At 71.9% G+C, this 56,317-nt stretch carries 53 protein-coding genes (2 of these 53 cut by a window edge); 26 read left to right on the top strand and 27 right to left on the bottom strand.

Annotation, left to right across the window (positions count from 1 at the left end; all coding sequences use genetic code 11):
* From ACZ601_RS14645 to ACZ601_RS14625, 5 genes are all read left to right on the top strand, one after another.
* Window positions 1-1,472, top strand: partial view of an OPT/YSL family transporter gene (locus ACZ601_RS14645; protein ID WP_469537292.1) — the 3' portion only. It extends 196 nt beyond the left edge of the window; the window shows 1,472 of its 1,668 coding nt (coding positions 197-1,668); its start codon lies off the left edge, out of view; it ends in the stop codon at window positions 1,470-1,472.
* A 77-nt stretch (window positions 1,473-1,549) separates the two neighbouring features.
* Entirely contained in the window at window positions 1,550-2,614 is a 1,065-nt protein-coding gene (locus ACZ601_RS14640) for a 2,5-dihydroxypyridine 5,6-dioxygenase NicX family protein (protein ID WP_073738000.1), read from the top strand.
* Window positions 2,615-2,769: 155 nt separating this feature from the next.
* Window positions 2,770-4,074, top strand: coding sequence for an alpha/beta fold hydrolase (locus ACZ601_RS14635; protein WP_469537289.1), 1,305 nt, complete (start codon window positions 2,770-2,772; stop codon window positions 4,072-4,074).
* A 170-nt stretch (window positions 4,075-4,244) separates the two neighbouring features.
* A complete protein-coding gene (locus tag ACZ601_RS14630; RefSeq protein WP_469537286.1) occupies window positions 4,245-4,847 on the top strand; it encodes an adenosylcobinamide amidohydrolase in 603 nt (200 codons plus the stop codon).
* Between the two features lie 54 nt (window positions 4,848-4,901).
* Complete coding sequence (locus ACZ601_RS14625; RefSeq protein ID WP_469537283.1) at window positions 4,902-5,810, top strand: NAD(P)-dependent oxidoreductase; 909 nt, start codon at window positions 4,902-4,904, stop codon at window positions 5,808-5,810.
* 52 nt (window positions 5,811-5,862) lie between these two features.
* Here ACZ601_RS14625 and ACZ601_RS14620 read toward each other — a convergent pair whose 3' ends face one another.
* From ACZ601_RS14620 to ACZ601_RS14580, 9 genes are all read right to left on the bottom strand, one after another.
* Window positions 5,863-7,134 (bottom strand): sulfite oxidase, encoded by a 1,272-nt coding sequence (locus tag ACZ601_RS14620; RefSeq protein ID WP_469537280.1) that lies wholly within the window; start codon window positions 7,132-7,134, stop codon window positions 5,863-5,865.
* A 46-nt stretch (window positions 7,135-7,180) separates the two neighbouring features.
* Window positions 7,181-8,353 carry a homoserine O-acetyltransferase MetX gene (gene metX, locus ACZ601_RS14615; protein WP_469537620.1) on the bottom strand — a complete coding sequence of 391 codons (1,173 nt, stop codon included), beginning with the start codon at window positions 8,351-8,353 and terminating at the stop codon, window positions 7,181-7,183.
* Entirely contained in the window at window positions 8,350-9,711 is a 1,362-nt protein-coding gene (locus ACZ601_RS14610; RefSeq protein WP_440576187.1) for a bifunctional o-acetylhomoserine/o-acetylserine sulfhydrylase, read from the bottom strand. The genes metX and ACZ601_RS14610 overlap by 4 nt, the downstream gene beginning before the upstream one ends.
* Before the next feature lie 137 nt (window positions 9,712-9,848).
* Entirely contained in the window at window positions 9,849-9,941 is a 93-nt protein-coding gene (locus ACZ601_RS14605) for a putative leader peptide (RefSeq protein ID WP_311307387.1), read from the bottom strand.
* 261 nt (window positions 9,942-10,202) lie between these two features.
* A complete protein-coding gene (locus tag ACZ601_RS14600; protein WP_469537276.1) occupies window positions 10,203-10,700 on the bottom strand; it encodes a thioesterase family protein in 498 nt (165 codons plus the stop codon).
* Complete coding sequence (locus ACZ601_RS14595) at window positions 10,697-11,743, bottom strand: 3-hydroxyacyl-CoA dehydrogenase NAD-binding domain-containing protein (protein ID WP_469537274.1); 1,047 nt, start codon at window positions 11,741-11,743, stop codon at window positions 10,697-10,699. Before ACZ601_RS14595 ends, ACZ601_RS14600 begins: the two co-directional genes overlap by 4 nt.
* Window positions 11,744-11,794: 51 nt before the next feature.
* Window positions 11,795-12,688: a beta-keto acid cleavage family enzyme gene (locus tag ACZ601_RS14590; protein ID WP_469537271.1), complete on the bottom strand. Its 894-nt coding sequence runs from the start codon at window positions 12,686-12,688 to the stop codon at window positions 11,795-11,797.
* Between the two features lie 167 nt (window positions 12,689-12,855).
* Window positions 12,856-13,749 carry a TetR/AcrR family transcriptional regulator gene (locus ACZ601_RS14585; protein ID WP_469537268.1) on the bottom strand — a complete coding sequence of 298 codons (894 nt, stop codon included), beginning with the start codon at window positions 13,747-13,749 and terminating at the stop codon, window positions 12,856-12,858.
* Window positions 13,750-13,849: 100 nt separating this feature from the next.
* The gene (locus ACZ601_RS14580) at window positions 13,850-14,731 is read right to left on the bottom strand and encodes an RNA polymerase sigma factor SigF (RefSeq protein WP_469537618.1); all 882 of its coding nucleotides are present in this window, start codon (window positions 14,729-14,731) and stop codon (window positions 13,850-13,852) included.
* 697 nt (window positions 14,732-15,428) lie between these two features.
* Here ACZ601_RS14580 and ACZ601_RS14575 point away from each other — a divergent pair.
* From ACZ601_RS14575 to ACZ601_RS14545, 7 genes are all read left to right on the top strand, one after another.
* Window positions 15,429-16,349 (top strand): NADP-dependent oxidoreductase, encoded by a 921-nt coding sequence (locus tag ACZ601_RS14575; RefSeq protein ID WP_469537266.1) that lies wholly within the window; start codon window positions 15,429-15,431, stop codon window positions 16,347-16,349.
* Window positions 16,346-17,104: a GNAT family N-acetyltransferase gene (locus ACZ601_RS14570; RefSeq protein ID WP_469537265.1), complete on the top strand. Its 759-nt coding sequence runs from the start codon at window positions 16,346-16,348 to the stop codon at window positions 17,102-17,104. Before ACZ601_RS14575 ends, ACZ601_RS14570 begins: the two co-directional genes overlap by 4 nt.
* A 267-nt stretch (window positions 17,105-17,371) precedes the next feature.
* Window positions 17,372-18,586, top strand: coding sequence for a PP2C family protein-serine/threonine phosphatase (locus ACZ601_RS14565; protein WP_469537262.1), 1,215 nt, complete (start codon window positions 17,372-17,374; stop codon window positions 18,584-18,586).
* A gap of 133 nt (window positions 18,587-18,719) precedes the next feature.
* On the top strand, window positions 18,720-19,391 hold the full coding sequence (locus tag ACZ601_RS14560) for a TetR family transcriptional regulator (protein WP_073737986.1): 672 nt from the start codon (window positions 18,720-18,722) through the stop codon (window positions 19,389-19,391).
* The gene (locus tag ACZ601_RS14555) at window positions 19,388-20,161 is read left to right on the top strand and encodes an SDR family NAD(P)-dependent oxidoreductase (RefSeq protein ID WP_440576179.1); all 774 of its coding nucleotides are present in this window, start codon (window positions 19,388-19,390) and stop codon (window positions 20,159-20,161) included. The genes ACZ601_RS14560 and ACZ601_RS14555 overlap by 4 nt, the downstream gene beginning before the upstream one ends.
* A gap of 57 nt (window positions 20,162-20,218) precedes the next feature.
* Entirely contained in the window at window positions 20,219-21,259 is a 1,041-nt protein-coding gene (locus ACZ601_RS14550) for an NAD(P)-dependent alcohol dehydrogenase (protein ID WP_440576178.1), read from the top strand.
* 132 nt (window positions 21,260-21,391) lie between these two features.
* A complete protein-coding gene (locus tag ACZ601_RS14545) occupies window positions 21,392-21,712 on the top strand; it encodes a DUF6191 domain-containing protein (RefSeq protein ID WP_469537258.1) in 321 nt (106 codons plus the stop codon).
* A 55-nt stretch (window positions 21,713-21,767) separates the two neighbouring features.
* Here ACZ601_RS14545 and ACZ601_RS14540 read toward each other — a convergent pair whose 3' ends face one another.
* Together ACZ601_RS14540 and ACZ601_RS14535 are read right to left on the bottom strand one after the other, a co-directional pair.
* Window positions 21,768-22,382, bottom strand: a complete 615-nt coding sequence (locus ACZ601_RS14540) for a phosphatase PAP2 family protein (RefSeq protein ID WP_440576177.1) — start codon at window positions 22,380-22,382, stop codon at window positions 21,768-21,770.
* The gene (locus ACZ601_RS14535) at window positions 22,382-23,026 is read right to left on the bottom strand and encodes a DedA family protein (protein WP_469537615.1); all 645 of its coding nucleotides are present in this window, start codon (window positions 23,024-23,026) and stop codon (window positions 22,382-22,384) included. Before ACZ601_RS14535 ends, ACZ601_RS14540 begins: the two co-directional genes overlap by 1 nt.
* A gap of 290 nt (window positions 23,027-23,316) precedes the next feature.
* Between ACZ601_RS14535 and ACZ601_RS14530 the strand changes: the two genes are divergently transcribed.
* From ACZ601_RS14530 to abc-f, 3 genes are all read left to right on the top strand, one after another.
* Entirely contained in the window at window positions 23,317-23,649 is a 333-nt protein-coding gene (locus ACZ601_RS14530; RefSeq protein ID WP_440576189.1) for a BlaI/MecI/CopY family transcriptional regulator, read from the top strand.
* Window positions 23,646-24,587, top strand: coding sequence for a M56 family metallopeptidase (locus ACZ601_RS14525; protein WP_469537255.1), 942 nt, complete (start codon window positions 23,646-23,648; stop codon window positions 24,585-24,587). Before ACZ601_RS14530 ends, ACZ601_RS14525 begins: the two co-directional genes overlap by 4 nt.
* 266 nt (window positions 24,588-24,853) lie before the next feature.
* A complete protein-coding gene (gene abc-f / locus ACZ601_RS14520) occupies window positions 24,854-26,497 on the top strand; it encodes a ribosomal protection-like ABC-F family protein (protein ID WP_469537252.1) in 1,644 nt (547 codons plus the stop codon).
* 12 nt (window positions 26,498-26,509) lie between these two features.
* Here abc-f and ACZ601_RS14515 read toward each other — a convergent pair whose 3' ends face one another.
* Window positions 26,510-27,088: a TetR/AcrR family transcriptional regulator gene (locus ACZ601_RS14515; RefSeq protein WP_469537249.1), complete on the bottom strand. Its 579-nt coding sequence runs from the start codon at window positions 27,086-27,088 to the stop codon at window positions 26,510-26,512.
* A 165-nt stretch (window positions 27,089-27,253) separates the two neighbouring features.
* Here ACZ601_RS14515 and ACZ601_RS14510 point away from each other — a divergent pair, with 165 nt between their 5' ends.
* Together ACZ601_RS14510 and ACZ601_RS14505 are read left to right on the top strand one after the other, a co-directional pair.
* Entirely contained in the window at window positions 27,254-28,741 is a 1,488-nt protein-coding gene (locus ACZ601_RS14510) for an MFS transporter (RefSeq protein ID WP_469537247.1), read from the top strand.
* Between the two features lie 106 nt (window positions 28,742-28,847).
* Window positions 28,848-29,741 (top strand): SDR family oxidoreductase, encoded by an 894-nt coding sequence (locus tag ACZ601_RS14505; protein WP_469537244.1) that lies wholly within the window; start codon window positions 28,848-28,850, stop codon window positions 29,739-29,741.
* 112 nt (window positions 29,742-29,853) lie between these two features.
* Here the strand turns inward: ACZ601_RS14505 and ACZ601_RS14500 are convergent, their stop codons facing one another.
* The 5 genes from ACZ601_RS14500 to ACZ601_RS14480 form a co-directional block, all read right to left on the bottom strand.
* Window positions 29,854-30,360 (bottom strand): NUDIX hydrolase, encoded by a 507-nt coding sequence (locus tag ACZ601_RS14500; RefSeq protein ID WP_469537242.1) that lies wholly within the window; start codon window positions 30,358-30,360, stop codon window positions 29,854-29,856.
* Between the two features lie 56 nt (window positions 30,361-30,416).
* Window positions 30,417-30,827 (bottom strand): PTS sugar transporter subunit IIA domain-containing protein, encoded by a 411-nt coding sequence (locus ACZ601_RS14495; protein WP_469537239.1) that lies wholly within the window; start codon window positions 30,825-30,827, stop codon window positions 30,417-30,419.
* Window positions 30,824-31,438 carry a dihydroxyacetone kinase subunit DhaL gene (dhaL, locus tag ACZ601_RS14490; RefSeq protein WP_469537236.1) on the bottom strand — a complete coding sequence of 205 codons (615 nt, stop codon included), beginning with the start codon at window positions 31,436-31,438 and terminating at the stop codon, window positions 30,824-30,826. The genes ACZ601_RS14495 and dhaL overlap by 4 nt, the downstream gene beginning before the upstream one ends.
* 60 nt (window positions 31,439-31,498) lie before the next feature.
* Complete coding sequence (gene dhaK / locus ACZ601_RS14485) at window positions 31,499-32,485, bottom strand: dihydroxyacetone kinase subunit DhaK (RefSeq protein WP_469537234.1); 987 nt, start codon at window positions 32,483-32,485, stop codon at window positions 31,499-31,501.
* Between the two features lie 245 nt (window positions 32,486-32,730).
* A complete protein-coding gene (locus ACZ601_RS14480) occupies window positions 32,731-33,126 on the bottom strand; it encodes a TOBE domain-containing protein (protein WP_123467041.1) in 396 nt (131 codons plus the stop codon).
* A gap of 237 nt (window positions 33,127-33,363) precedes the next feature.
* On the opposite strand from ACZ601_RS14480, the gene ACZ601_RS14475 reads away from it, so the two are divergent.
* Both ACZ601_RS14475 and ACZ601_RS14470 read left to right on the top strand, forming a co-directional pair.
* On the top strand, window positions 33,364-34,857 hold the full coding sequence (locus tag ACZ601_RS14475; RefSeq protein WP_469537231.1) for an MFS transporter: 1,494 nt from the start codon (window positions 33,364-33,366) through the stop codon (window positions 34,855-34,857).
* 81 nt (window positions 34,858-34,938) lie between these two features.
* Window positions 34,939-35,970 (top strand): glutathione S-transferase family protein, encoded by a 1,032-nt coding sequence (locus ACZ601_RS14470; RefSeq protein ID WP_469537228.1) that lies wholly within the window; start codon window positions 34,939-34,941, stop codon window positions 35,968-35,970.
* Window positions 35,971-35,982: 12 nt separating this feature from the next.
* On the opposite strand, the gene ACZ601_RS14465 is transcribed toward ACZ601_RS14470, so the two are convergent.
* A complete protein-coding gene (locus ACZ601_RS14465; RefSeq protein ID WP_469537226.1) occupies window positions 35,983-36,483 on the bottom strand; it encodes a tetratricopeptide repeat protein in 501 nt (166 codons plus the stop codon).
* A 205-nt stretch (window positions 36,484-36,688) separates the two neighbouring features.
* Here ACZ601_RS14465 and ACZ601_RS14460 point away from each other — a divergent pair, with 205 nt between their 5' ends.
* From ACZ601_RS14460 to ACZ601_RS14445, 4 genes are all read left to right on the top strand, one after another.
* Window positions 36,689-38,911, top strand: a complete 2,223-nt coding sequence (locus ACZ601_RS14460) for an NADP-dependent isocitrate dehydrogenase (protein ID WP_469537223.1) — start codon at window positions 36,689-36,691, stop codon at window positions 38,909-38,911.
* Between the two features lie 327 nt (window positions 38,912-39,238).
* Window positions 39,239-40,969 carry an aa3-type cytochrome oxidase subunit I gene (gene ctaD / locus ACZ601_RS14455; protein ID WP_469537220.1) on the top strand — a complete coding sequence of 577 codons (1,731 nt, stop codon included), beginning with the start codon at window positions 39,239-39,241 and terminating at the stop codon, window positions 40,967-40,969.
* Window positions 40,970-41,004: 35 nt separating this feature from the next.
* Window positions 41,005-41,349, top strand: coding sequence for a hypothetical protein (locus ACZ601_RS14450; RefSeq protein WP_469537613.1), 345 nt, complete (start codon window positions 41,005-41,007; stop codon window positions 41,347-41,349).
* A gap of 132 nt (window positions 41,350-41,481) precedes the next feature.
* Entirely contained in the window at window positions 41,482-42,843 is a 1,362-nt protein-coding gene (locus ACZ601_RS14445; protein WP_469537216.1) for an NAD(P)/FAD-dependent oxidoreductase, read from the top strand.
* Between the two features lie 55 nt (window positions 42,844-42,898).
* On the opposite strand, the gene ACZ601_RS14440 is transcribed toward ACZ601_RS14445, so the two are convergent.
* From ACZ601_RS14440 to mutA, 7 genes are all read right to left on the bottom strand, one after another.
* Complete coding sequence (locus ACZ601_RS14440; RefSeq protein WP_440573879.1) at window positions 42,899-43,897, bottom strand: aldo/keto reductase family protein; 999 nt, start codon at window positions 43,895-43,897, stop codon at window positions 42,899-42,901.
* Between the two features lie 58 nt (window positions 43,898-43,955).
* Window positions 43,956-45,122, bottom strand: a complete 1,167-nt coding sequence (gene rho / locus ACZ601_RS14435; protein ID WP_469537213.1) for a transcription termination factor Rho — start codon at window positions 45,120-45,122, stop codon at window positions 43,956-43,958.
* A gap of 285 nt (window positions 45,123-45,407) precedes the next feature.
* On the bottom strand, window positions 45,408-47,255 hold the full coding sequence (locus ACZ601_RS14430; RefSeq protein ID WP_469537211.1) for a vWA domain-containing protein: 1,848 nt from the start codon (window positions 47,253-47,255) through the stop codon (window positions 45,408-45,410).
* Window positions 47,252-48,313: an ATP-binding protein gene (locus ACZ601_RS14425; protein ID WP_440573876.1), complete on the bottom strand. Its 1,062-nt coding sequence runs from the start codon at window positions 48,311-48,313 to the stop codon at window positions 47,252-47,254. The genes ACZ601_RS14430 and ACZ601_RS14425 overlap by 4 nt, the downstream gene beginning before the upstream one ends.
* Before the next feature lie 129 nt (window positions 48,314-48,442).
* Window positions 48,443-49,429, bottom strand: coding sequence for a methylmalonyl Co-A mutase-associated GTPase MeaB (gene meaB, locus ACZ601_RS14420; protein WP_469537207.1), 987 nt, complete (start codon window positions 49,427-49,429; stop codon window positions 48,443-48,445).
* A 12-nt stretch (window positions 49,430-49,441) separates the two neighbouring features.
* Window positions 49,442-51,643, bottom strand: coding sequence for a methylmalonyl-CoA mutase (gene scpA / locus ACZ601_RS14415; protein WP_469537204.1), 2,202 nt, complete (start codon window positions 51,641-51,643; stop codon window positions 49,442-49,444).
* On the bottom strand, window positions 51,643-53,502 hold the full coding sequence (mutA, locus tag ACZ601_RS14410; RefSeq protein WP_469537201.1) for a methylmalonyl-CoA mutase small subunit: 1,860 nt from the start codon (window positions 53,500-53,502) through the stop codon (window positions 51,643-51,645). The genes scpA and mutA overlap by 1 nt, the downstream gene beginning before the upstream one ends.
* A gap of 220 nt (window positions 53,503-53,722) precedes the next feature.
* Between mutA and ACZ601_RS14405 the strand changes: the two genes are divergently transcribed.
* The 3 genes from ACZ601_RS14405 (at window position 53,723) to ACZ601_RS14395 (ending at window position 55,407) form a co-directional block, all read left to right on the top strand.
* Window positions 53,723-54,151, top strand: a complete 429-nt coding sequence (locus ACZ601_RS14405; protein WP_311307420.1) for a DUF6325 family protein — start codon at window positions 53,723-53,725, stop codon at window positions 54,149-54,151.
* Between the two features lie 53 nt (window positions 54,152-54,204).
* Window positions 54,205-54,498: an SHOCT domain-containing protein gene (locus ACZ601_RS14400; RefSeq protein ID WP_469537610.1), complete on the top strand. Its 294-nt coding sequence runs from the start codon at window positions 54,205-54,207 to the stop codon at window positions 54,496-54,498.
* A gap of 111 nt (window positions 54,499-54,609) precedes the next feature.
* Window positions 54,610-55,407, top strand: coding sequence for a tyrosine-protein phosphatase (locus ACZ601_RS14395; RefSeq protein WP_469537198.1), 798 nt, complete (start codon window positions 54,610-54,612; stop codon window positions 55,405-55,407).
* 23 nt (window positions 55,408-55,430) lie between these two features.
* Here the strand turns inward: ACZ601_RS14395 and ACZ601_RS14390 are convergent, their stop codons facing one another.
* Together ACZ601_RS14390 and ACZ601_RS14385 are read right to left on the bottom strand one after the other, a co-directional pair.
* Window positions 55,431-55,970, bottom strand: a complete 540-nt coding sequence (locus ACZ601_RS14390; protein WP_469537196.1) for a hypothetical protein — start codon at window positions 55,968-55,970, stop codon at window positions 55,431-55,433.
* Window positions 55,967-56,317, bottom strand: partial view of a hypothetical protein gene (locus ACZ601_RS14385; protein ID WP_469537194.1) — the 3' portion only. The gene runs 225 nt beyond the window's last position; only the last 351 of its 576 coding nucleotides appear in the window; its start codon lies off the right edge, out of view; it ends in the stop codon at window positions 55,967-55,969. Before ACZ601_RS14385 ends, ACZ601_RS14390 begins: the two co-directional genes overlap by 4 nt.

Raw genomic sequence — 56,317 nt, 5'->3', positions numbered from 1 at the left:
TCGCCATGCTCATCGGCCGCATCCCGCTGGGCTTCCTGCGCCGGATGCGGTCCGTGCACCGGCAGAACCTCGCCCAGAGCGCGATCTCCGCCGCCACCTTCGCCTCCGCGAACGCCCTGCTGACCTCCGTCGCCATCCCGTACGTCTTCGGGCGCCAGGACCTGGTCTGGCCGATGCTCGCGGGCGCGTCCGTCGGGCTTGTCGTGGACGCCTGGGTGCTCTACCGCGCCTTCGGCTCCCGGCTGCTGCCCGCCGACGCCGCCTGGCCGCCCGGCACCGCCGCCGCAGAGACCATCAAGGCCGGCGACCGGGGAGGGCGCCGGGCCCTGATCCTCGCGGGCGGCACCGCCGTCGGCCTCGCGGGAACCCTCTTCAGCCTGCCGCTCTCGGCCGCCGGGGTCGCCTTCCTGGGCAACGTCTGGGCGCTGATGATGTTCGGCATCGGACTGATGCTGCGCCAGTACGGGATGGACCTCTTCCACACCGACCTGGGCGCCGGGTACATCCCGCACGGCGTCATGGTCGGCGCCGGCGTCGTGGCCCTCGGCCAGGCCGTGCACCTGCTGGTCGGCCGTCGCGAGCGCAAACGAACGGCGGCCGCCGAGAAGGACCGCAGCGTGGCGCACGTCGAGCCGGCGGACCCGAGCACCGCCTACACCGTCGACGAGCGCGCACTGCGGCTCTCCCTGATCCGCGGCTTCGCGCTCTTCACCGGGGGCGCCGCGGTCCTCGCGGTGCTCGGCGGGCTGATCGGCGACATGAGTCCGCTCGGCATCGTCGGCTGGGTGCTGTTCGCCGCCTTCGCCGCCCTGGTACACGAACTGATCGTCGGTCTCGCGGCCATGCAGTCCGGCTGGTTTCCGTCCTTCGCCGTCACGCTGATCTTCCTCATCCTCGGCCTCGCCATAGGAATCCCGTCGGTACCGCTCGCCCTCCTGGTGGGGTACGTCTCCGCCACCGGCCCGGCGTTCGCGGACATGGGCTACGACCTCAAGGCCGGCTGGCTGCTGCGGCGCGAGCACCGCCCCTGGGACCCGTTCGAGCGCGAGGGCCGCCGCCAGCAGTTCCTGGCCGCCCTCATCGGTTTCGCGGTCGCCCTCGCCGTCGTCGCCCTCGCCTGGCGCTCGTACTTCGGGCAGGGACTCATCCCGCCCGTCGCCAAGGTGTACGCCGACACCATCAAGAGCGGCCTCAGCGACCCGGACGCGGTACGCACCATGCTCATCTGGGCCGTCCCCGGCGCCGCCATCCAACTCCTCGGCGGCACCCGCCGGCAGATGGGCGTCATGCTCGCCACCGGCCTGCTCATCCTCACCCCGCAAGCCTGCTGGCTGGTCCTCGGCGCCCTCGTCGTCCGGGTCGGCTACCGGAGGCTGCGCGGCCCCGCGGCCGACGAGGAACTCAACCTGGTGGGCGCCGGACTGATCGCCGGCAGCTCGCTCGGGGACTCGGCCCAGATCCTCAAGACCTGAGCCCCGCCACCCCGCCCCCGGACCACATCCCGTACCACCGCACCACTCAGCACCACCCGCACGGCAAGGAGACCCCCATGGACATGTACAGCAGGCTCGAACCGCGTCCCGAGTACCTCAGCTTCGAACTCGCCCTGGCCGCCCGCAAGCTCGTCGAGGAGGTCATGCTCGTCAAGCGCGGCGAGCACGTCGTCCTCACCGGCGACACCAGCAGCGACCGCCGGGTCATCGAAGCCACCGCGCAGGCCGTCGCCGCCGCCGGGGCGCACCCCGTCGTCGTCTGGTACGAGACGCTGCCCGGCGCCTCCATGGAGCCGCCCCGCCCGGTCGCGGGAGCCATCGCCGACGCCGATGTGTGGATCGAGTTCGCCGTCTCCTACCTGATGCACTCCGACGCGTTCCGCGCCGCCATGGCGAACGGCTGCCGCTACACCAACCTCACCGCCATGGACGTCCAGATGCTGGTCGCCACCGTCGGACGCCCCGACTTCCAGGGCGTCATACGCCTCGGCAAGGCCCTCGTCGCCCTGCTGGAGGCGGCCGACGAGGTCCGGATCACCTCCGCCAACGGCACCGACCTGGTGGGCCGCAACGGCGACCGGCCGATCAACCTGCGCGGCAAGCCCGCGGAGAAGCCCGGCGAGACGGTCATGCTCTCCGGCCAGATCTCCTGGAACCCCCTTGAGGAGACCCAGGACGGCGTGCTCGTCTTCGACGGGGCCCTGTGGCCGCCGGACGAGATCGGCCTGCTGCGCTCCCCGGTCCGGTGCACCGTGGAGAAGGGCGTCGTCACCAAGATCGAGGGCGACGCCGACGCGGACACCTTCCGCCGCTGGATGGAGTCCTTCGACGACCCGAACATGTTCCGCGTCGCCCACTGGTCGCTCGGCTTCAACCCCGGCGTCCTGGCCCCGACCGGCCGCATCGTCGAGGACGAGCGCGTCTTCGGCTGCGTCGAACTCGGCATCGGCACCAAGGGCGCCTGGATCGGCGGCGAGCCGTGGGTCGCCGCCGCCCACACCGACGGCAGCGTTCTCGGCCCGTCCATCTACCTGGACGGCGTCGCCATCGAGGAGAACGGGCGCTACGTGCACCCGGACCTCGTGGCGATCTGCCGCGACCTGGGCGTCGCCGGCTACTGACCCTCCCGGACGGGCCCGCACCCCCCGGTGCGGGCCCGTCCGCCACCCGTGAAACCGTTCCGCGACGCGACGCGACGACACGCGAGACACAGACACGACGCGAGACACGCGACGACAGAGACACGACGCGAGATACGCGACGTGAGAGGAGTGCCATGTCCACCCCAGCCCCCGTCACCTACCGCCACGGCGGCCTGGTCTGCACCGACCACCTCCTCGATGTGCCGCTCGACCACAGCGACCCCGAGGGCCCCGCCATCGCGCTCTTCGCCCGCGAAGTCGTCTCGGAAGGACGCGAACACGAGGACCTTCCCCGACTCCTCTGGCTCCAGGGCGGACCCGGCGGCCGCGCCGAACGCCCCAACGCCGCGGGGGCCTGGCTGCGCCGCGCGCTCACCGAGTACCGCGTCGTCCTCCTCGACCAGCGCGGCACCGGCCGCTCGACCCCCGCCGACCGGCGCACCCTGGCCCGATTCGGTTCGGATCACCCGGCGGCCGCCGGGTACCTCGCGCACTTCCGCGCCGACTCGATCGTCCGCGACGCCGAACTCCTGCGCCGCCGGCTCCAGGGCGAGCAGTCGTGGAGCGTGCTCGGCCAGAGCTTCGGCGGCTTCACCACGCTCACCTATCTCAGCCTCGCCCCCGAAGGGCTCACCCGGGCCTACATCACCGGCGGACTGCCGACGCTCACCGGCCACGCCGACGACGTGTACCGCGCCGCCTACGCCCGCACCCTCACCCAGAACGAGCGCTACTTCGACCGCTACCCCGGCGACCAGGCACTGGCCGACGCCGTCGCGGCACACCTGGAGAGCCACGACGTGCGGATGCCGACCGGCGAACGCCTCACCGTGCGCCGCTTCCAGACCCTCGGCATCACGTTCGGGACCGCGTCGAAGTCCGAATCGCTCCACTACCTCCTGGAGACCGCCTTCACCGAGGGTGCCGACGGGCCGGAGCTGACCGACACGTTCCTGCGCGGCGTGGACGCGGCCGTGTCCTTCGCCGAGCGCCCCCTGTACGCCGCGCTCCACGAGCCGATCTATGCCCAGGGCGGCCGCCGCCCCACCGACTGGTCCGCGCACCGCGTCCGCCAGGAGTTCCCGGCCTTCGACGCCACCGCCGGCGGACCGCTCCGGTTCACCGGCGAGATGGTCTACCCCTGGCAGTTCGAGGAGGACCCCGCGCTCGTACCGCTGCGCGGCGCCGCGGAGGCGCTCGCCGCCCGCACGGACTGGCCGGCCCTGTACGACCTGGACCGGCTCGCCGCCAATGAGGTCCCGGTCGTCGCCGCCGTCTACCACGACGACATGTTCGTCGACCGCGAGCACGCGCTGGCCACCGCCGACGCCGTACGCGGACTGCGCACCTGGGTCACCGACGCCTACGCGCACGACGGAGTCAGGGCCGACGCCGCCGTACTCGACCGGCTCATCGCGATGGGCCGGGGCGAGGCCTGACGGCGGACGCGGGGCGGGGCACCCCCTGGGCGCCCCGCCCCGGCGCATATGATCTACGGGTCCGCAGGGCGACCGCCGTCCTGCCGCGCCTTTGGGGGTGTCTCATCCGTTCCGCACGCGTCCAGCTCCCCGAACAGCGGGGTGAACTGCTGGCCCGGCAAGAGGACGGCGTGGACCTGCACCATCTGGTGTGGCGGCTGGGCCCCGGCTGGCGGGTCTGCAGCAGCGCCGTGCTCGGCGGCGGCATCGGCCCGCGTGACTGGATCCTCAACGCCCAGGTGCCCGGCGGCTATCCGCGTACGGACCCGGACCGGCACCTGGCCGAGATCGCCGCGGCCGAACACCTCACCGGGCCCGGCGCCGGGCTGATGACGGCGGCCGACGTCACCGCGTACACGGTCGCCGTGGACGGGGAGGTCACGGCGACTGCCACCTGTGGCCTCGGAGTGCGCGGCTGGGCGGCCGCCCCGGCGGCGGACACCGGGGCACCGCCGGGGCCGGGCACGGTCAACATCGTCGTCGTCCTGCCCGTGCCGTTCTGCGACGCCGCGCTCGTCAACGCCGTCGCGACCGCCACGGAGGCCAAGGTCCAGGCCCTCCTGGGGGCCGGGCTCTCGTGCTCGGGCACCCCCACCGACTCCGTCTGTGTCGCGGCGCCCGGACCGGTCGACGGGCCGGGCGAAATGTTCGCCGGGCCCCGCTCGCGCTGGGGATCGCGGCTGGCCAGGGCCGTCTACACCGCGGTACTCGAAGGCGCGCGCCGGCAGTCCTGAGCATCCGAAACGCCGCGCGCGAATCCGGGCGCGGCCGACGAAGGGAATGGCCCCATGAATTCAGCGACAGCCGGAGCAACCCCGCGACCGCCGGTCGTCGCCGTCCTCGGCACCGGGATCATGGGGTCCGCGATGACCCGCAGCATGATCCGGGCCGGGCTGGAGGTCCGCGCCTGGAACCGCACGCCGGCCAGGGCGGAGCCCCTGACGGCGGACGGTGCCACCGTGACCGGAACAGCGGCGGAAGCGGTACACGGCGCCGACGTCATCCTCACCACGCTCAACGACACGACCTCCGTGGCCGCCGCGCTCACCGCCGCCTCCGACGGGGTGCACCGGGGCCAGGTCCTGCTGCAGAGCTCCACGGTCGGACCGGACGGTGCGGTCGAACTCGCCCAGCGCGCCGCGGACCTGGGCCTCGTCTTCCTCGACGCGCCCGTCTCCGGGACCAGGCAGCCTGCGGAACAGGGCGCGCTGACCGTCTTCGTCTCCGGGCCGTCCGCCGCCCGTGCGGTGGCGGATCCGGTGTTCGACGCGATCGGGCAGCGTACTGTCTGGGTCTCCGAGGAACCGGGGGCCGCGTCCAGGCTGAAGCTCGTGGTGAACACCTGGGTGATGAACATGGTGGGCTGCGTGGCCGAGAGCCTCAACCTCGCGGAGGGGCTGGGCGTCGACCCGCAGCTGTTCCTCGACGCCGTGCGGGGCGGCCCGCTCGACTCCGGCTATCTCCAGAGCAAGTCCGCCGCGGTGCTGTCCGGCGATCTCACTCCGAGCGTCTCCCTGAGCACGGCCCTGAAGGACACCCGCCTCATCCTCGACGCCGCCGGGCAGACCGGCGTACGGCTGGACCTGACCGCCGCCTCCGAGGTCCGCTTCGCCCGCGCCGAAGCGGCCGGGCACGGCGGCGAGGACATGATCGCCACCTACTACGCGGGCCGGACGGCGGACCGGGACGGCGACTGAGTCCGAGGTGGCTCGCGGGGGTCGGGCGACTCGCCCGGCCCCCGCCGCCGCGTCAGACGACTCGCACCTCGTGCCGGACCACGGCGTCGAAGAGATAGCCCTGCGTGTTGGGGACGGCCTTCTCCGGCTGGGTGCGGCCCGACCGGTCCGTCGCCCGCGCCAGCAGGACGGCCGGTCCGCGGTCCCTCGGTACCCAGTCGGCCGACCAGCGGACCCAGCTTCCGCTCCGCGGCTCGTCGCGCAGCCGTGCGCGGCGCCACCGCGCACCGCCGTCGGTACTGACCTCGACCGTGCGCACCGGCGCCCCGCCCGACCAGGACCTGCCCGTCAGCACATGGCGCCGGCGGGAGCGGAACGACGCACCCGGTGTCACCTCGAAGGCGCTCTTCAGCGTCTGCCTGGTCAGCGGCGCACTGCCCTCGGGCGGATAGCCGGGCCCGAACAGCCGGTACAGGCCGGTGTTCCACGGGGAGAACAGCGGCGACGCGCTCACCTCGATGTCACCGACCCACTTGATGTTCGCGACCCCGACCCAGGACGGCACGATCAGCCGCACCGGACTGCCGTGGTCGGGCGGCAGCGGCTCGCCGTTCATCTCGTGGGCGAGGATCACGTCGTCCAGCGCCTTCGCGACCGGCAGTGGCCGGCGGACCCGGCCGAGGTTGATCCCGTCACTGATCACCTCGTCGTCCAGTCCGCGCGGCAGCACATCCACCGCGTTCCGGGTGATGCCCGCCCGGCGCAGCACATCGGCCAGCCGCACCCCGCGCCAGCGGGCCGTACCGATCGCGCCGAGCGTCCAGGCCGTGCCGCTGACCTGCTCGCCCTGCTGCGTCGTGTAGTAGCTGCGGGCATTGCCCGCGCACTCCACGAACGAGGTGACGGTGGCTGTCGGCAGCGCCCGCAGTTCGTCGTAGGTGAACTCCACCGCCGGGCCCCGCAGCCCGTCGCCCCACACCTTCAGCCTCCAGGCGGCCGGGTCGATCCGCGGGGTGGTGGTGTGGTTGCGCACGAAGAAGCGGTCTGCGGGAGTGAGCAGCCCGGTCGGGCGCAGCGCCGCGAAGTTGGTCTCGGCGTTGGTGCCGCGCACCGTGAAGAACTCGGGCGGCAGCGGTTTGACGATCCCGGGCGCGGGGTCGGCGGCCCCGGGGGCCGCCTGCGCGGGGGACGGGAGACCGGCGGGCAGCGTGGCGGCTGCCGAGGCGGCCGCGACCAGCCGCAGCAGATCACGGCGTTCGATGCCGGCGGAGCGCGCGGCGCCACGCGACCACTGACGCAGCCGCATCCCGTCGTAGGCGTCCTCGGACGGCGGAACGGATCTCATGAGCGACAACTCCCGGGTCGAGTGGACGGAAACAGTGGTGCGGGCGTCAGCGGCCCGGATCCGGCAGGCCCGGCAGCAACTCCCGTACCAGAGCGCCTACCTGGACCGTCTCGATCAGAAATCCGTCGTGGCCGTGCGGCGACTCCACGATCCGGGCCCGGTCGGCGCCGGGCAGCAGCGCGGCCAGCTCCGCCTGCTGGGCGGGTGGATAGAGCCGGTCGGAGTCGATGCCCGCGATCAGCGCGGGCATCCGGGCTCGGCGCAGCGCCTGCGCGGTGCCACCCCGTCCGCGCCCGATGTCGTGCCCGTTCATCGCCTCGGTCAGGGTGACGTAGCTGCCGGCGTCGAAGCGGTGCACCAGTTTGGCCGCGTGATGGTCGAGATACGACTCCACCCGGTACCGCCCGCCGTGCCGGGGATGCTCGCCCGGCTGCGCCTCGCCACCGAACCGGGAGCCGAGCTCGGGCTCGCTGCGGTAGGTGATGTGGGCGATCCTGCGGGCCAGGCCGAGGCCCCGGTGCGGGCCCTCGCCCGGGGGCGCGTCGTGGTAGTGGCCGCCGCGCCAGCCGGGGTCGGAGCGGATCGCGGAGATCTGCACGGAGCCCCAGGCGATCTGCTCGGCCGAGGCCGCAGCGGGCGCCGCGAGCACCAGCAGCGAGCCGGTGCGCTCCGGCCTGCCGACGGCCCATTCGAGCGCCCGCATGCCGCCCATCGAGCCGCCGATCACCGCTGCCCACCGGCCGATGCCCAGGGCGTCGGCCAGTGCCGCCTCGGCCGCCACCTGGTCCCGGACCGTCAGACGGGGGAAGCCGCCGCCCCAGCGCGCCCCGGCCGGACCGGTGGACGACGGGCCGGTGCTGCCCTGGCAGCCGCCCAGCACATTCGGCGCGACGACGAACCAGCGCTCGGTGTCCAGCGCCTTGCCGGGGCCGACCAGCGCGTCCCACCACCCGTCGGTGGGATGGCCGGGCTCCGCGGGCCCGGCCACATGGCTGTCCCCGGTCAGGGCGTGCAGCACCAGGACCGCGTTGGATCCGTCGGCCGCCCGGCGTCCCCATGTCTCGTAGGCCAGTTGCGCACCGGGCAGCTCGTCACCCGACTCCAGCGGCAGCGCCCGGTCCAGGCGGACCCAGGAGCGGCGGCCCGGCGGATCCCCCTCCCGCCGGCCTCCGGTGGCCGGCGGGAGGGGGAGCGTGCGGAAGGGGGCCGTCCGGTTCAGGACGCCGCCTTCGCGGCCCGGAACCCGGCCTCCAGATCGGCCTTGAGGTCGTCCACGTTCTCCAGCCCGACGGAGAGGCGGACCAGCCCGGCCGTCGCCCCGGTGGCGGCGAGCTGCTCCTCGGTCAGCTGGCTGTGCGTGGTCGACGCCGGGTGGATGATCAGGCTGCGTACGTCACCGATGTTGGCGAGGTGGCTGAACAGTCCGACCGCGTCCACGAACCTCTTGCCCGCCTCCACCCCGTCCCGCAGCTCGAAGGCGAGCACGGCGCCCGCGCCGCGCGGCAGATAACGGCGCCCCGCTTCGTACCACTTGCTCGATTCGAGACCGGCGTAGTGGACGGCAGAGACCTCGTCCCGGCGCTCCAGCCATTCGGCCAGCGCCAGGGCGTTCGCGGTGTGCCGCTCCAGCCGCAGGCTCAGTGTCTCCACGCCCTGCAGCAGCAGGAAGGCGGAGTGCGGGGAGAGCGCGGGGCCGAGGTCGCGCAGCAGCTGTACCCGGAGCTTGACCGCGAAGGCGCTGGGGCCCAGGTCCGGCCAGTAGCGCAGACCGTGGTAGCTCGGGTCGGGGGAGCTGAAGTCGGGGAACCGCTCCGCGTGCGCGCCGAAGTCGAACGTACCGCCGTCCACCACCACACCGCCGATGGTGGTGCCGTGTCCGCCGAGGAACTTGGTCGCCGAGTGGATCACGACGTCAGCGCCGTGCTCGATCGGACGCAGCAGGAAGGGCGTGGGCACGGTGTTGTCGACGACCAGTGGCACCCCGGCCGCGTGCGCGGCGTCGGCGACCGCCCGGATGTCGAGGACATCACCGCGCGGATTGCCCAGCGTCTCCGCGAACAGCGCCTTGGTGTTCGGCCGGATCGCCGCCGACCACGCCTCGATGTCGTCCGGGTCGTCGACGAACGACACCTCGATGCCGAACCGGGGGAGCGTGTGGCGCAGCAGGTTGTAGGTGCCTCCGTACAGCGAGGTGGACGAGACGATGTGGTCTCCCGCACCGGCCAGCGTCAGCAGGGCGAGGGTCTCGGCGGCCTGCCCGGAAGCGAGGGCCACCGCGGCGACTCCGCCTTCCAGCGCGGCGATCCGCTGCTCCAGGACGTCCTGGGTGGGGTTGTGGATCCGGGTGTAGATGTTGCCGGGCTCGGCCAGCGAGAACAGGTCCGCGGCGTGCTGGGTGTCCCGGAAGACGAACGACGTCGTCTGGTAGATCGGCACCGCACGGGCACCGGTCGCCGGGTCGGGGGCGGCCCCGGAGTGGATCTGCTTGGTCTCGAACGACCAGGCCGCGCCCGGGTCCTGACGGTCCTGGTCCTCGGGGGTGTGACCTGCGGTGACGGAGTCTACGGGCTGGCTCATGGTCTTCCTCTGCGGTTCTCGGTGCGGGTGTGGTCCCGGTGCGGCAGGCCCGCCGCGGCCGGCCGCGGGCACGCCGAAGCCAGGGCGGTGCCTGAGGCGGGAGTCAGTGCTGCGGTGCGTCCGGGCAGGTCAGCTGCTCAACGGAGCGCGGCGCGGCGGCTACACGCGGAGGACGCGAGGCGCCCCAGATCGACGTGGCGACGCGAGACGAGTGGCAGGGTCGCGGGCATGCGGCGAGCGTGTCAGCGGGCCCGGAGCGCGTCAACCGCCCGGGGCCTCGGCCGAGTCGTCCGCGGGGACCGTTCGACGTGCACGCGGCAGCGGGCAGGGGGCGGCGATGTGCCGCACCCGTACAGCACCGGACCTGCACGGATGTGCGCGGGCGCGCGGCGGACAGCCGACTGCCCGGACCACCGGGGGAACCGGTGGTCCGGGCAGGGGGCGTGGCACGATTTCATCGGCCCGAAACAACAGCGGCTCGTGGCCGCCGCTCAGCGTGCGGCGGGGACCTCCACGATCGAGCGGCCCGCCCAGCCGGGTGCCGACTCCGTGAGGGCGACGAGGCGCTCACGCACCTGGTCGGGGAAGGGCGCGGTGCGGCCGGCCTGCTGGTCCACATGGAGGGCGAGCAGTTCGCTCGTCGCCACGGGCGCGGCGTCCGGCTCCGGTTCCGTGTCGTCCCGCGCGTCGGGCCCGAGCACGTACAGCTCATGGGTGAACCGGGTCTTCTTCGCGTCGGCGCCGAGCACCCGGGTCCGGACGGCGAGCCGGTCGTCCTCCGCGACGTCGCGCAGATAGCGGATATGGGACTCGACCGTGTACAGCGAACAGCCGGTGCGCTCCCGGTACTCGGAGTTCAGACCGGTCTCGATCATCATCCGGTCGGTCGCGAAACCGAAGACGAGTACGTAGAACGCCTCGCTCATGTGGCCGTTGTAGTCGATCCACTCCGGGCGCACGGTCTCCCGGTGCAGCGGCAGCGCGATCACTTGGCCTCCTCCTCCGTGCTCCGTCCGGCGAGCCGGCCGGTGGCGCGCAGGACCTCGATGACGCCGCGGTCGCGTTCGGCGACCAGGTCCGCGATGCTGCGGCCGCCCGCCGCCTCGTCGCAGCCGCGCACCACGGCGTCGTACAGCTCCCGGTCCAGTTCGGGGGCTTCGAGCCGGGTCCACGGGGCCTTCAGGGAGGGGCCGAAGTGATCCAGCATGTGCGCCATGCCGCCTTCGCCGCCCGCGAGCGCAAAGGTCAGCATCGGCCCCATGCAGGCCCAGCGCAGTCCGGGGCCCTCGGTGATGGAGGCGTCGATCTCCGCGACCGTCGCCTCACCGTTGGCGACCATGTGCAGCGCCTCGCGCCACAGCGCCTCCTGGAGGCGGTTGGCGATGAAGCCGGGGACCTCGCGCGCCATCGTGATGACGGACTTGCCCGCGACCTCGTAGAACCGGGACGCCCAGCCGACCGCGGACGGTGCGGTCAGCTCGCCGCCCACCACCTCGACCAGCGGGATCAGATAGGGCGGGTTGAACGGGTGCCCCACGACCAGCCGTCCGGCGCCCGCGGCCCGGGTCTGCATGTCGGTCATCGGGTAGCCGGATGTCGAGGACGCGATCACGACCCCCGCGGGCGCGGCGGCGTCGAGGCGGGCCAGCAGATCCCGCTTGAGCTCCAGGTTCTCCGGAGCGCTCTCCTGGACGAACTGGGCATCGGAAACCGCCTCTTCGAGCGTCGGCACGACCGTGAGCCGGTCCGGCGACGCTCCTGCCGCGAGGCCGAGCTGCTCCAGCGCGGGCCAGGCGGCGTCCACCAGCCGGCGGAGCTTCGCCTCGGCGTCGGGGGCAGGGTCCCAGGCGGTGACGTCGTAGCCACGGGCCAGGAAGTGCGCGACCCAGCCGCCGCCGATCACTCCGGCGCCCACGCACGCCACGCGGCGTACGTCCTCCGGGGCGCAGGGAGCCGGGGTGGCCGGTCCGGGCTGAACAGTGGGCGCGGGCGCGGTGGTTCGTGCGGGCTGTGCGGGCTGTGCGGCGTTCATCGTGCGGTTCTCCAGAACGAGTGGGGGAGCGGGTGGCGGCCGGGACGCGGCTCAGCCGCGGGGCTTGAGCCCGAGCCGCTGACGGGCCTCGTCCGGGGTGGCGACCCGGGAGCCCAGCGCCTCGGTGATCTGCACGGCGCGCTCCACCAACTGGGCGTTGGTGGCCTTGACGCCCTTGCCGAGGTACAGGTTGTCCTCAAGACCGACCCGGACGTGGCCGCCGAGGAGGATCGACTGCGCGACCCACGGCATCTGCATCCGGCCCAGCGCGAAACTCGCCCACTGCGCGCCCTCGGGAAGCATGTTCACCATCGACTGGAGCACGCCGGGATCGGCGGGCGCGCCCCACGGGACGCCCATGCAGAGCTGGAAGACGGTCGGCGCGTCGAGCAGCCCCTCGGCGAGGAGCTGCTTGGCGAACCACAGCTGCCCGGTGTCGAAGATCTCCAGCTCCGGGCGTACACCCAGCTCCTGGATGCGGCGGGCGCCCGCCCGGAGCATGTCCGGGGTGGAGACGTACAGGTTGCTGCCGTCGCCGAAGTTCAGGGAGCCGCAGTCGAGCGTGCAGATGTCCGGCAGCAGGTCCTCGACATGGGGGAGGCGTTCCAGCCCGCCGACCAGGTCGGTGCCCGGCAGCTGCCGCAGCGGGGCGTCGGGGTCGATCACCAGATCGCCACCCATCCCGGCCGTCAGATTGATGACGACATCGGTTCCGGTCTCCTTGATCCGCTCGACGACCTCCCGGTACAGGCGCGGATCGCGGGAGGGTGCGCCGGTCTCCGGTTCACGGACGTGGATGTGCACGACAGCGGCGCCGGCCTCGGCCGCCTCTACGGCGGAACGGGCGATCTGCTCGGGAGTGACGGGCACGTGGGGGCTCTTGCGGACCGTGTCACCGGCTCCGGTGAGGGCACACGTGATGATGACGTCCTGGTTTACGGGCATGCGGAAGCGGCTCCTGATTCGAGGGGGTCTGCTGGATTCGGGATGGGTCTGCGGAGGTGCGGATGTGCGGATGTGCTGAGGTGGGGATGAGCTGAGGTGAGGGTCTACTGAGGTCGGGATCCGCTGTGCCGAGTGGTGGCGCCGGGCAGGCGGAGGCCGGCCGCCGGTCAGCCGGCGGTCAGGGTCGCGTCCACGTAGCGGAGCAGCGCACCGTGCATGTCCTCGGCGCTGGTGCCCGGTTCCCCCGGTGTCGTGGCGAGGACCTGGGTGGCCAGCCCGTCGATGAGGGCGGTGAGGCCGATGGCGGCGGCCTCCGGATCGACCGGCCGGAAGACCTCCTGGGTGACGCCGCGGCCGATCACCTCAGCGACCGTGGCCCGCCACTGCCGGTAGTACTCCACATGGAGTGCGCCGACCGCGGTGGAGCGCGCCGCCTCGGCCCACAGGTCGAGCCAGACACTCCACTGGCGGCGCTGCTGGGAGGTGTACGGGGTCTGGAGTTCGATCAGCAGGCGGAGTTCGTCGCCGGCGTGGTCCGTGTCCGCGGTCCCGGCCGCGCGTCTGGCGGTGTCCTCGTCCATGCACCAGCGGGCGGCCGCCTCCAGCAGCTCGTCACGCCCGGGGAAGTGGTAGTGGATGGCGGCGGTACTGGTTCCGCAGGCCTCCGCGATGTCGGAGACCCGTACGGAATGGAATCCGTGCTCCGCGATCAGCCGGACGGTCTGCCGGACGATCTGGAGCGGTCTGCCGCTGTCCGCCGCCGCCGGTCGTCCGGCGGCGGCGTTGCGGACGCGCCGGGGGCGGGCGGCCGGCAGCGGCGCCCCCGTCTGTGCCGAGGGCGCCGCGCCCTGCTCGGACTGTGTCCCGAGCAGCCAGCCGACGTCGACCCCGGCGATGTCCGCCACCCGGGCCAGCTCGGCCGCGCTGAAGCGACGGGTGCCGCCGAGCGAGCGCGAGAGCTTCGACGGATCGATGACCATCCGCCGCGCGAACTCGCGCTGACTCACTCCGGCATTCCGGATCACCTGCCGGACCCGCTCGGCCGCCTCATCGTGCTGCATGGTCGGTCACGTTACCCATGTGTTGAGAGGATCTCAACATCAGTCGGGCTAATGTCGCGACAGGGTGTGCATTGAGGTGCTGACTGATGCATCAGTCAGTTCATTCGTCGACGAGCATCCCGGTGCGGAGCTTGCCGAGGATCCGGCTGATCAGACGTGAGACGTGCATCTGCGAGATGCCGAGTTCGCTGCCGATCTGCGACTGCGTCAGCTCCTGGCCGAAACGCATCTCGATGATCCGGTGCTCGCGCGCGTCCAGGTCCCCGAGCAGCGGGGCCAGTGTCTGCAGGTTCTCCACCGTCTCCATGGCGGGATCCGCCTCGCCCAGCGCGTCGGCGAAGGTGCGCCCCGGAGTGCCGTTGCGGCCCGTGTCCGTCGCGTCGGTCGGCATGTCCAGGGACCCTGCCGTGTATCCGTTGGCCGCGACGATGCCCTCGGTCACCTCCTCCTCCGTGATCCCGAGGTGTCCGGCCAGCTCGTGGACCGTGGGCTCCCGGTCGAGCTCCGTGGCCAGGCACTCCTTCGCCTTGGCGATGTCGACGCGCAGCTCCTGGAGCCGGCGCGGCACGTGGACCGCCCAGGTGGTGTCGCGGAAGAACCGCTTGATCTCTCCGACGATGTACGGGACCGCGAAGGAGGTGAACTCGACCTCGCGGGACAGGTCGAACCGGTCGATCGCCTTGATCAGCCCGATCGTGCCGACCTGGACGATGTCCTCCATGTCGCCGCTGCCGCGGTTACGGAACCGGCCCGCGGCGAACCGGACCAGCGAGAGGTTCATCTCGATGAGCGTGTTGCGCGCGTACTGGTGGGCGGCGGTGCCCTCCTCCAGAACCTGGAGCCGGTCGAAGAAGAGCTTCGACAGCGCCCGTGCGTCCTTCGGGGCGATCTTTCCGGCGTCCTCGATCCACGGAAGTTCGTCCGCGGCCCCCGGGGTGTCCGCGGCGTTCCCGCCGCCGGTCACGCCCGTCACCCCTGTCATGTTGGTGGTGTCCACCATGACCGCGGCGGCTGCCGCGGCTGTCGCGGCAGGGTCTCCAGCCGCCGTCGACCGTGCACTCTCCGCTCGCTCCGAACCGGCGGTCTGCGCAGTGTGCGCCGTCATCTCGTCACGCTCCCCTGGTCGTAGGCCATGAGGTGTAGGCGTATGCCCGCAGAGAGCCCACCCATGCGGGCAGCTGAGAGTTGATCAGGTCACAACCAGTCAATGGCCGAGAATCGACGTGATCCCTTGTCATATCCGTGCAGGGGAACGGATTCGGCAGCAGAACCGCCCCACCGGTACGGGGGAGCCCGGTGGGGCGGTCGTCACCAGAGTGCCACAGCCCCGGCGCAATGGGCACCGACCGGCGCATATCCAGCGGTAGTTGAGTTGAAATCGACGGTGACCCGGAGCGCGGTTTCCGGCCGAGGCCCGCGGTCGCGCGGATGACCTGCGCCGGGGGAGCGGAGGGCGGCCGCGACCCGACTGGCGGGAATCGGTCAGTGGGCGGACGACGGTGTCGTGTCACGGCTCCGTGAACCCGGCACCTCCCCGGGAATAGCCGCACCCGTGAGGGACTTCCTGCTGCTGTGGGCACCGGTCCGGGTGGCCGGTGCCGTGGGAAACGGCCGTGGGAAGCAGTCGTGGCGAACGGCCGTGGAAAGCAGTCGTGGGAAAGAGACAGGAGAGGGAGCTCATGCCGAAGGCGTACGTGTTCACCCGCAACGGCGGGCCGGAGGTGGAGGCCCTCGTCGAGCAGGAGGCCCCGGTGCCCGGTCCCGGCGAGCTGCTCATCGCCGTACGGGCGGCGGGCGTCAACCCGGTCGACTGGAAGCTGCGCACGGGTTACACCAGGCCCGGCAGCGAACCGCAGCCGTTCCCCACCGTCCTCGGCAGTGAGGCCGCCGGGGTCGTCGTGGCGGTCGGCCCGGACGTCGAAGGGTTCGAGGCCGGCGACCAGGTATTCGGCAGTCCGGTGACCGGCGGGTACGCCGAGTACACGCTGCTGCCCGCCGCGGTCACCGCGCACAAGCCGGCCGGGCTGTCGTTCACCGACGCGGCGGCACTGCCCGTCGCGGCCGCCACCGCCTACGACGGGCTGCGCCAGCTCGCCCCCGCCGCCGGCTCGACGCTGCTGGTCACCGGGGCCGGCGGCGGCGTCGGAAGCGCCGCGGTCCAGCTCGCACACCACGCGGGCGTCAAGGTCGTCGCGGTGGCGGGCGCGGCCAAGAAGGACTTCGTCGAGTCGCTCGGCGCGGTGCACGTCGAATCCGGCGCCTCGCTCGCGGAGCGGGTAAGAGCGGCGGCCCCCGACGGCGTCGACGCGGTCTTCGACCTGGTCGGCGGTGACACCCTGCGGGGGGCCGCCGCGCTGCTCGCCGACCCCGCCGCCCTCATCAGCGCCGCCGACAAGGCGCTCGCGGTGGAACTGGGCGGTGCGGCGGTGGTCCGGGCCCGCACCTCTGCGGTCTTCGGCGAGGTCGCGGACCTCGTCGTCACCGGAGCCCTGCGGACCCATGTCACCCGGACCTACCCGCTGAGCGCGGCGGGCGAGGCGCTGCGGGCTGTGGAGAGCGGCCACGCTCAGGGGAAGACCGTGATCGAGGTGACCGCATGAGCACGCAGCAGCCCCTGTCCGGCGGCGGGCACCCGCTGGACGACCCGGTCGGCTCCTCGCTGACCGGGCCGCACGCCCGTTTCGCGGAACGTCGCGGCCGCATCCTGCGCTACCCGGCCGCCGTCACCCCCTGGGTCGCGCTTCCCGACCGGGCGGGGCCGGCGGACTGGGCCGACGCCGCGGCGCTCGCCGGTCCGGGCGGGGAGATCACCATCACCGCGTTCCGGGAGCCGCCGCCGGACGACTGGGAGCGGACCTTCCACGCCGAGGGCGTCCAGCTGGTCGACGCGGGCGTCGCGGCAGCCCCGGACCGGGAGGCGGTGCGACTCGGGCCCGCCGACGTGCCCGAGATGCTCGACCTGGTGGCACGTACCCGGCCGGGACCGTTCCTGCCACGCACCATCGAGCTCGGCACCTATCTCGGAATCCGGCGCGAGGGGGCGCTGGTGGCCATGGCCGGGGAACGGCTGCACCCGCCCGGCTGGAGCGAGATCAGCGCGGTCTGCACCGACGAGTCCGTACGGGGTCAGGGGCTCGCCACCCGGCTGCTGCTCGCCGTCTCCCACGAGATCCGGGAGCGCGGCGAAACGCCGTTCCTGCACGCCGCGGCGGACAACGTCCATGCCGTGCGGCTCTACGAGTCCCTCGGATTCCGGCTTCGCAGGCGGACGGCCTTCCTGGCGGCGCTCGTACCCGATGCCGAGGCTCCCCGTCCGGCCAGGGGAGAGGCGGCCGACGCGGCGGCCCGCAGCTGATCCCCGGCTCATTTCCGGCACCCCGGACGGACGCTGAAACCCCGGCATTCCGGACCGGACGGGCAGGGCAGGCCGGAGGTCCCGGCCGGACGCCTTGTCCGGGACGTCCGGCCGGGACTTCCGGCCCGAAGAGCACCGAAGGCCGATGGCCGGTGACCTTCGGCGTGGCTCAAAAGGCCCAAAGCCCCCTGCGCCGATGCCCCAGCTCCAGGTGGACTGGAGATGAGTGCCGGGGCGTGCCCGGCGCCTGCGGGAGGAGAGGGCACAGTGACGATCGGGGTGCGGCGTCCGCCGATGGCGCACAGCGTGGAGCCTGCGGTGGCCGACGCCGGGGAGCGGGCCGCCGTCGCGGCCCGGATCAGTACCCCGGTCCTGATGGGCGGACTGGCCCTGCTCTCCCTCGCCGTGGTGTGCCTGGACGTCCTGACCGGTGAGGACCTGCAGCTCATCCCTCTGCTGGTCGTCGTGCCCGCACTCGTCTCGGTCTTCTGCACGGTCCGGCAGACCGTCGCCGCGGCGCTCTGGATCATGCCCGTCGTCGTCATCTCCCGGCTGGTGTCGGGGGGCTCGTTCTGGGACCTGGCGAGCGGCGTCTGCTTCACCGTGCTGGCCTGTGCGCTGGGCGTCGCCGCCTGTGCGCGCAGGATCCGGCACGTCAGCGCGATCGCCAGGCTGCGGTCCGCGGCCGTCACCCTCCAACGGCAGATTCTGCGCCCGCTTCCCGTGCTCACCGACCAGGTCCTCGTGGACGGCATCTACGCGCCGATCGAGGAGGACCACCTGGTCGGCGGCGACATCTACGAGATCGTCCAGTCCCCGTACGGCACCCGCGTCATCATCGGTGACGTGCAGGGCAAGGGCCTCGCCGCCATAGGGGTGGGCTTCGCCGCGCTCGGCGCGTTCCGCGAGGCCGCCATCCGCGAGCCCGCCCTGACCGGCGTGGTGGACGCGGTCGAGGACGCGGTCGCCCGGCACAACGCCTTCTCCGCCCAGACCGGCGAGACCGAACGCTTCGTCACCGCCCTGGTGCTCGGCCTCGACGGCGCCGGCCGGGTGCAGGCCGTCAACTGCGGTCATCTGCCGCCCCGGATGCTGCACGAAGGGGTGGCGGCCGCCGTTCCGCTGCGCCGTACGTCGGTGCCGCTGGGCATGGCTGAGCTGAGCAGCGAGGCGCGGGTCGCGGAGTGGCTGGACTTCCCGCCCGGCGCGACGCTCCTGATGTTCACCGACGGAGTGACCGAGGCCCGTGACGCCTCGGGAGCCTTCTATCCGCTGGACGCCCGGCTGAGCCACTGGACCCGGCTCGGCACCCGGGAGCTGCTGGACACGCTCCACGCGGACCTGGAGGCCTTCTCCGGAGGTGTGCGGCGCGACGACATCGCGGCGATCACGTTGCGTCCCACTTCGTCGGGGGCTCACCGCCGTCCCGAGACGGCCGGCGTCGGTGCCCGGCGCTCCGCGGAGGCGTTCAGCGGCCGGTAGACCCGGCTCCGATGCCGCGGGCCAGCTGCCCGCCGGCCCGCAATCCCCATGTGTCACAGCCGTACCGAGCCCCTCCGGATGTCCCGGAGGGGCATTTGTCGCACCGGGACATTATTGGGTGTACGGTGCAGGTATGAACCGGGAACGGAAGACCCCGGAGAGGCGGAGCCGCAAGGCCCGCCGGACCCGGGACACACTGGCCCAAGCCGCGTTCGAGCTGGTGCTCGACCGGGGGCTGAGGGAAGTGACGGTCGAGGAGATCGCGGAACACGCGGATGTCGACCGCCGCACCTTCAGCCGGTACTTCACCAGCAAGGAAGCCGCCGTACTGGATTCGGTCCGGGGCGACGGCGACCGGATCAACGACGCCCTGCGGGCCCGTCCCGCCGGCGAACCGCCGCTCACCGCCTACCGCCGGGCCGTCCTGGACTGGCTGGAGGACCCTGGGGCGGAGGCCTGGCACCGCCGCCCGAGGATCTTCGAACTGCTGGTCCTCGCCGAGCGGGAGCCGACCCTCTACGCGGCGTTCCACCACATCCGGGTGGACGCCCAGGAGGACTCGGTCGCCATCGTCGCGCAGCGGCTGGGCACCGACCCGCGGCAGGACCTCCGTCCCGCCGTCACGGTGGCCGCCGGAGCGGGAGCGCTCCTCGCCGCCCAGGCCGCCTGGGTGCGCGGAAGCTGCCCCGAGGAGCTGCCCCGGCTCGTCGAGCAGGCATTCGACGCTCTTTCGGCGGAACTGTTCGCACAGATTCCCGCCGGACCCGCGTCACACAGCACCACGGAAGGAAACGGAACATCATGAGCACCACCCCCGCCACCACCGAGCAGGAATTCGCCGGACGCACGGCCCTCGTCACCGGAGGGGCCTCCGGCATCGGACTGGCCCTCGCCCACCGGCTTGCCGCCGCCGGCGCGTCCGTGGTCGTAGCCGACTACGACGAGGAGAGCGCCCGCAAGGCGGTCACCGCACTGGAGAGCGCCGGGGGCCGGGCCGCGGCCGTCGCGATGGACGTCACAGACCCCGCCTCCGTCGAGGCGGGCGTGCGGTTCGCCGTCGACACGTTCGGAGCCCTGCACCTCGCGGTGAACAACGCGGGCATCGGCGGGCCGAGCAACCCGACCGGCGAGTACGCCGTCGAGGACTGGAACCGGGTCGTCGCCACCAACCTCAGCGGCGTCTTCTACTCGATGCGCTACGAGCTCCCCGCGATCGTCGCCGCCGGCGGTGGCGCCATCGTCAACATGTCGTCGATCCTCGGCACCAACGGCTTCGCCGGATCGCCCGCGTACGTCGCCGCCAAGCACGGAGTCGTCGGCCTCACCAAGACGGCGGCACTTGAGTACGCGGCACAGAACGTCCGCGTCAACGCGGTCGGCCCCGGCTTTATCGACACCCCGCTGCTGCGCAACACGGACGGTCCCGCCCGCGACCACCTCATCTCGCTGCACCCGGCCGGCCGCCTCGGCACCGCGGAGGAGGTGGCGGAGCTCGCTGCCTTCCTGCTCTCCGACCGCGCCTCGTTCATCCACGGCAGCTACCACCTCGTGGACGGCGGATACTCCGCCTCCTGAATGGCGGGCGGGGGCTTCGGGGGTGAGAAATAGAACAGCAGAGGTCAAGGAGGACCCATGAAAGCCGTTCAGTACCGCACCGTCGGCGCCGCGCCGGAGGTCGTCACCGTGCCGGACCCGGAACCCGGCCCCGGCCAGGTTCTGCTGAAGGTCACCGCCGCAGGTGTCTGCCACTCGGACATCGCGGTGATGAGCTGGCCCGCCGAGCAGCTGACGTTCCCGCTGCCGCTCACCCTCGGACACGAAGGTGTCGGGACCATCGCCGCACTCGGCGACGGGGTCGGCGGACTCACCGTCGGCGACTCGGTCGCGGTCTACGGCCCATGGGGCTGCGGGACGTGCGTCAAGTGTGCCGAGGGCAAGGAGAACTACTGCCTGCGCGCCAAGGAGCTCGGCATCAACCCGCCGGGACTCGGTTCGCCGGGCGCCATGGCCGAGTACATGATCGTCGACGACCCGCGCCACCTGGTGCCGCTGGGAGACCTGGACCCGGTCCAGGCCGTGCCGCTCACCGACGCCGGCCTCACCCCGTACCACGCGATCAAGCGGTCCCTGCCGAAGCTGGTACCCGGCGCGACCGCCGTCGTCATCGGCACCGGCGGACTCGGCCACGTGGCGATCCAGCTGCTGCGCGCCATGACGGCCGTCCGGGTCATCGCCCTGGACGTCACCGAGGACAAGCTCGCCCTCGCACGCACCGTCGGGGCGCACGAGACCGTCCTGTCCGACGAACACGCCGCGGCGCGGATCCGCGAGCTGACCGGCGGCGTCGGCGCGCAGGTCGTCCTCGACTTCGTCGGCGCACCGCCCACCGTGGCCACCGCGGGCGCCGCGGCCGCCATCGACTCCGACGTCACGATCGTGGGCATCGGCGGCGGGGCGCTGCCGGTGGGCTTCGGCTCCCTGCCGTTCAACACCACGGTGTCCGCCCCGTACTGGGGATCACGCTCCGAGCTGGCCGAGGTCCTCGATCTCGCCCATGCCGGATCGGTCGACGTGCACGTCGAGACGTACTCGCTGGACGAGGCACCGCTGGCGTACGAACGGCTGCACGACGGCAAGATCAGCGGCCGGGCCGTCATCCTCCCCAACGGCTGACCGACCGAGAACGGCTGACCGCCCGAGCCGGACCGCACACGCCCCTGCGGGCCGTCGCACCACGCGACGGCCCGCAGGGGCGTGTGCGGCGGGCGGGTTCACGCCGCGCGGCACGCGAGGGATACTGCCCGCATGGAATTCGCCGCGATGATGACACTGCCCGGACTGGTGATCGGTCTGACCGTCGTCGCCTTCCTCGATCAGCTGATGCTTCGCGCGGGCCGGGCCGGACTGCTGCCGTGGCGCAACAGTGCCCGGCAGGGCCAGGTCTCGGCGACCGGTTTCGAGCAGCTGCACGCGACCTTCTCGCCCGGCAAGCAGAGCGAGCTCAAGGAACGGCAGAGCGCCCTGCTGCTCCGCGACGACGAGGAGGACGGTGCCCCGCCGCACCGCTCCACCGTGGACCTCGACGGCGGTCTCGCCGTCATCCGCATGCCAGGCCAAGAAGGCTAGACCCGGTCAAGAAGGCTAGACCTGGCCAAGGAGGCCAGAGACCCGGCCAAGAAGGCTAGAGGCGGCCTGTTCCCACCGCCACCAGCGGTCGCAGCCGGCTGTCCCGCAGCCGGACCACCGCCGGGGCGCAGCGGCCGGCCGCGACGGTCAGCGGCCAGGCGACCAGCGCGCCGATCAGCAGCCCGACGAGCACATCGTGCGGGTAGTGCGCGCCGATCCACACCCGGGACGCCGCCATCAACAGCGCGGCGGTCACCGCGACCGCTCCGATCCGCCGGTCGGTCAGCCAGATCGCCGTCGCGGCCGCCGCGGCGATGGCGGCGTGATTGCTGGGGAAGGACCAGTCCCCGAGCGCCGGGCACGCCTCCACCGTCACGACATGCAGCGTGTGGCAGGGGCGTTGCTCATGAAAGGCGGACTTCACCACGTCGTTGACGAGATACGTGGCGACGACGACGAGCGGGGCGCAGAGCGCCATGGCGGTTCGCGCGGGGTCCGACGACCGGGAACGCCACCAGGACGCGAGCATGAGCACCGCGAACAGGGCGAGCCCGTAGTCCGACCACAGGCGGACGGCGGAGTCCAGGACGGCGGGGGAGTGCTGGGCGAGCTCGGTGACCCAGGTGTACAGCCCACCGTCGATCGAGGTGGCCGCGGAGGCGAGCGGCATCAGTTGTTGTCTCCTTCGGCAGTGTTCCGCTTGCGGGAGCGGAGCAGTTCGGCGGCGAGTGGGACGAGGGAGACCACGACCACGAGAGCGACGATCGGCAGCAGGTAGCGGTCGACGTTCGGGACCGAGGACCCCAGCGCGTATCCGGCGAGGACCAGCCCGGCCGTCCAGACCACGCCACCGATGACCTGCCACAGGGCGAACACCCTGGCCGGGACGGAGAGCGCGCCGGCCAAGGGATTGAGCACCGTGCGTACGACGGGGACGAAGCGGGCCAGCACGATCGCACGGGCGTGGCCGTATCTGGCGAGCAGCTCCGCGGCGCGGTCGGCCCCCTCGCGCAGTCGCCCGGAGCGGCTGCGGGCGAGCAGTGCCCGGCCGCCCCGGCGGCCGAGCCAGTAGCCCGTCTGGGCACCGAGCAGCGCTCCGGCCACCGCCGCGAGCAGCACCTGCGGCAGTGACAGCCCGACGGGGCCGCGGGCCCCGTCCACGCTCAGCAGGCCTGCCGTGAACAGCAGGGAATCGCCGGGCAGGAAGAAGCCGACGAGCAGCCCCGTCTCTGCGAAGAGCACGACGGCGACGCCGAGCGCGCCGAACGTGCCGAGCAGCGAACCGGCGTCCAGCGGGTTCACCGCTTGCGGCATGGCCGCCTGTGCGAGTACGGACACGGTGGAGGGTCTCCCATAATGGTGAGCGGGTGCCCCGGTGGAACACCCGACTGACTACAGTGATGTAGACGGTCTACGTCACTGTAGACGCTCGAAGGGGGAGGAGAGTTCCCATGCCACAGGTGAACGGAATATCCGACGGAGAATCCGCCCCCCGGCCGCACGGTGGACCGGGCACCGGGAAGACGCCCCCGGCCCGGCGGCAGCCCGCCCCGCAGGCGCCGGACGCCGGTCGGGGACCGGGGGAGCGGCGACCGTCCGGCGAGCTGGAGTCCACGATCCTGGCGGCCCTCTGGGCAGCGGGCGCACCGCTCACCGCCGGCCAGGTGCAGGGCGCGATCGGGGCGGAGCTCGCCCGGACCACGGTCACCACCATCCTGTCCCGCCTCCACGAGAAGGGCACGGTCGCCCGCACCAGGTCCGGACGCGGGTTCGCCTACACCCCCACGGAGGACGCTGCCGGGCTGACCGCCCGCCGGATGCACAGCGAACTGCGCAAGGACGAGGACCGAGGCACCGTACTGGCCCGTTTCGTCTCGCAGCTCAGTGACGAGGACGAGCGGCTGCTGCGCGAACTGCTCGACGGGGAGGCCGGATGATCTACGCCGTATGGATTCCGCTGCTGGTGCCGTTCCTCGTCGTTCCGGCGGCCCGCCGGCTCGCGGACGCGCTGTCGCCCCGCCGGGCCGTCCGGCTGCTCACCGCGACGGGCGCGGGCCTGGCCCTGTGCGCCGTGTGCGCGCTGGCGCTGCTGGTGGTGCCCGGCGCCGCCCGGCTGTCCGCCGTGTCCGCCGCCGGAGAGTTCGTACGCCCGCTCGCCGACGCGGAACCGGCCCTCGCCGTTCCGCTCGCTGCCGCCGCTCTCGTGCTGCTCCTGGGCTGCGCCGCGGCCGTGACGCGTGCGGCGCGCAGGCACTGGACCCAGCTCCACCGGGACGCCGACCCGGTGGGCCTGGACGACGGGAGCGAGCTCGCCGTGCTGCGGGACGCCCGGCCCGACGCCTACGCGCTGCCCGGACGGCCCGGCAGGCCCGGCCGGATCGTCGTCACCACCGGGATGCTGGAGGCCCTGGATCCCGGCGAACGGGAGGCCCTCCTGGCCCATGAGCGCGCGCACCTCGCCGGGCGCCACCACCTGTACCTCGTCGCCGCCGAGCTGTCCGCCCGCTGCCACCCGGCGCTCCGCGCTCTGCGCGCGCCCATGGGATACGCGCTGGAACGCTGCGCCGACGAGGCCGCCGCGCAAGCCGTCGGGGACCGCGCGGTCGCCGCCCGCGCCATCGGGCGCGCCGCCCTGGCCGCCCGGACGGCCGGAGGAAGAGCCGCGCCCCGCCCCGCACCGGCGCTCGCCGCGGCGGCCGGGCCCGTCCCGCGCCGGGTCGCCGCCCTGCTCGGCCGGACCGCCGCGCACCCGCGTATCGGCCGCGCCGCGGCCGCGACCCTGGTCGCCTGCCTGGCCGTCTCGGGAGCGGCCGCCCTCGACGCGACGCACGACCTGCACAGCGGCATCGAGACCGCCCAGGGCGAGACCCCGTAGCCGCTGCCCGGGACCGGACACGGCCAGGTTCCGACCGGGCGGAAAGTGACCTGACAGCCCACCGTCCCCTGCCTACACTCACACCCATGGGTTCGTACTACTTCTTCCGCTGATTCCGGCCCGGGGCGCCACCCCGCGCGACGCCGGGCGTCGCAGCCGGCCCGCACGGGCCCCCGCGTGGCACCGCCCCTCCGCCCGTTCGGCATCCCCGCCCGCCGCGCCCGGTCACGGGCCGCGGAGGCATGTCACCCGAGGGAAAGCGACCCATGTCCCCCAAGCACGACCGCGCCCAACTGGCTATGAAGGACGTCTCCAAGGCGTACGGAGACCGCACCGTCCTCGACCAGGTGTCGCTCACCGTCCGGCCCGGCGACCGCGTCGGAGTCATCGGTGAGAACGGATCCGGGAAGTCCACGCTCCTGCGGCTGCTGGCCGACGCCGAGACACCGGACAGCGGCGAGATCACCGTCCGCTTCCCCGGCGGCACCGGCTACCTCTCCCAGACACTCGCGCTGGACCCCGCCCACACGGTTCAGGACGCCGTCGACACGGCCCTGTCCGGACTCCGCGCGCTGGAGCGGCGGATCCGCACCGCCGAAGCCGCACTCGCCCTGCCCGGCGGCCCTGACGACGCCCGGCTCGCCGCGTACGGAGACCTGCTGACCGAGTACGAGGAACGCGGCGGCTACCTGGCCGACGCCCGGGTCGACGCGGCGCTGCACGGCCTCGGACTCGGGCACCTCACCAGGGAGCGCCGGCTCGGCACCCTCTCAGGCGGCGAACAGTCCCGGCTCGCGCTCGCCTGTGTGCTGGCGTCCGGTCCCGAACTGCTGCTGCTCGACGAACCGACCAACCACCTCGACCTCAGGGCCACCACCTGGCTGGAGGACCAGCTGCGCGCCCACCGGGGCACCGTCGTCGTGGTCACCCATGACCGGGCGTTCCTGGAGCGGACCACCACCGTCATCGTCGAGGTGGACCGCGACCTGCGAGGCGTCGTCACCTACGGCGACGGCTGGGACGGCTACCGCACGGCGAAGGCAGCCGCCCGGCACCGCTGGGCGCAGGACCATCAGGAGTGGCGGGACGAACTGGCCCGCACCGAGGAGCTGGTGAACGCCACCGGCCGGCGGCTCGCCGGCACCGGGAGCGACCCGGGGGAGGGCTTCGGCAAACACCGCCGCTCGCACGAGGCCAAGCTGTCCGGTCAGGTCAGAGCCGCCAGGACCCGACTGGAGGCATTGCGCCGGGCCCCGGTCCCCGCCCCGCCCCGGCCCCTGCGCTTCACCGCGCGACTGGATCTCGCCGACGGGGGCGAACCGCCGCGGGGCTCACTGGTCGAGCTCGACTCCGTCTCGGTCGGACAGCGGCTGCGCATGCCCGCACTGCGGGTGGCGGCCGGTCAGCGCCTGCTGGTCACCGGGCCCAACGGCGCCGGCAAGTCAACCCTCCTGAGGATCCTGGCGGGAGACCTCGCCCCCGAGAGCGGCACGGTGCGCCGCCGGGCCCGCACCGGGTACCTCCCGCAGGAACTCCCCGCCCGGCCCACCCGCCGCACGCTCCTGGCGACCTTCGCGGCGGGACGCCCCGGTCCCGCCGACGAGTACACCGACCTGCTGCTCGCCCTCGGACTGTTCCGCCCCGGGGATCTGGGTGTTCCGGTGGCCGACCTCTCCGCCGGCCAGCAGCGCAGGCTGGCGCTGGCCCGGCTGGTCACCCGCCCCGCCGATCTGCTGGTGCTCGACGAGCCGACGAACCACATCGCCCTCGACCTGGTGGAGGAGCTGGAAGCGGCGCTGGCGGAGTACCCGGGCGCTGTCGTGGTCGTCTCGCACGACCGAGGCTTCCGCAGCCGCTTCACCGGCGACCGGCTCGAACTCCGCGGGGGTGCGCCGGCCGAGGGCCCCTGACCGGCCGGCGGATCATGTCCCCGGATGGTTCAGGGTGCGCACGAACTGCGCCGCGAGCTGCTCGGTGTCGAGGTCGTCCGCGCCGCCCCCGGACAGGATGTGGAAGAAGGGCGGACCGATCAGGAGCGCGGTGGCTTGTTCGAGCGAGAGGGCCGTGCCGCTCGACTTCCGCGCCGCCTCCACGACCGCCCCGGCGCTTTCCCCCAGGACGTCGCGGGAGGTGAGCAGCGCGGCGACGTCCGTGTCGTGCTGGGCTTCCCCGATGAGGGCGCGGTAGGCCGCACCCGCGTGGGAGCGGGACAAGAAGGTGACGAGGGCGTCGAGATAGGCCTTGAGGTCTCTGCGGGGGTCGTCGCTGACGGGCACGGACAGCTCGTGCCGGGCGTCGATGGCGCTGGCCTCGTAGAGGACTTCTGCCTTGTTCGACCACCAGCGGTACACGGTCTGACGGCCCACGCCCGCCCGCTCCGCGATGCCCTTCATGGTCAGGGCCGCGTATCCGACTTCGACCAGAAGGTCGTCGACGGCGTGCAGCACGGCGGCGCGTGCGTCCTCACTGCGGGGCCGTCCGCGGCCACTTCCATCCTTCATGCCGCCACTTTATACGAGGCACGGTGTCTCGCATGTGTTACTTTTACGGTGCACGGTGACTCGTAAATGGGTGTCCGGCCTTCCCTCACCCGTTCTCGCGAACGGCCTGGCGGACGGTGTCCCGCCGTGCTTCCTGTACTTCGACCCCAGAAGGAATCGAGAGCGATGGCTCCCATAACGGAGGGCGCGCCGCGCCCGGCGCGGCGGTCCGGCTCCGTGCTCGCCTGCGTGAGCGTGTGTACCGCCCTGGTCGTCGGATTTGTCGCGGCGATCAACCTGGCAGTGCCGCAGCTGGCCGCGAGTTCGCTGCGGCCGACCTCGTCGAATTTGCTGTGGATCGTCGACGCCTATGTCGTGATCTTCGCCTGCCTGGTCATCCCGGCCGGTGCGGTGGGGGACAAGCTCGGCCGCAAGGGCGTCCTCATGACGGGGCTCGGCATATTCGCCTTCGGCGCCGTGGTCTCTGCCATTGCACCGAACGTGGCGATCATGCTGAGCGGGCGCGCCATCACGGGCCTGGGCGCCGCCTGCGTCCTGCCCAACTGTGTCGGCATCCTCCTGCACGCCACCGCCCCCGAGCGGCGTCCTCACGCGCTGGCCGTCTGGGCGGCGGCCACCGGTGCCGGCGGCGTGCTCGGCAACGTCGGAGGCGGCGCGGTGCTGGGCGCGGGCTCCTGGCGCGCCCTGTTCGTGGCGGTCGCGGTCGTCGCGGCCTGCTGCCTGGCGTGGGCGGCGAGGTCCGCACCGCGCAGCGCCCGGCACGAGCGCACCCTCGATCTCCCCGGCACGCTGCTGTTCGTGGCAGCTGTCGTGGCACTGCTGACCGGCATCATCGAAGGGCCCGAACAGGGCTGGGGCAGCACGGTCGTTCTCACCGCCTTCGCCTGCTGCGTCCTGCTGAGCCTGTGGTGGGTGCGTGTCGAGCGGCGGGCCCCCCATCCCATGCTCGACCCGCGGCTGTTCCGCAGCGCGACGCTCAGCAGCGCCTGCCTCGGCATGACCATCACGTTCTTCGGAAGCTTCGGGCTCTTCTATGTCAACGCCTCACTCCTGCAGTACGGGCGCGGCTTCTCCGTACTACAGGCAGGGCTCGGAGTCATCCCGCTGACCGTCCCGCTCCTGGTGGGCACCCGCTACGTTCCCGGGCTCATCCGCCGCACCGGCGTTCCCGCGACACTCGCCGCGGCCTTCGCACTGACCGGCGCCGGCCTGTTCGGCCTCTCCTACGCCTCGGCCATGGCCTACCCCGTGTACGCGGCCGGCCTGTTCGTCATCGGGCTCGGCATCATGCTGGCCGCGCCCTGTCTGACTGCTCAGATCGCCGCGGCCCTGCCCGTGGAGCGGGCGGGCATCGCCGGTGGTCTGCAGTCCGCGACCCGCGAACTGGGCAGCGCCTTGGGCGTGGCGGTCATCGGCACCATCCTCACGGCCGGGTTCACCCGCCACCTGCCTGCCGACCTGGGCCGGCACACACCGCTCCCGCATACGGTGCGGGAAGCGCTCGCGCTGGCCCCGGCCGACCACACCGCCGTCACCGAAGCGTTCACCCACGGCGCCGACACCGCGCTGCGCGCCGCGGCCCTCGTGGTGCTCCTGGCCGGAGCCTTCGTCGTCGCCGGCGCCCGCCGCGCCCACCGGACCGCCCCGCGGTAACGGAAGGGCCTCACACCACCTGACCGGGCAATTGCGTCGTGGTCAGGGAACTCCCACCCATCTCGCCATTCACCTGCCCCTTTCGGGGGCGAAGGAGGACACGCTCATGCGTGCGTTTGTCACTGGAGCGACCGGCTGGATCGGATCCGCCGTTGTCGACGAACTCATCTCGGCGGGCCACCAGGTCATCGGCCTGGCCCGGTCCGACCGTGCCGAACAGGCTCTCACGGCCAAGGGCGCCGGCATCGTCCGCGGCGACCTGGACGATCTCGCCTCGCTACGGCGAGGCGCCGCCCAGGCGGACGCGGTCATCCACATGGCCAACAAGCACGACTGGGGCAACCCCGCCGAGTCCGACCGCTCCGAACGCGCCGCGGTCCAGGTCCTCGGCGACACCCTGACCGGGACCGACCGCCCGTTCGTCGTCGCCGCCCCTCTCTCCGGCCTCGTCGAGGGCCGGCCCGCCACGGAGGCCGATGTCTCTCCGGCCATCGGCCCGGACTCCAACCGGGGCGGCAGCGAGAACCTCGCCCTGGACTACGTGGCCCAGGGGGTGCGGACCGTGATCACCCGGTTCGCGCCGAGCGTTCACGGCCATGGCGACTGGGGGTTCGTCAACTTCCTCACCGCGGCCGCCCGCAAGCAGGGAGTCTCGGGCTACATCGGTGACGGCTCGGCCGCTTGGTCGGCGGTGCACCGCGGTGATGCCGCCCGCCTCATCCGCCTAGGCATGGAGCAGGCACCTGCGGGGACGCGCCTCCACGCCGTAGCCGAGGAGTCCATCACCACCAAGGCGATAGCCGAGGCGATCGGCCGCAGCCTCAGCCTTCCGGCCGACTCCGTCGCCCCACAGGACGCGGATGCCCATTTCGGTTTCGTCGGCGGCTTCTTCGCCTCCACCATGACCGCGTCCAGCAACGCGACCAGGCAACTGCTCCGCTGGGAGCCCACAGGCCCGTCCCTGCTCGCGGACATCGACGCGGGCGCCTACACCAGCTGACGAGCCGACCGACGGGGGCACGGGGGGACCGGCCGCAGGGCCGCCCTCCCGCGCCCGCCCGGCCACCTCGTCGAAATCGGTGACGGATGAACCCGCGCTCCGCCCGGGAGGATCAGGACCCGTCCGGCGCGGACGGCCCCCGCTCGCCCTTCAGCACGTCGCGCAGCCGGTCCACGAAGACCCGCTGCCCCTTGACGAGACGCTCGGCGGCCACCTCCGGCGGGCACCAGGCGAACCGGTCGATCTCCGGGAACTCCCGCTGCACGCCGGACCCCCGGGGCCACTCCATCGTGAACGTCCCCGGAACGGCCGTCGCCGGATCGAGGTCGGCCTCCAGTGCCCACACCGTCACGGTCTTGCCGCCGGACTGCCGTGACTCGCCCAGCGCCAGCCACGCTCCGTCCGGGGCCGGGTGGCCGAACTCCTCCCCGAACTCCCGCCGGGCCGCGGCCCCGGCGTCCTCCTCGGGGCCGTACTCACCCTTCGGGACCGACCACGCCGCGCTCTCCCGGCCCGCCCAGAACGGGCCGCCCATGTGGCCGAGGAGGACTTCCAGACCGGATTCCCCGGTGGTGCGGAAGAGGAGGAGCCCGGCACTGCGCCGCTCGTTCGGTGACATGCCGTCAAGTGTGGGCGAAGGGGCCGGGGCCGCGCCGGCGACACGGCGGCCCCGGTCTACACCTTGCGGTAGTCGTACGCCTCCGAAGCGGCGGCCGCCACGGCATCGAGGTCGCCGCCCGCCGACGCGGTGACCACCGCGGCCACCGCGCCCTCCACCAGTGGCGCGTCCACCAGCCGTGCTCCGTCCGGGAGTTCGTCGCCCTCGGCCAGCATCGCCTTGACGGTGAGCACCGCACTGCCCAGGTCGACCAGTACGGCGACACCCGCGCCGGCGTCCACCGATCTGGCCGCCTGCGCGATGAGCTCCGGACTTGTTCCGAGGCCGCCTGCGGGCGTACCGCCGGCGGCGGCCACCGGGGCGGTCGCGCCACCGGCCGCGAGCCCCCTGGCCAGCGCGGCGACCGCCTCCGCCACCGGCCCGCTGTGCGAGACGAGCACGACCCCGACCTGCTTGTCCGCGCTCATTCGGTGCCCCCGGCGGCATCGCCGGTCTCCGCCAGCGCGGCGATCAGCAGCGCGGAGGACGTGGCTCCCGGATCCTGATGTCCGATGCTCCGTTCGCCCAGATAGCTCGCCCGGCCCTTGCGCGCCCGCAGGGGCACGGTCGCCAGCGCGCCCGCCCGCGCCGCGTCCCGCGCGGCTTCGAACGACGTCCCGAGGGCCTCGGCCGCCGGCAGCAGGGCATCGAGCATCGTCTTGTCCCCGGCCTGGGCCCCGCCCAACTGGGCCACCGCCGCCACGCCCGCCCCGAGCGCCCGCGCCAGTTCCTCGCGGTTCACAGCGGGGGCGTCACCCAGTTCCTTTCCCGTACGCCGCAGCAGCGTCCCGTACAGCGGGCCGGACGCCCCTCCGACGGTGGAGATCAACTGCCGTCCGGCACGTATCAGTACGGCCCCCGGCGTCTGCGGCGGTTCCTCGTCGAGGGCGGCCGTCACCGCGGTGAATCCGCGTTGGAGGTTGCTTCCGTGGTCGGCGTCCCCGATCGCCGAGTCGAGGTCGGTCAGATTCGCCGCCTCGCGTTCCACGGCGGCGGCGGTCGTGGTCATCCAGCGGCGGAAGAAGTCGGTGTCGAGCACATGATCTCCTCGGGTCCATCGGGTGTGGCACGGTGCGCGGTAAAGCCGGAGCGGGAAGCTTCAACGGCCCCAGCGCAGTGCGGGGGTCTCCACCGGCGCGTCCCAGAGCCGCACCAGCTCCTCGTCCACCTGGCAGAGCGTTACCGAACAGCCCGCCATGTCGAGCGAGGTCACGTAGTTCCCGACGAGCGTACGAGCCACGGCGACGCCCCGCTCGGACAGCACCCGCTGCACCTCGGCATTGAACCCGTACAGCTCCAGCAACGGTGTCGCCCCCATCCCGTTGACCAGTGCGATCACCGGACCGTGCGGCCGCAGGTCCTCCAGCACCGCGTCCACCGCGAAGTCCGCGATCTCCCGTGCCGTCATCATCGGACGCCGCTCTCGCCCCGGTTCACCGTGGATCCCCACCCCGAGTTCGATTTCGCCCGCGGGCAGATCGAAGGTGGGTGAGCCCTTGGCGGGCGTGGTCACGGAGGTCAGCGCCACCCCGAAACTGCGCGACGACTCGTTCACCTGCCGCGCGATCGCCGCCACCCGGTCCAGCGGAGCACCCTCCTCGGCAGCCGCACCGGCGATCTTCTCGACGAACAGCGTCGCCCCCGTGCCCCGCCGCCCCGCGGTGAAGAGGCTGTCCGTGACCGCGACATCGTCGTTGACGAGTACCTGGGCGACCCGTACCCCCTCCTCCTCTGCCAGCTCTGCGGCCATCTCGAAGTTGAGCACGTCGCCGGTGTAGTTCTTGACGACGAAGAGCACCCCCGCACCGCTGTCGACGGCGGCGGCGGCCCGCACCATCTGATCCGGCACCGGGGACGTGAACACCTCGCCCGCACACGCGGCCGACAGCATCCCCGGTCCGACGAACCCGGCATGCAACGGCTCGTGCCCGGAGCCGCCACCGGAGACCAGGGCGGCCTTTCCGGCCACGGGAGCGTCACGCCGTACGACGACACGGTTCTCGACGTCCACGGTCAGTTCCGGATGGGCGGCGGCCATCCCGCGCAGAGCATCCGCGACCACGGTCTCGGGGACGTTGATCAGCATTTTCAACGGAAACCTCCCGGTAGGGCCATCAGGTGGCGCCCTGATCAGGTTCTCGCAGCTCAGGGGCCGCTTCGTGAGTCGTTGATCCCGGTGGTGCACGGCCTTGCGCGGTCGGGGCCGGGCGGGACCGTTGGCGGCTCGCGGCCGAGTCTACTGACGGGCTGTCCTTGCCGCGGTGTGGCGTGTCCCGGGGGGTGCCGGTCCTCGTCATGCCGCAGACGCCGGGGCGGCCGGCCGTGTCCGGGTCAGGTGCGGTCGATGTGCACGCTGGTCGACTTCACCCGGGCGGTCGCCTGCATGCCCACCTCAAGCCCGAGCTCCTCGACCGCTTCCCGGGTCAGCAGTGACACGAGCCGGTGCGGACCGGCCTGGATCTCCACCTGCGCCGCCACGTCCCCGAGCTTGACGGCGGTGACGATGCCGGGGAAGGCGTTGCGGGCCGAGGTGTAGGAGGCGTCGTCCTCGCCGGCGCCGCCCTGGGCGACCTCCACGGAGAACGCCGCCAGGTCGCGGCCGTCGATGAGGCGGCGCCCGCCGTCCTCGCGGTGGGTCGCCACGCGACCGGCGTCCGCCCAGCGGCGCGCGGTGTCCGGGCTGACGCCCAGCAGACGGGCGGCCTGCCCGATTGTGTAGGACTGCATATGCCGCACCATAGGCGAGTATTACTTGTATGTGCAAGCTTTTTCTTGATATTTCACGGCAGGTGCGAACGGCCAACGCTCGTTCTCGACACTGGCTCACGCACGGCGGCCGGCTCCGTTCCGTCTGCCGTCCGTCTCCCGTCCGCATAGCGGTGACCGCGCCAATGTAGCGCGCGGCGCACGGCCGGGTGGCCCTGCCGGGATGAGGAATCGGGGCGTGCGGCCTAGGTTCGAGCCATGGCAGAGAGTGCGGCGTACGGGGGGTCCGGAGGGCGGGGCGCGGAGTCCGCCGACGGGCCGGACGCGCCCGATCCCCGGCGGTGGCGGGCGCTCGCGGTGTGCCTGGTCGCAGGCTTCATGACCCTGTTGGACGTGTCGATCGTCAACGTCGCGCTGCCGTCCATCCGGGAGGGCCTGCACACTCCGGAGTCCGACCTGCAGTGGGTGCTGTCCGGTTACGCCCTCGCCTTCGGACTCTTCCTGATCCCCGCCGGACGGCTCGGCGACGCCCGGGGACGCCGCCAGGTCTTCATGGCCGGGCTGGCGCTCTTCACCCTGTCGTCCGCGGCCTGCGGAGCCGCCCAGTCCAGCATCTGGCTGGTGATCGCCCGACTGGTCCAGGGCCTGGCGGGCGGCCTGGTGTCGCCCCAGATCTCCGCCCTCATCCAGCAGATGTTCTCCGGCCGCGAACGGGGCCGGGCCTTCGGCATGTTCGGCACCGTGGTCGGCATCTCCACCGCCGTCGGCCCGCTGCTGGGCGGACTCCTGATCCAGGCGGCCGGCGCGGAGGAGGGCTGGCGCTGGGTGTTCTACGTCAACCTGCCGCTCGGGGCCGTCTGCCTGCTCCTGGCCCACCGGCTGCTGCCGGACACCCCGTCCGCCGGCCCGGTGCGGCTGCGGGACCTGGACCCGGTCGGAGTGCTGCTGCTGGGCTCCGGGGTGCTGGCGCTGCTGCTGCCCTTCGTCCAGTCGCGCCAGTGGCCGGGTGACGGCAAATGGCTGTTCCTGCCCGCGGCCGCCGTACTGCTCGCCGCCTTCGTCGGCTGGGAGTCCCGGTGCTCCCGCAGAGGCACCCAGCCGGTGGTGAACCTCTCGCTCTTCCGCGTCCGTTCCTACTGGCTGGGGTGCCTGCTGATCCTGCTGTACTTCGCGGGATTCACCTCGATCTTCTTCATCACCACGCTCTACCTGCAGAGCGGACTGCATTACACCGCTCTGATGGCGGGCCTCGCGATCACGCCCTTCGCCCTCGGGTCCGCCGTCGCCGCGAGCCCCGGCGGCAGGCTGGTCGGCCGGTACGGGCGTCCCCTCGTCGTCATCGGCATGGCGACCGTGGCCGTCGGACTCGGAGCCACCGCGCTCGCCGTCCACCTGGTGCCGGGCAGGGGCGCGGGCTGGGCGATGGCAGCCCCGCTGCTGCTGGCAGGTCTGGGCAGTGGCCTGGTCATCGCGCCCAACCAGACCCTGACCCTGTCCCAGGTGCCGGTGGCCACCGCGGGCAGCGCCGGTGGCACCCTCCAGACCGGCCAGCGCGTCGGCTCGGCGATCGGGATCGCCGCCGTCGGCTCGGTCTTCTTCGCCCGGATGGGTTCGGCCGGCTGGTCCAGCGCGTACGACCACGGGCTGATCGTCTCCGTCGCCTTCGTGGTGGCCGGGCTGGTCGTGGCCCTGGCCGACGTCGGCGGGGGACGGCGGGGGAAGAACCGTAACCGGCAGTCCGCCGCCCCGTGAGGCGCCGTCACTACGATCGCAATCCGCGAACCCGGCCTGATCCGGCACACGTCCTCAGGCCCTGCCGCAGGGAGAGACACCATGAACGATCCCGCCAGCACCGAACCGGACGGCAACAACGAGTACGGACACAAGCCCTTCAAGCGTTCCCGCAGCCACTTCGCCGACCGGATCACCGCCGACGGCCGGGACGGCTGGCCCGTCGAGGCAGGCCGCTACCGCCTGGTCGTCAGCCGTGCCTGCCCCTGGGCGAGCCGCGCCCTGGTCTCCCGCCGGCTGCTCGGGCTGGAGGACGCGCTCTCGCTCGCCGTCACCGACCCGCTGCAGGACGACCGCAGCTGGCGCTTCACGCTCGACGAGGACGACCGGGACCCGGTACTCGGCATCAAGTACCTCAGCGAGGCGTACGACAAGCGGGAGAGCGGGTACCCCGGCGGAGTCAGCGTCCCCGCCGTCGTCGACATCCCCAGCGGCGAGCTCGTCACCAACGACTACCAGCGGATCACCCTGGACTTCGCCACCGAATGGACCGCGCTGCACCGCCCGGGGGCGCCCGACCTCTACCCCGAGCCGCTGCGCGAGGAGATCGACGAGGTCATGGAGGGCGTCTACCGCGACGTGAACAACGGCGTGTACCGGGCCGGGTTCGCGGCCGGACAGCCGGAGTACGAGGCCGCGTACGCGGATGTGTTCCGCCGCCTGGGCCTGGTCTCCCAGCGGCTCGCGGACCGGCGCTACCTGGTGGGTGACACCATCACGGAGGCCGACATCCGGCTCTTCACCACGCTCGTCCGCTTCGACGCCGTGTACCACGGACACTTCAAGTGCAACCGCTCGAAACTGACCGAGGACCCGGTCCTGTGGGCCTACGCCAGGGACCTCTACCAGACCCCCGGCTTCGGGGACACGGTCGACTTCCACCACATCAAGCAGCACTACTACCGGGTCCACACGGGCATCAACCCCACCGGCATCGTGCCCGTCGGCCCCGACCTGTCGGGCTGGCTGTCCCCGCACCACCGCGAACAGCTGGGCGGGCGGCCCTTCGGCGACGGCACCCCGCCGGGGCCGGTGCCGGCCGGCGAGGAGGTCCCGGGGGAGGGGCGGCCCTGACAGCCGCCGCCCTTACTCCGTCTCGTCCAGGCGGTCGGCGTAGTACTCGATCGCCGGCCGGTACGACTGGACCCGGCCGTCCGCACTGGTGGCCGCCGTGACCCTGAGCAGGGTCCGTACGGCTTCGCGGGAGTCACCGAGGTTGTACAGGGTCATCGCCAGGAAGGTCAGCAGCGAGGCATCGTGCGCGAACTCCTCCAGGCCGCGGCGGAACACCCCGTGCGCCACCTCGTAGCGGCCCAGCACCCGCAGCGTGCTGCCGAGGCCGAGGAAGGCCCCGTGACGGTCCTCGGCCGGAAGCCCCGGAACCGCCAGTGCCCGCTCGTAGAACGGCACGGCCTGCGCCTCCAGGCCGAGGGAGTCGTGCGACCAGGCGGTCTGGTAGGCGACCGCGGCGTTCTCGGGACAGCGCGCCGCCAGTGCCAGCAGCCGCTCGTGGGCCTCCGGGCTCTTCTGCTCGCGCAGCCGCACCGCCAGCGCCGCCGGGTCGCCGTGTTCGCTTTCCGCGCTCATACCGCCACTCATACCGCCGCACGCTGCCAGGGCCGCGGCGATACGGCAAATCAAAGGCAAAGCCCGGCGGCGTACGCGCCGGCCGCCGGGCCGCGCGGCGGTGCGGCGGGTTCCGGCCCGTGCGGGGCAGGGCCCTGTCGAGGCAGCCGCGATCACGAGATATCTTGATGTCAAGCAATGTTGCAGACGTGGAGCGGAGCACAGGGTGACTGACTCGACCATCATCTATACACACACCGACGAGGCCCCGGCCCTGGCGACGTATTCGTTCCTGCCGGTGATCGAGGCCTACGCCTCCAAGGCCGGGGTCACCGTGGAGAGCCGTGACATCTCCCTGGCGGGCCGGATCATCGCCAGCTTCCCCGACAGCCTCCAGGAGAACCAGCGCATCGACGACGCGCTCGCGGAGCTCGGCGCGCTGGCCACCACCCCCGGCGCCAACATCATCAAGCTGCCGAACGTCTCGGCGTCGATCCCGCAGCTGAAGGCCGCGATCGCGGAGCTCCAGGAGCAGGGCTACGCGCTCCCGGACTACCCGGACGACCCGAAGTCCGACGCGGAGAAGGACGCCCGCGCGCGCTACGACAAGATCAAGGGCAGTGCGGTCAACCCCGTCCTGCGCGAGGGCAACTCCGACCGCCGCGCCCCCGCGTCGGTCAAGAACTACGCCAAGGCGCACCCGCACCGCATGGGCGCCTGGACGGCCGACTCGAAGACGAACGTCGCGACCATGGGCGTCGACGACTTCCGCTCCACCGAGAAGTCCGTCGTGATCGAAGAGGCCGGCAGCCTGCGCATCGAGCTGGTGGGCGACGACGGCACCACCACCGTGCTGCGCGAGTCCGTCCCCGTGCTCGCCGGTGAGGTCGTCGACGCCGCGGTCATGCGCGTCGCCGCGCTGCGCGAGTTCTTCACCGCCCAGGTCGCCCGCGCCAAGGAGGAGGGCATCCTCTTCTCGGTGCACCTCAAGGCCACCATGATGAAGGTCTCCGACCCGATCATCTTCGGCCACGTGGTCCGCGCCTTCTTCCCGAACACCTTCGCCAAGTACGGCGAGGCGCTCGCCGCCGCCGGCCTGACCCCGAACGACGGCCTCGGCGGCATCCTCAAGGGCCTGGACTCGGTGCCGCACATCGGTGCCGAGATCAAGGCCGCCTTCGAGGCCGAGCTCGCAGAGGGCCCCGCCCTGGCGATGGTCGACTCCGACAAGGGCATCACCAACCTGCACGTCCCCAGCGACGTCATCGTGGACGCCTCGATGCCCGCCATGATCCGCACCTCCGGCCACATGTGGGGCCCGGACGGCGAGGAGGCCGACACCCTCGCCGTGCTGCCCGACAGCAGCTACGCGGGCGTCTACCAGGTCGTCATCGACGACTGCCGGGCCAACGGCGCGTACGACCCCGCCACGATGGGCTCGGTCTCCAACGTCGGTCTGATGGCGCAGAAGGCCGAGGAGTACGGCAGCCACGACAAGACCTTCGAGATCCCCACCACCGGCACGGTGCGGGTCGTCAACGGCAACGGCGACGCCGTGCTGGAGCAGGCCGTCGGCGCCGGCGACATCTTCCGGGTGTGCCAGGCCAAGGACCTGCCGATCCAGGACTGGGTCAAGCTCGCCGTCACCCGCGCCCGCGCGACCGGCAACCCGGCCGTGTTCTGGCTCGACGAGGACCGCGCGCACGACGCCAAGCTCATCGAGAAGGTCAGGACGTACCTGGCCGAGCACGACACCGACGGTCTGCGGATCGAGATCATGTCGCCGGTGAAGGCCACCGCGTTCTCCCTGGAGCGCATCCGCCGAGGCGAGGACACCATCTCGGTCACCGGCAACGTGCTTCGTGACTACCTCACCGACCTGTTCCCCATCCTTGAGCTGGGCACCAGCGCGAAGATGCTCTCCGTCGTCCCGCTGATGAACGGCGGCGGTCTGTTCGAGACGGGCGCCGGCGGTTCCGCGCCGAAGCACGTGCAGCAGCTCGTCAAGGAGAACTACCTGCGCTGGGACAGCCTGGGTGAGTTCCTCGCCCTCGCCGTCAGCTTCGAGCACCTCGCGCAGACGACGGACAACGCCGGCGCCCAGGTCCTCGCCGACACGCTGGACCGCGCGACGGCCACGTTCCTGAACGAGGACAAGTCGCCCAGCCGCAGGCTCGGCGGCATCGACAACCGCGGCAGCCACTTCTACCTGGCCCTGTACTGGGCCCAGGAGCTGGCGCGGCAGACCGCCGACGCCAAGCTGGCGGAGGCCTTCGCGCCGCTCGCCAAGACGCTGTCCGAGAACGAGGGGACCATCGTCGACGAGCTGGTCGCGGTCCAGGGCAAGCCGGTGGACATCGGCGGCTACTACCAGCCCGACCCGGCCAAGGCCTCGGCCGTCATGCGGCCGTCGGCCACGTTCAACCAGGCGATCGCGAGCCTCGTCTGACCGGATGCCGTGGACGGGGGAGAGGCCCAGTCGCTCCCCCCACCCGCACCGCGCGTGACCGTTCCGCCCCGGCCGACACACCGTCGAGCCGGGGCGGCGCCGTTTCCGGCGGCGGACCGGTGCCGCGAAGTGCCTCGGGGGACACCCTGACGGGTGAATGTCGCGCCACGGCGGGCGCAGGGCCACCCCGGGCGGCCACCCGGCTGGTTTGCTGCAACCGGAATCGCGCGTGACGTGCGGGGAGGGCCGTTCGGCCGACCCCGGTGGAGGCGGCGCCACGCCGGGTGCGCGGTCCACCGGCGGCAGACCAATCGAAGGAGCGTCCCAGTGACGACGACGGGCACAACAGGGACGGCGCAGGACGACGAGTCCTACGCCAACGAGCTTCCGGTACACAACAGGGAACCGGGAAACGTCGTCATCAAGTGGATGACCACCACTGACCACAAGACGATCGGCACGATGTACCTGGTCACCTCGTTCGCGTTCTTCCTCATCGGCGGTCTGCTCGCGCTCGTCATGCGTGCCGAGCTGGCCCGTCCGGGCACGCAGATCCTGTCGAACGAGCAGTTCAACCAGGCGTTCACGATGCACGGCACGATCATGCTGCTGATGTTCGCGACACCGCTGTTCCAGGCGTTCACCAACTGGATCATGCCGCTCCAGATCGGTGCGCCCGATGTGGCGTTCCCGCGGCTGAACATGTTCGCGTACTGGCTCTACCTCTTCGGTTCCGTCATCGCGGTGGCCGGATTCCTCACCCCGAACGGCGCCGCCGACTTCGGCTGGTTCGCCTACTCCCCGCTGACCGACGCGGTCCGCTCGCCGGGCGTGGGCGCCGATATGTGGATCATGGGTCTGGCCCTCTCCGGATTCGGCACGATCCTCGGCTCGGTCAACTTCATCACCACGATCGTCTGCATGCGCGCACCCGGCATGACGATGTTCCGCATGCCGATCTTCGTCTGGAACGTCCTGCTGACCGCCGTCCTGGTCCTGCTGGCCTTCCCGGTCCTCGCCGCCGCGCTCCTGGCGCTGGAGGCGGACCGCAAATTCGGCGCGCACGTCTTCGACGCGGCCAACGGCGGCGCGCTGCTCTGGCAGCACCTCTTCTGGTTCTTCGGCCATCCGGAGGTCTACATCATCGCGCTCCCGTTCTTCGGGATCGTCACCGAGATCATTCCGGTCTTCAGCCGGAAACCGATCTTCGGCTACATCGGCCTGGTCGGCGCGACGATCGCCATCGCGGGTCTGTCCGCGACCGTGTGGGCCCACCACATGTACGTCACCGGCGGGGTGCTGCTGCCGTTCTTCTCGTTCATGACGTTCCTCATCGCCGTGCCGACCGGGGTGAAGTTCTTCAACTGGATCGGCACGATGTGGAAGGGCTCGCTCTCCTTCGAGACACCGATGCTCTGGTCCATCGGCTTTCTCGTCACCTTCCTCTTCGGCGGCCTGACCGGCGTCATCCTCGCCTCGCCGCCGATGGACTTCCACGTCTCCGACTCGTACTTCGTCGTCGCGCACTTCCACTACGTCGTCTTCGGCACCGTGGTCTTCGCGATGTTCGCCGGATTCCACTTCTGGTGGCCGAAGTTCACCGGCAAGATGCTGGACGAGCGGCTCGGGAAGATCACCTTCTGGACGCTGTTCGTGGGCTTCCACGGCACGTTCCTGGTGCAGCACTGGCTGGGCGCCGAGGGCATGCCGCGCCGCTACGCGGACTACCTCGCCGTGGACGGCTTCACCACCCTGAACACCATCTCGTCGATCTCCTCGTTCCTGCTCGGGCTTTCGATGCTGCCGTTCCTGTACAACGTGTGGAGGACGGCCAAGTACGGCAAGAAGGTCGAGGTCGACGACCCGTGGGGCTACGGCCGTTCGCTGGAGTGGGCGACCTCCTGCCCGCCGCCGCGGCACAACTTCGTCACGCTGCCCCGGATCCGTTCCGAATCCCCGGCGTTCGACCTGCACCACCCCTCCGTGCGCGAGCTCGATGACGCGTCCAACCGCCTCGACCGCTCGGTCACGGTCGCTCCGGGGGACAAGCAGGCGTGAGCGGGCCGGCCGGCGGAGAGGAGGACCGGGTGTTCATCGACCCCGAGAAGGACAGCGCCCGCGGGCTGGCCCAGATGGAGGGCTATCTGCTGTGGAACGCCGAGATCGAGCAGGCGCGCCGGTACGCCCGCTGCTTCACCGACGAGCTGCCCTGGCTCACCACCGCCCAGCGCGAGGACGTGGAACGGGTGTACGCCGCCGACCGGGCCGAGGCCTCGCGGGTCATGCTGCTCCGCGTCTGCGCCCGCGCCACCGAGCTGCGCGGTGAGTACAGCCGGCGCTACCGCACGCTGCGGGCGCGTTGCGTCGCGGCCGCCGCCGTGGTCTGTCTGGGGACGGCCGGCGGCGCCTGCACGGTGGTGACGTACCTGGTCAGGTGAAGTACCGGTCGTCCGTTCTGCCGCCCCAGCAGGCGAAGTCACCGCTGTCTCGTGAAGATGGGAGGTGACGTGCGCGTGCGACGGGGCAGGCGAACGGATGACCGTCCATGACCCCGAGAAGGGACGAACACTGTGGCACGACCCAGGATTCTCGTTGTCGGAGCCGGTTTTGCCGGGGTCGAGTGCGTACGCCGTCTGGAACGCCGGCTCCGTCCCGGCGAGGCCGACATCGCACTCGTGGCCCCGTTCTCCTACCAGCTCTATCTGCCCCTGCTGCCCCAGGTGGCCTCGGGCGTCCTCACCCCGCAGTCGGTCGCGGTGTCACTGCGCCGCAGCAGCCGGCACCGCACCAGGATCATTCCCGGCGGGGCCATCGGAGTGGACCCGCTGGCGAAGGTCTGCGTGATCCGCAAGATCACCGACGAGGTCGTCAACGAGCGCTACGACTACATCGTGCTCAGCCCGGGAAGCGTCACCCGCACCTTCGACATCCCCGGGCTGCTCGACAACGCCCGGGGCATGAAGACCCTGGCGGAGGCCGCTTTCGTGCGCGACCACGTCATCGCGCAGCTCGATCTCGCGGACGCCAGCCACGACGAGGAGGAGCGGGCCTCGCGGCTGCAGTTCGTCGTGGTCGGCGGCGGGTACGCGGGTACCGAGACAGCGGCCTGCCTGCAGCGGCTGACCACCAACGCCGTCCGGCACTATCCCAGGCTCGACCCCAAGCTGATCAAATGGCATCTGATCGACATCGCCCCCAAGCTCATGCCCGAACTGGGCGACAAGCTCGGTGAGAGCGCGCTGAAGGTGCTGCGCGAGCGCGGGATCGAGGTGTCCCTCGGGGTGTCGGTCGCCGAGGCGGGCCCCGACAAGGTGACCTTCACCGACGGACGCGTGCTGCCCTGCCGCACTCTGATCTGGACGGCGGGCGTCACCGCCAGCCCGCTGGTCGCCACCTTCGACGCGGAGACGGTGCGCGGCCGGCTGGCGGTGACGCCCGACATGAGCCTGCCCGGCCACGACGGCATCTTCGCCCTCGGTGACGCCGCTGCCGTCCCGGACCTGGTCAAGGGCGACGGCGCGGTCTGCCCGCCCACCGCGCAGCACGCGATGCGCCAGGGCCGCAAGGTCGCCGACAACCTGCTGGCCACCCTCCGCAACCAGCCGCTCCAGCCGTATGTCCACAAGGACCTCGGGCTCGTCGTGGACCTCGGCGGCAAGGACGCCGTCTCCAAGCCGCTCGGCATCGAGATGCACGGGATCGGCGCCCAGGCCGTGGCCCGCGGCTACCACTGGTCCGCGCTGCGGACCAACGTGGCCAAGGCGAGGGTCATGACCAACTGGCTGATCAACGCGGCCGCGGGCGACGACTTCGTCCGTACCGGATTCCAGTCCCGCAAACCCGCCACCCTGCGCGACTTCGAATACACGGACAGCTATCTCGCCCCGGAACAGGTCCGCGAGCACACTGCCGAACTGCACACCCGGATGTGACCCGGCACAGCGGCGGGGCCCGGCCGGAATCCGGCCGGGCCCCGCCGCTGTCACGTCAGCTGTTCTCCTTGTGGCCGGCGGTGAGCCCGGGATCGCGCCGCGCCACCGGCTCCAGCGCCTTGTCGACGGCGCTCAGCAGGTCCGCGTCCAGCCGCACACCGGCCGCCACGGCGTTCTCCGTCACCTGCTCGGGACGGGAGGCGCCGATGATCGCGGCGGAGACGTTGGAGTTCTGCAGTACCCAGGCGACCGCGAGCTGCGCCATGCTCAGACCGGCCTGCTCGGCCAGCGGACGCAGCAGCTGCACCCGCTCCAGCACCTCGTCGCGCAGCCAGTCCGCGACCATGTCGGCCCCGCCCTTGTCGTCCGTCGCACGCGAGCCCGCCGGCAGCGGCGCACCGGGACGGTACTTGCCCGTGAGCGCGCCCTGGGCGATCGGCGACCAGACGATCTGGCCGATGCCGAGCTCCTCGGACGCGGGCACCACCTCGTCCTCGATGACCCGCCACAACGCCGAGTACTGCGGCTGGTTGGAGATGAACGGCACCCGAAGCTCGCGGGCCAGCGCGTGCCCGGCGCGCAGCTGCCCGGCCGTCCACTCCGATACGCCGATGTAGTGCGCCTTGCCGGAGCGGACGACGTCGGCGAACGCCTCCATCGTCTCCTCCAGCGGCGTGGTGTGGTCGTAGCGGTGCGCCTGGTAGAGGTCGACGTGGTCGGTCTGGAGCCGGCGCAGCGAGTTGTCGATCGACTCCATGATGTGCTTGCGGCCGAGCCCCCGGTCGTTCTGCCCGGGTCCGGTCGGGAAGTAGACCTTGGTGAAGATCTCCAGCCCTTCGCGGCGTTCGTCCTTGAGGGCCCGTCCGAGCACTGCCTCTGCCCGCGTCTGCGCGTAGACGTCCGCGGTGTCGAAGGTGGTGATGCCGGCGTCCAGGGCGGCCCGGATGCAGGCGAGCGCCGCGTCCTCCTCCACCTGGGAGCCGTGGGTGAGCCAGTTTCCGTACGCGATCTCGCTGATCGTCAGACCGCTGCGGCCGAGTCGGCGGAATTCCATGGGGCTGCTCTCCCTCTGCTGGTAAGTGCCGCTACATGGTAGGACGTGTGACCGCTGCTCAGGCGGCCGGCACCGTGTTGCGGATCAGTTCGAGGAAGGCGGCGTTGTCCGGGGTGTGCCGGATCCGGTCCAGCAGCGTTTCGAGCGAGGTCTGCGCGTCCCTGGAGTGCAGGGCGCGCCGCAGACCGCGTACGGCGGTCAGTTCCTGGGCCGGTACGAGGAGTTCGTCGCGGCGGGTCCCGGAGGCCGCGATGTTCACGGCCGGGTGGACGCGCTTCTCGGCCAGGGTGCGGTCGAGCCGCAGTTCCATGTTGCCGGTCCCCTTCAGCTCCTCGAAGAAGTACTCATCGGCGCGTGAGCCGGTCTCCACGAGGGCCGTGGCCAGGATGGTGAGGGAGCCGCCCTCCTCGGTGAGCCGGGCGGCCCCGAAGAGGCGCTTGGGTCCGAGTAGGGCCGCCGCGTCGACGCCGCCGCTGAGGGTGCGGCCGCCGGCCGAGGCCGCGTTGTTGTGGGCCCGGCACAGCCGGGTGAGGGAGTCCAGCAGGATGACGACGTCCCGGCCCTGCTCGACCAGCCGCTTGGCGCGTTCGAGTGCGAGCTCGGCCAGCGCGATGTGCTCCTTGGCGGGCCGGTCGAAGGTGGAGGCGTAGACCTCGCCGCGTACCGATCGCCGCATGTCGGTGACCTCCTCGGGGCGCTCGTCGAGCAGCACCACCATCAGGTGGCACTCGGGGTGGTTCTCGGCGACCGAGGCCGCGATCTGCTGGAGCAGGACCGTCTTGCCGGTCCTGGGCGGGGCCACGATGAGCCCGCGCTGGCCCTTGCCGATCGGGGCGACGAGGTCGACGACGCGCGTCGACGGGCTGCCCGAGGGGGTTTCCAGGCGCAGCCGCCGCCGGGGGTGGAGCGGGGTCAGGTCGCGGAAGTGCGGCCGGCCCCGAAGGGCCTGCGGGGGAAGGCCGTTGACGCGGGTGACGGTGCTCAGGGCGCGGGGCCGGTCGCAGGTCCCCTCGACGGCGTCGCCCTTGCGCAGGCCGTGCCGGCGGATGAGCGCGGCCGGTACCTGCACATCGCGCGGGGTGGCGTGGCCGTCGGCGGGACGCAGGGTGCCGTGCCCCTGCTGGGTGATGTCGAGGACGCCGGCCGAGGCCGTGCGGGCGGCGGGTTCGGTGGTCACGGGGTGTTCGAGTGTGGTGGTCATGCGGGGTGGTCCTTTCGCGGACATGCGAATGAAGGGGCCCGGCAGAAACGGGGGCGGAGATGTCACGCCCCGTGCGGCGGGCAGAGAAGTCCGGTGGGACAGCCCGTGCCGGACTGAGGAATAAAATGCGATAACGCCGGATCGCCGGCCGGAATGGACGGGCGCGTCAGCGTGATGAGAAATGAACCGGTACCGGCGCCTGAATTTCAAGGCGTACACACGTACCAATGGCAATGTAGCACGGCCCGCGCCCGGAGGTCACGGTCCGGCGCCGACGGCTCGGATCGGCGGGCGCGGTCCGGGCCGCGCTCAGCTCAGCCGGAAGACCGGGCCCCGTGGTGTGAACGGCAGGGACGCCCCCTGCGGGATCAGGAAGGCGTGCTCGCGCCGGATCCGCAGGGTGTCGCACCAGCCGTCGGTGATCACGAGCAGCGGGGCCGTCGGCGGGAAGTCGTCCGCCCTGTGCAACAGGTCCACCCCCGGCTGCAGTTCGGTCCCGCCGCGGCCGCGCACCCGTACCCGGCCGGCGATCTCGGCCGGTGGCAGGTAGCCGGCGTCGTACGGTGCCGCGTCGCAGAAGACCACGCGCGCCGCCGGGACGTCACGCGCCTCGGCGTAGGAGGCGATGGCGCCCAGAGCCTTGCCGAGCAGGCCGCTGTTCATCGAACCGGAGGTGTCGAGGACGACGCCGAAGGTGCAGCGGGCCGTCTCCTCCGGCGGGAAGTATCGGCCCGCCCTCGGGATGTCCGGGGTCGATGCCTGCCGCCGTGCCGGGCGGGCATAGGACCGCACGGGCTCCGGCCGGGGGACGTACTCGTCGAACCAGCGGGCCAGTTTCGCGTCCCACGGCACCGGCGGGTGGGCCAGCGCCCGGATCTCCTGGATCAGACCGGCGGGCAGCAGACCGCGCTCGCCGTACTGGTGCAGATCGAAGCCCTGGACCAGGCCGCGCCGGTAGAAGTCGTCCAGGTCTGTGTACGGACGGGCTCCGGGGTGCGGCAGGGGGTCACCCAGGATGTCACCGGCGCCCTTTCCCCGCAGCGTCGCCGGCCTGCGGCGCCGGCGCAGGTCGCCCGCGATGCGGTCGTACACCTCCTCGGCGGACAGGTCCCGCAGCTCCGGGTCGTACAGGAGGCCGGCGGGCATGTCGCCGACGCGCATCCGGACCAGCCAGTCGTTGACGACGTAGTCGGCGGCGACGTTGAACAGGAACGGGTCGCGGCCACCGCGGCGTTCGCCGTGGCGCAGCGCGGCGTGCAGCATCTCGTGGGCGAGGACGAAACGCCATTCATCGTCGGTGAGGGTGCGCAGCGGGTTGATGTAGATCTCGCCCGCCACGGAACTGACCGCGGCGATGTCGATGCTCTGCGAGCGGGCCAGTTCGGCGTCGGCCACGACCGTGAGCCCGGCGGCGATTCCGCCGAGCAGCGGGTACGAGGAGACGAACCAGTTCAGGGCCCGGTCCCAGGGGCGTTGCGGCAGGCGTTCCCCGGTCGTGCGGTCGAGACGGCCGCCCGCCAGGTCCATCGCGGCGGAGACGCTGCGGGTGAGGGCGTGCGCGAAGGCGGTCTCCCAGTCCGGGACGGCGGAGTTGTTCCAGGGCCGCCAGGTGGTGAGGATCTGGTCCGCGCGGTCGCCCGCGGTGCCGCAGCGCTCGTGGGCGGCGGGGATGCCGTCGCGGCGCCAGCGCGCGGCCAGCTGTTCCTCGTCGCCGCCCGGACTGTCCACCGGCAGATCGTCGGGGGGCCTGCCCGTCGGATGGGTGAGCAGGAAGCGGTTGACGACCGCGCACCGGGCCGCGAGGTCGAACCGGTCGGGCTGCTCACGCGGATCCTGCGCGGAGGCCGGCACATGACCGAAGCCCAGATGCAGCAGGCAGTGGGCCAGCGCCCAGGCCCATTCGGCCGGGTCAGCCCGCTTGGCGGGGTGGACGTGGATGGTGCCGTTGGAGGTGACCGTGGCCAGCCCTCCCGTCGGGGCGAGGCCGCAGTCGGCCTCTCTGCACACGGACGCCTTCAGGGCGGCGAAGGCGGGATTGCGGGTGACCAGCGCGAGCCCGGCGGCGAACGCGGCGGCGGCCGGGTCGGACGCGGCGCCCTTCCCGCTCCTGCCGCCCTTGCCGCTTGCGCCGTTCGTGCGCCGCGCCACGGCCTTCATCGCCGGGCCTCGACCAGCCTGGGCATGTCGCGCGCCGCCTCGACGAGGAACCAGGCGGGCAGCACAGGCAGTCCGTCGGCGTCGTCCGCGATGACGGTCTGCGCGACCTCGACCGAGATCTCCGCAAGCCGTACAAGCAGCGACTTGGCCCGGTACGACGTCTGCCGCATCGACGCGGAGACGTGCTCCTTCCGGCGCGGCAGCTCCTTCACGAGCCGGCCGCGGAACGCCTCCGCCAGGTAGTACAGGAGGTCACGGTCCTCCAGCCGGGTGGGCCAGGAGGCGTCGCCCCTGAGGATCGCCTCGATACCGAAGCTGTGGCGCACGATCTTCGCGTATCCGCAGAAGGAGACGGCGTGGGCCGGGGTCAGCGTGCCGTGCACGATCACCTTCAGCGTCTCCTCACCGATGTCAGGGCCGAAGGAGTGCAGGGCGTCGGAGAGCATGTGCCAGGAGCGCGGCGTGGAGAACGGCTCCTCGGTCTTGGGCGGTTGCGACCACAGGTGGTCGGGACGGTCGACGAGGTAGTCCGTCACCCAGGGGTGGATGCCGTTCTCGCCCGCCCACACCAGCCAGTCCTGCGACGAGGCCCGCAGATGGACGTGGGTGAGCCGGTTGACGAGCGCGGACGCGATGGGCCTGGCCAGGGCGTTGTCCGTCGCCCTGTTGCCGGCCCCGATGACGATCGAGCCGGCGGGCAGCTCGTACGAGCCGATCCGGCGGTCCAGGATGAGGGAGTAGAACGCCTTCTGGACATCGGGGGTGGCGGCGTTCAGCTCGTCGAGGAACAGGCAGTAGGGCTCGTCCCGGGCGATGGCCTCCGGCGGGCAGAACACGGAACGGCCGTCCCGGATCTGCGGTACGCCGATCAGGTCCTCGGGGGCGAGCTGCGTCCCGAGCAGGCTGACGCACTCCAGTCCGAGCGACTCGGCGAACCGGCGCACGAGCGACGACTTGCCGATCCCCGGCGCTCCCCACAGGAACACGGGCCGCACGGTGGCGAGTCCGAGGAGCAGCTCGGGTATCTGGGCGGGTGTGACGGTGACAGCGGCCTGCACGCGGGGGAGTTCCTTCGGGGTCCGGGAGTTCGGGCCCGCCCAGTATGCGGAGGCCCGGACCCCCGCCGCAGCCCAATTTCCGCCCGTCCGGCGGCCCGACGACTCCCGGCCGCGGCGCCCGGAAGCGTTCTACTGGCCCCGGAACGCCTCCAGGATCTGCTCGGCGGCCAGCGTGGCGGGCAGGGTGCCTTCCCGGACCCTCAGTTCGAGTTCCGGTGCGAGTGCCCGCACTCCCGGGTGGCTGCGCAGGCTCTCCAGCAGCTCGTCGCGGACCATCGTCCAGGTCCAGTCGACCTGCTGCTCACGCCGTTTGGCCGCCAGCCGGCCGGTCGATTCGAGCAGGGTCCGGTGCTGTTCCAGCTGCTCCCACAGGGTGTCGAGGCCGCTCCCCTCGCGGGCGCTGCACGTCAGTACCGGCGGGGTCCAGGACGCGTCCGCAGGGTGCATCAGCCGCAGCGCGCCCGCCAGTTCGCGTGCGGCGGAGCGGGCATCGCGTTCGTGCGGTCCGTCGGCCTTGTTCACCGCGATGGCGTCGGCCAGCTCCAGCACACCCTTCTTGATGCCCTGCAACTGGTCACCGGTACGTGCCAGGGTCAGCAGCAGAAACGTGTCGACCATATTGGCGACCGCGGTCTCCGACTGGCCGACCCCCACCGTCTCCACCAGCACCACGTCGTACCCCGCCGCCTCCATCACCACGATGGACTCGCGGGTCGCCTTGGCCACTCCGCCCAGCGTGCCGGCGGTGGGGGAGGGGCGTACGAATGCCGCCGGGTCCACCGCGAGCCGCTCCATCCGGGTCTTGTCACCCAGGATGGAGCCGCCGGTACGGCTGGACGACGGGTCGACGGCCAGCACCGCGACCCGGTGCCCGAGGCCGGTGAGCATCGTGCCGAGGGCGTCGATGAACGTGGACTTGCCGACTCCGGGCACACCGCTGATGCCGATGCGGCGGGCGCTGCCGGAGTGCGGCAGGAGCTCCCGCAGCAACTGCTGGGCCAGTGCGCGGTGGTCGGGACGGGTGGACTCGACGAGCGTGATGGCGCGCGCGATGTGCGCCCGCTTCCCGTCGAGTACGCCCTTCGCGTAGCTGTCGAGATCGATCTTGGGGGCCATGGTTTCAGCGGCTCACAGCTCGTGGCCGAGTGAGGCGCCGAGCCGCGTCACCAGATCGTGGGCCGCGTCCGGGATCACCGTCCCGGGCGGGAACACCGCCGCCGCACCTGCCTCGTGCAGGGCCTCGATGTCCGAGGGTGGAATGACTCCGCCCACCACGATCATGATGTCCTCGCGGCCTTCGGCGGCGAGTTCCTCGCGGAGTGCGGGGACGAGGGTGAGGTGGCCGGCGGCGAGGGAGGAGACGCCCACGATGTGTACGTCCGCTTCGACTGCCTGGCGGGCGACTTCGCCGGGGGTCTGGAAGAGGGGGCCGACGTCGACGTCGAAGCCGAGGTCGGCGAAGGCGGTCGCGATGACCTTCTGGCCTCGGTCATGGCCGTCCTGGCCCATCTTGGCGACCAGGATGCGCGGGCGCCGCCCTTCGGCTTCCTCGAACGCGTCGACCAGCGCGCGGGTGCGGTCCACCGACGGTGACTCCCCTGCCTCGTTGCGGTACACACCCGAGATCGTACGGATCTGGCCCGAGTGCCGGCCGTACTCCTTCTCCAGCGCGTCCGAGATCTCGCCCACGGTCGCCATCGCCCGCGCGGCGTCCACCGCCAGCGCCAGCAGATTGCCCTCAAGACCCGGACCCGGCTCCCGCCGCGCCGCCTCCGTCAGCGCGCGCAGCGCGTCCTGGCAGGCCATCTCGTCGCGCTCTTCGCGCAGCCGGCGGAGTTTCTCGATCTGCTGGGCGCGGACCGAGGTGTTGTCGACCTTGAGGACGTCGATCTTCTCGTCGGTCTCGACGCGGTATTTGTTGACGCCGATGACGGGCTGGCGTCCGGAGTCGATGCGGGCCTGGGTGCGGGCGGCGGCTTCCTCGATGCGGAGTTTGGGGATGCCGGCGTCGATGGCCCTGGCCATGCCGCCCGCCGCCTCGACCTCCTCGATGTGGCTCCAGGCCCGCCGTGCCAGGTCGTAGGTCAGCTTCTCGACGTAGGCGCTGCCGCCCCAGGGGTCGATGACCCGTGTGGTGCCGGACTCCTGCTGGAGCAGGAGCTGGGTGTTGCGGGCGATGCGCGCGGAGAAGTCGGTCGGCAGGGCGAGTGCCTCGTCGAGGGCGTTGGTGTGCAGGGACTGGGTGTGTCCCTGGGTCGCGGCCATCGCTTCCACGCAGGTGCGGGTGACGTTGTTGAACACGTCCTGCGCGGTCAGCGACCAGCCGGAGGTCTGCGAATGGGTGCGCAGGGACAATGACTTGGGGTTCTGCGGATCGAACTGTTTCACCAGCTTCGCCCACAGCAGCCGGGCGGCGCGGAGTTTCGCGATCTCCATGAAGAAGTTCATGCCGATCGCCCAGAAGAACGAGAGCCGGGGTGCGAACGCGTCGACGTCCAGCCCGGTGTCCCGTCCGGCGCGCAGGTACTCCACGCCGTCGGCCAGGGTGTAGGCCAGCTCCAGATCGGCTGTCGCCCCGGCCTCCTGGATGTGGTACCCGGAGATGGAGATCGAGTTGTAGCGGGGCATCCTCTGCGAGGTGAACGCGAAGATGTCGGAGATGATCCGCATCGACGGCTTCGGCGGATAGATGTAGGTGTTGCGGACCATGAACTCCTTCAGAATGTCGTTCTGAATGGTCCCGGCCAGCTTCTCGGGCGGTACGCCCTGTTCCTCGGCGGCCACGATGTACAGGGCGAGGACGGGGAGCACCGCGCCGTTCATCGTCATCGACACCGACATCCGGTCCAGCGGGATGCCTTCGAACAGCTGGCGCATGTCGTAGATCGAGTCGATCGCCACCCCGGCCATGCCGACGTCGCCGGTCACCCGCGGATGATCGCTGTCGTAGCCCCGGTGGGTCGGCAGGTCGAAGGCGACCGAGAGCCCCTTCTGACCGGCCGCCAGGTTACGGCGGTAGAACGCGTTGGACTCCTCCGCGGTGGAGAACCCCGCATACTGCCGGATCGTCCAGGGCTGGTTCACGTACATCGTCGGGTACGGGCCGCGGAGATACGGCGCCACACCCGGATACGTACCCAGGAAGTCGAGCCCCTCCAGATCCTGCCCGGTGTACAACGGCTTGACCGCGATGCCCTCCGGAGTCTCCCACCGGAGGTCGCCGTCGGAGCTCCCGGAGGACTCCTTCACCGCCGTACGCCACTGGTCCTCGGTCACCTCTGCGCCGCTGCCGGGGCCGAGCTCGATATCGGAGAAGTCGGGGATCCGCATTACGCCACACCCATACGGTCGAGAACGGAGGAGAGCACGGTCACCACATCGCAGCCGGCGAAGACGTACTCGTCGACACCGGTGTATTCGCCCGGCCGCCCCGCCAGGTACACGCGCCGCGCGCCCGCTGACACGAGCGCGGCGGCGACCTCGCCGGCCTGCTCGGCGTAGAGCGCGTCACTGGAACACAGGCACGCCACGTCCGTCCCGGCGGCCGCGAAGGCCGCGGCGACCGAGGCCACATCCACCTGAACCGGCTCGTGGACCGGCTCGATGCCGCCCGCCTGGAAGAGGTTCGCGGCGAACGAGGCCCGTGCGGTGTGCGCGGCCGCGGGGCCGAGCGCGGCGATGAACACCCGCGGCCGTCGGCCGGTCGCCGCCAGATGGGCGTCCGAGCGGGACCGCAGCTCCTCGAACGCCTCGTCGCGGCGGACCACCGGCAGACCGCCCCGGGCGGCTGCGGACGGCGCGGTCTCGCGCTCCACCGTGCGCTCGGCGAGCTGCGGGAACTCGCTGACGCCGGTGATGGGTTCCTTGCGCCGCGCCAGGTTCTTCTTGCGCGCCGCCCAGGTCGCCGCGAGCCGCTCCGCGACCATTCCGGACTCCAGCGCGGCCGCCTGGCCTCCTGCCTTTTCGATCTCCTGGAAGAAGGCCCAGGCGGACTCGGCGAGCTCGTCGGTGAGCCGCTCCACGTACCAGGAGCCGCCGGCCGGGTCGATGACCCGGGCCAGATGCGACTCCTCCACCAGGATCGTCGAGGTGTTACGGGCGATGCGCCGGGCGAACGCGTCCGGCAGGCCAAGCGCGTGATCGAACGGCAGCACCGTCACCGTGTCGGCCCCGCCGACGCCCGCGCCCAGACAGGCCAGCGTGGTGCGGAGCATGTTCACCCACGGATCGCGCCGGGTCATCATCACCGGTGACGTCACGGCATGCTGCCGCTGCGCCCCGGCCCGAGTGGTGCCGCAGACCTCGGCGACCCGCGCCCACAGCCGGCGCGCCGCCCGCATCTTGGCGATCGTCAGGAACTGGTCGGCGGTGGCCGCGTACCGGAACTCCAGCTGCGCGCAGGCCTCTTCGACACCAAGGCCCGCCTCGGTCAGCGCCCGCAGGTAGGCGACCCCCGTGGCCAGTGAACTGCCCAGCTCCTGCGCGGCCGAGCCGCCGGCCTCGTGGTACGGCATGGCATCGACCGTCAGCGCCCGCAGCCCGGAGTACTCACGGGCGCAGCGCAGCGCCCAGCGGACCGCCGAGGCCGGCTCCGGCGTCGCGCCGCTGCGGGCGGCCTGCCCCAGCGGGTCGGCGCCGAGGCTGCCGCGCGCCGACTGCGGCGGTACCCCACGCTCCGCGTAGAGGCGCAACAACTCCGTTGCGGCGGCGTCGAGTTCGGAACCCGCGCCCAGGACGATCGGAGCCAGGTCGAGAAGAACGCCGTCCAGCGCACGGGCGAGACCGGAGACCGGCACACCACCGCCGGCGTCCCCCACGGTCAGCCAGAGCGAGGTGACACCGTTCTCCAGATCCGCGAGCACGGCTTCGTTGAGCCGGGCGGGATCGGGGGTGGTATGGCGTTGCCGGACACCCCAGCCGCCCGCCGTGTTCCCCGCCGGCTTGCCGCCGCGGGTGAAGGGGGCGAAGCCCGGGAGACCGGCATCGGGCGCGTCGTCGCGCGAGGTGTAGAGGGGGCGGGTGATGAGCCCGTCCTCCACCGTGGTGGACAGCGCTTCCTCGGCGGCCGAACCCGAAACGTCCTTGCCCGACTTGCGCAGCACACCCTCGACGAGGCTCTGCCACTGCTCATGGGCGGGGTCAGGGAATTCGGCGGCCAACGAAAGCCCGTCAGCAGGCAGGACCGTCATGCCCAGATGCTAGGGCAGGTTCCTAAAGGCGCAGCAGAGGCACCGGCTGTGACCTTGCCCTCTCCGGGTGCGCTTGATCCTTTACGTACTGTGGAGTAACAAGCGGGGCGGGAATTCCTGGCACCCCTACCCCGGCGGCCGATGGGTGATTTGTCGCAGTGCGGCGGTAAATGACCGAAGTTATGCTGCTGGCAATCCATCCCCCCGGAGAGGACACCCCGTGGCTGTGGGACCTGTCGAGTACCTGGTCGTCGCCTTCCCCGGCAGCCGGTTCACCGGCGCCATCGCGCCGGCGCTGGCCGACGCGGTCGCCTCGAAGGCAGTCCGCATCATCGACCTGACCTTTGTGTACCGGGACGACGACGGCGCGATCGAGACCGTCGAACTGGACGACCTCGACCCCGACGACCTCGTCTCGTTCGAGCGGGTGGAGGGCGAGGTCACCGGGATGCTGAACGAGGACGACATCCGGACGCTGGGTGAGAGTGTGCCGCCGGGCAGCTCCGCGGCACTGATCGTCTGGGAGGACCTCTGGGCGGTGCCGCTCACCGCGGCCGTTCGCGCGTCGGGCGGACAACTCGTCGCCCATGAGCGGATCCCCGCGGGCGTCGCGGAGGCGGCCCTGTCCGCCGCCGGTTCCGCCCGCTGACATCGCTCCCGCACGGAAAGGCGTACGACATGCCGATTTTTCGAGGCCCCGGAATGAACCGCCGCGGACCCGGCCTGCTCGGCGCGATGGCTCGTACGGCCGTCGTCGCGGGCACCGCCTCCGCGGTCAGCGGCCGGGTCCAGCAGCGCCAGCAGGAGAGGTACACCGAACGGGAGATGGAGCAGCGGCCCGCCGCCGCTCCCGAGCCGCCGGTGCGGCAGCAGGCGGCCGCACCGGCCCCGGACGACCTGATCGATCAGCTGGAGCGGCTGGGCGAGCTGAGGAAGCAGGGCGTTCTCACGGACGCCGAGTTCGCGGCACAGAAGAACAGACTTCTGGCCGAATGAGCGCGACCGCCCCGGCGGGGCCGGTGAACGCGATTCCGGACCTCATGCGACTTTTGATCCGGCCAGGCCGAAATCAATTCGGATACCTGCCGGGAAAAGAGGAAGTTCATCGTGCAAACCGTCAGGGCCGTCCCGTCAGTGTCCGTTCTCAACCTGCGTGACCTGGGAGGCATCGCCCTGCGGCACGGCCGTCAGGTCCGGCCCGGCCGGGTGCTGCGCTCCGGCCAGCTCAACGGCCTCGGCCCGGCGGACGGCGCCGCGGTGGCGGCGCTCGGCATCCGCACGGTCGTCGATCTGCGCACCGCGGACGAACGCGCGTCGGCCCCCGACCGCCTGCCGCCCGGAGCCCGGCTGTTCGTCGCGGATGTGCTCGGGGACAACCCGGGAGTGGCGCCCGCCCGGCTCCGGGCCCTGCTCGCCGATACGGTCGAGGCGGAGCGGTTGCTCGGCGACGGAAGGGCCGAGGAGATCTTCGCGGAGACGTACCGGCAGATGGTGCTCTCGCCCCGCGCCGCGGCCGCGTACCGGGCCTTCGTCGACACGGTCGCAGACAGTGCCGCAGGGCCGGTGCTCTTCCACTGCACGGCGGGCAAGGACCGCACGGGCTGGGCGGCGGCGCTGCTCCTGCTCCTGCTGGGCGCCTCCCGGGACACCGTGAGGATCGAGTACCTCGCGGTGAACCCGGTCGTGCGGGTCGCCTATCAGCCGTACGTGCAGAACTTTCTCGACGCGGGCGGCGACCCCGAGATCGCGTCCGCGATCATCGAGGTCCGCCCCCGCTATCTCGACACGGCACTGGACGCCATGGACGAACGGTGGGGAGGTCTCGACGGCTATGTACGCGACGGGCTCCGCCTCCCCGACGAGGCCCTGCGGCGACTGCGTGCCGAACTGGTGGCTCCCGTCTGAGGACTGTTCCCGTCCCGGCCGTCTCAGACCTTCAGCAGCCGTTCGGTGAGGTCGCGGTACTGCTGCAGGACGATCCGGAGCTCCTCGGTCCGGGTTCCGGAATCCCTGCCCTGCTGCTGGACGTCCATCTCGCGTCGGCGCTCCTTGAGGGCGTGCGCGAGGCCTTCGACCGCCGCGTCGAAGGCGCCTTCGGCCTCCTCCACCGCGCGCACGGGGTTCTCGACGAATTCGGTCACCGCCTGCTGGAGCCGGAGCGCCAGCCTCTCCTGATCAGCCTCCCGGAAGAGCGGCCGGTCGGCCGCGGAGGCGGGTTCGCCGGCCGGGAAGGAGGCGGCGGTGGGCTGTTCGGTGGACCGGGGGGAGTGTTCGGTAGCCCGGTCGGAGTCTGCCGGAGACTGCTCGGAGGTGATCTGAGACTGCTCGGAGGTGATCTGAGACTGCTCGGCAGGGACCGCGGGCTGCTCGGAGGTGATCTGAGACTCCTCGGCAGGGACCGCGGGCTGCTCGGCGGCGGTAGGCGATTCGGTGGGGATCCGGGGAGTGCGTTCGGTGTCGTACGTCATGCTGTGCCACTTCCTTCCACATGGTGGTGGCCCTGGCGGACCGGGCTCCCGTTGCCGTTGGAGACGAGTACGTCGAAGAGGCCGCGGGCCTCGATCATTGCTTCGCGCATTTCCTCCGTGCTGCCCTCGCCCCGCTGGACGGCGTGCACCCGGCGGTAGCCGTTGAGGTGCTCGGCGTGGTGGACGGAGAGGGCCGCGGTCTGCTCCTCGAAGTCACTGCCGTCGGGGAATCCCGTGTCCCGGGCCAGCTCCGCGAGGAGGGCGTCGGCCTCGGTGACGGCCTGTTGCGGCGCGTCGACGAAACCGCCCTGTATCCGGGTCCAGCGCTCGGCGTACCGCGCACGGTC

This window comes from Streptomyces sp. NPDC104307 (assembly GCF_055584045.1).
Note: the sequence above shows the minus strand (reverse complement) of the source record. Positions and strands in the feature narration are given on the sequence as shown.

Coding starts and splice junctions, on each gene's coding strand:
- ACZ601_RS14625 (WP_469537283.1), top strand. CDS start 4,902: ATGAATTCAGCGACAGCCGGAGCAACCCCGCGACCGCCGGTCGTCGCC.
- ACZ601_RS14580 (WP_469537618.1), bottom strand. CDS start 14,731: ATGACAGGGGTGACGGGCGTGACCGGCGGCGGGAACGCCGCGGACACC.
- ACZ601_RS14635 (WP_469537289.1), top strand. CDS start 2,770: ATGTCCACCCCAGCCCCCGTCACCTACCGCCACGGCGGCCTGGTCTGC.
- ACZ601_RS14495 (WP_469537239.1), bottom strand. CDS start 30,827: ATGAGCGCGGACAAGCAGGTCGGGGTCGTGCTCGTCTCGCACAGCGGG.
- abc-f (WP_469537252.1), top strand. CDS start 24,854: ATGTCCCCCAAGCACGACCGCGCCCAACTGGCTATGAAGGACGTCTCC.
- ACZ601_RS14465 (WP_469537226.1), bottom strand. CDS start 36,483: ATGAGCGCGGAAAGCGAACACGGCGACCCGGCGGCGCTGGCGGTGCGG.
- ACZ601_RS14585 (WP_469537268.1), bottom strand. CDS start 13,749: ATGCAGCACGATGAGGCGGCCGAGCGGGTCCGGCAGGTGATCCGGAAT.
- meaB (WP_469537207.1), bottom strand. CDS start 49,429: ATGGCCCCCAAGATCGATCTCGACAGCTACGCGAAGGGCGTACTCGAC.
- ACZ601_RS14575 (WP_469537266.1), top strand. CDS start 15,429: ATGCCGAAGGCGTACGTGTTCACCCGCAACGGCGGGCCGGAGGTGGAG.
- ACZ601_RS14595 (WP_469537274.1), bottom strand. CDS start 11,743: ATGAACGCCGCACAGCCCGCACAGCCCGCACGAACCACCGCGCCCGCG.
- ACZ601_RS14640 (WP_073738000.1), top strand. CDS start 1,550: ATGGACATGTACAGCAGGCTCGAACCGCGTCCCGAGTACCTCAGCTTC.
- ACZ601_RS14390 (WP_469537196.1), bottom strand. CDS start 55,970: ATGACGTACGACACCGAACGCACTCCCCGGATCCCCACCGAATCGCCT.
- ACZ601_RS14610 (WP_440576187.1), bottom strand. CDS start 9,711: ATGAGCCAGCCCGTAGACTCCGTCACCGCAGGTCACACCCCCGAGGAC.
- ACZ601_RS14525 (WP_469537255.1), top strand. CDS start 23,646: ATGATCTACGCCGTATGGATTCCGCTGCTGGTGCCGTTCCTCGTCGTT.
- ACZ601_RS14510 (WP_469537247.1), top strand. CDS start 27,254: ATGGCTCCCATAACGGAGGGCGCGCCGCGCCCGGCGCGGCGGTCCGGC.
- ACZ601_RS14555 (WP_440576179.1), top strand. CDS start 19,388: ATGAGCACCACCCCCGCCACCACCGAGCAGGAATTCGCCGGACGCACG.
- ACZ601_RS14570 (WP_469537265.1), top strand. CDS start 16,346: ATGAGCACGCAGCAGCCCCTGTCCGGCGGCGGGCACCCGCTGGACGAC.
- ACZ601_RS14440 (WP_440573879.1), bottom strand. CDS start 43,897: ATGGAATTCCGCCGACTCGGCCGCAGCGGTCTGACGATCAGCGAGATC.
- ACZ601_RS14480 (WP_123467041.1), bottom strand. CDS start 33,126: ATGCAGTCCTACACAATCGGGCAGGCCGCCCGTCTGCTGGGCGTCAGC.
- ACZ601_RS14430 (WP_469537211.1), bottom strand. CDS start 47,255: ATGAAGGCCGTGGCGCGGCGCACGAACGGCGCAAGCGGCAAGGGCGGC.
- ACZ601_RS14475 (WP_469537231.1), top strand. CDS start 33,364: ATGGCAGAGAGTGCGGCGTACGGGGGGTCCGGAGGGCGGGGCGCGGAG.
- mutA (WP_469537201.1), bottom strand. CDS start 53,502: ATGACGGTCCTGCCTGCTGACGGGCTTTCGTTGGCCGCCGAATTCCCT.
- ACZ601_RS14605 (WP_311307387.1), bottom strand. CDS start 9,941: ATGCCCGCGACCCTGCCACTCGTCTCGCGTCGCCACGTCGATCTGGGG.
- ACZ601_RS14535 (WP_469537615.1), bottom strand. CDS start 23,026: ATGCCGCAAGCGGTGAACCCGCTGGACGCCGGTTCGCTGCTCGGCACG.
- ACZ601_RS14515 (WP_469537249.1), bottom strand. CDS start 27,088: ATGAAGGATGGAAGTGGCCGCGGACGGCCCCGCAGTGAGGACGCACGC.
- ACZ601_RS14590 (WP_469537271.1), bottom strand. CDS start 12,688: ATGCCCGTAAACCAGGACGTCATCATCACGTGTGCCCTCACCGGAGCC.
- ACZ601_RS14500 (WP_469537242.1), bottom strand. CDS start 30,360: ATGTCACCGAACGAGCGGCGCAGTGCCGGGCTCCTCCTCTTCCGCACC.
- ACZ601_RS14470 (WP_469537228.1), top strand. CDS start 34,939: ATGAACGATCCCGCCAGCACCGAACCGGACGGCAACAACGAGTACGGA.
- ACZ601_RS14540 (WP_440576177.1), bottom strand. CDS start 22,382: ATGCCGCTCGCCTCCGCGGCCACCTCGATCGACGGTGGGCTGTACACC.
- ACZ601_RS14505 (WP_469537244.1), top strand. CDS start 28,848: ATGCGTGCGTTTGTCACTGGAGCGACCGGCTGGATCGGATCCGCCGTT.
- dhaK (WP_469537234.1), bottom strand. CDS start 32,485: ATGCTGATCAACGTCCCCGAGACCGTGGTCGCGGATGCTCTGCGCGGG.
- ACZ601_RS14400 (WP_469537610.1), top strand. CDS start 54,205: ATGAACCGCCGCGGACCCGGCCTGCTCGGCGCGATGGCTCGTACGGCC.
- ACZ601_RS14550 (WP_440576178.1), top strand. CDS start 20,219: ATGAAAGCCGTTCAGTACCGCACCGTCGGCGCCGCGCCGGAGGTCGTC.
- ACZ601_RS14545 (WP_469537258.1), top strand. CDS start 21,392: ATGGAATTCGCCGCGATGATGACACTGCCCGGACTGGTGATCGGTCTG.
- scpA (WP_469537204.1), bottom strand. CDS start 51,643: ATGCGGATCCCCGACTTCTCCGATATCGAGCTCGGCCCCGGCAGCGGC.
- ACZ601_RS14560 (WP_073737986.1), top strand. CDS start 18,720: ATGAACCGGGAACGGAAGACCCCGGAGAGGCGGAGCCGCAAGGCCCGC.
- rho (WP_469537213.1), bottom strand. CDS start 45,122: ATGTCCGCGAAAGGACCACCCCGCATGACCACCACACTCGAACACCCC.
- ACZ601_RS14620 (WP_469537280.1), bottom strand. CDS start 7,134: ATGAGATCCGTTCCGCCGTCCGAGGACGCCTACGACGGGATGCGGCTG.